Source organism: Mycobacterium sp. IS-1496 (assembly GCF_001499995.1).
GTDB lineage: Bacteria > Actinomycetota > Actinomycetes > Mycobacteriales > Mycobacteriaceae > Mycobacterium.
Genome location: NZ_LQIU01000019.1, coordinates 1 through 57173 on the forward strand (window position 1 = coordinate 1; position 57173 = coordinate 57173).

General features: G+C 69.0%; 56 protein-coding genes (1 of these 56 running past the window's edge). 34 read left to right on the top strand and 22 right to left on the bottom strand.

Annotated features, from left to right (window positions below):
• Positions 1 to 1208 (bottom strand): HNH endonuclease signature motif containing protein (locus tag AU195_RS11735; protein WP_059159305.1); only part of this gene is annotated, 1208 nt, incomplete at its 3' end.
• 154 nt (positions 1209 to 1362) lie between these two features.
• Here AU195_RS11735 and AU195_RS11740 point away from each other — a divergent pair.
• Positions 1363 to 1791 (top strand): DUF4352 domain-containing protein, encoded by a 429-nt coding sequence (locus AU195_RS11740; RefSeq protein WP_082703041.1) that lies wholly within the window; start codon positions 1363 to 1365, stop codon positions 1789 to 1791.
• A gap of 754 nt (positions 1792 to 2545) precedes the next feature.
• Here AU195_RS11740 and AU195_RS11745 read toward each other — a convergent pair.
• Complete coding sequence (locus tag AU195_RS11745) at positions 2546 to 3226, bottom strand: SDR family oxidoreductase (protein WP_059159244.1); 681 nt, start codon at positions 3224 to 3226, stop codon at positions 2546 to 2548.
• Between the two features lie 190 nt (positions 3227 to 3416).
• On the opposite strand from AU195_RS11745, the gene AU195_RS11750 reads away from it, so the two are divergent.
• Entirely contained in the window at positions 3417 to 4439 is a 1023-nt protein-coding gene (locus AU195_RS11750) for a nitronate monooxygenase (protein ID WP_059159245.1), read from the top strand.
• On the opposite strand, the gene AU195_RS11755 is transcribed toward AU195_RS11750, so the two are convergent.
• Positions 4436 to 5131, bottom strand: a complete 696-nt coding sequence (locus AU195_RS11755; protein ID WP_059159246.1) for a VTT domain-containing protein — start codon at positions 5129 to 5131, stop codon at positions 4436 to 4438. The two genes, AU195_RS11750 and AU195_RS11755, sit on opposite strands and share 4 nt — an antisense overlap.
• Positions 5132 to 5218: 87 nt before the next feature.
• Here AU195_RS11755 and AU195_RS11760 point away from each other — a divergent pair, with 87 nt between their 5' ends.
• Entirely contained in the window at positions 5219 to 6232 is a 1014-nt protein-coding gene (locus AU195_RS11760) for an alcohol dehydrogenase catalytic domain-containing protein (RefSeq protein ID WP_059159247.1), read from the top strand.
• A 30-nt stretch (positions 6233 to 6262) separates the two neighbouring features.
• Positions 6263 to 7297 carry a class II fructose-bisphosphate aldolase gene (fbaA, locus tag AU195_RS11765; protein ID WP_059159248.1) on the top strand — a complete coding sequence of 345 codons (1035 nt, stop codon included), beginning with the start codon at positions 6263 to 6265 and terminating at the stop codon, positions 7295 to 7297.
• Between the two features lie 4 nt (positions 7298 to 7301).
• Here fbaA and AU195_RS11770 read toward each other — a convergent pair whose 3' ends face one another.
• Positions 7302 to 8135, bottom strand: coding sequence for an Rv0361 family membrane protein (locus AU195_RS11770; RefSeq protein ID WP_059159249.1), 834 nt, complete (start codon positions 8133 to 8135; stop codon positions 7302 to 7304).
• A gap of 98 nt (positions 8136 to 8233) precedes the next feature.
• Here AU195_RS11770 and AU195_RS11775 point away from each other — a divergent pair, with 98 nt between their 5' ends.
• Positions 8234 to 8650 carry a DUF3151 domain-containing protein gene (locus AU195_RS11775; RefSeq protein ID WP_059159306.1) on the top strand — a complete coding sequence of 139 codons (417 nt, stop codon included), beginning with the start codon at positions 8234 to 8236 and terminating at the stop codon, positions 8648 to 8650.
• A 7-nt stretch (positions 8651 to 8657) separates the two neighbouring features.
• On the opposite strand, the gene AU195_RS11780 is transcribed toward AU195_RS11775, so the two are convergent.
• On the bottom strand, positions 8658 to 9557 hold the full coding sequence (locus AU195_RS11780) for a cation diffusion facilitator family transporter (protein WP_059159250.1): 900 nt from the start codon (positions 9555 to 9557) through the stop codon (positions 8658 to 8660).
• A gap of 57 nt (positions 9558 to 9614) precedes the next feature.
• Entirely contained in the window at positions 9615 to 10394 is a 780-nt protein-coding gene (locus tag AU195_RS11785; RefSeq protein WP_059159251.1) for a site-2 protease family protein, read from the bottom strand.
• A gap of 95 nt (positions 10395 to 10489) precedes the next feature.
• Between AU195_RS11785 and AU195_RS11790 the strand changes: the two genes are divergently transcribed.
• Positions 10490 to 11167 (top strand): gamma-glutamyl-gamma-aminobutyrate hydrolase family protein, encoded by a 678-nt coding sequence (locus AU195_RS11790; RefSeq protein WP_059159307.1) that lies wholly within the window; start codon positions 10490 to 10492, stop codon positions 11165 to 11167.
• Positions 11168 to 11186: 19 nt separating this feature from the next.
• Here AU195_RS11790 and AU195_RS11795 read toward each other — a convergent pair whose 3' ends face one another.
• Positions 11187 to 11801 (bottom strand): hypothetical protein, encoded by a 615-nt coding sequence (locus AU195_RS11795; RefSeq protein WP_059159252.1) that lies wholly within the window; start codon positions 11799 to 11801, stop codon positions 11187 to 11189.
• 70 nt (positions 11802 to 11871) lie between these two features.
• On the opposite strand from AU195_RS11795, the gene AU195_RS11800 reads away from it, so the two are divergent.
• From AU195_RS11800 to AU195_RS11810, 3 genes are read left to right on the top strand one after another with little or no spacing between them, the layout of a single operon-like run.
• Entirely contained in the window at positions 11872 to 13167 is a 1296-nt protein-coding gene (locus AU195_RS11800; RefSeq protein WP_059159253.1) for an adenylosuccinate synthase, read from the top strand.
• Complete coding sequence (locus AU195_RS11805) at positions 13167 to 13814, top strand: PaaI family thioesterase (RefSeq protein WP_059159254.1); 648 nt, start codon at positions 13167 to 13169, stop codon at positions 13812 to 13814. Before AU195_RS11800 ends, AU195_RS11805 begins: the two co-directional genes overlap by 1 nt.
• A 28-nt stretch (positions 13815 to 13842) precedes the next feature.
• Positions 13843 to 14487 (top strand): hypothetical protein, encoded by a 645-nt coding sequence (locus AU195_RS11810; RefSeq protein WP_059159308.1) that lies wholly within the window; start codon positions 13843 to 13845, stop codon positions 14485 to 14487.
• Here the strand turns inward: AU195_RS11810 and AU195_RS11815 are convergent.
• From AU195_RS11815 to AU195_RS11825, 3 genes are read right to left on the bottom strand one after another with little or no spacing between them, the layout of a single operon-like run.
• The gene (locus AU195_RS11815; RefSeq protein ID WP_059159255.1) at positions 14444 to 14638 is read right to left on the bottom strand and encodes a ferredoxin; all 195 of its coding nucleotides are present in this window, start codon (positions 14636 to 14638) and stop codon (positions 14444 to 14446) included. The genes AU195_RS11810 and AU195_RS11815 overlap by 44 nt on opposite strands.
• A 7-nt stretch (positions 14639 to 14645) precedes the next feature.
• Positions 14646 to 15851, bottom strand: coding sequence for a cytochrome P450 (locus tag AU195_RS11820; protein WP_059159256.1), 1206 nt, complete (start codon positions 15849 to 15851; stop codon positions 14646 to 14648).
• 53 nt (positions 15852 to 15904) lie between these two features.
• Entirely contained in the window at positions 15905 to 17929 is a 2025-nt protein-coding gene (locus AU195_RS11825; protein WP_059159309.1) for an MMPL family transporter, read from the bottom strand.
• Positions 17930 to 17988: 59 nt separating this feature from the next.
• On the opposite strand from AU195_RS11825, the gene AU195_RS11830 reads away from it, so the two are divergent.
• From AU195_RS11830 to AU195_RS11855, 6 genes are all read left to right on the top strand, one after another.
• Positions 17989 to 18462: a MarR family winged helix-turn-helix transcriptional regulator gene (locus tag AU195_RS11830; RefSeq protein WP_059159257.1), complete on the top strand. Its 474-nt coding sequence runs from the start codon at positions 17989 to 17991 to the stop codon at positions 18460 to 18462.
• Positions 18463 to 18563: 101 nt separating this feature from the next.
• Positions 18564 to 19823, top strand: a complete 1260-nt coding sequence (gene purT / locus AU195_RS11835; protein WP_059159258.1) for a formate-dependent phosphoribosylglycinamide formyltransferase — start codon at positions 18564 to 18566, stop codon at positions 19821 to 19823.
• Between the two features lie 3 nt (positions 19824 to 19826).
• Positions 19827 to 20285 (top strand): Rv0361 family membrane protein, encoded by a 459-nt coding sequence (locus AU195_RS11840; protein WP_059159259.1) that lies wholly within the window; start codon positions 19827 to 19829, stop codon positions 20283 to 20285.
• A 19-nt stretch (positions 20286 to 20304) separates the two neighbouring features.
• Complete coding sequence (locus AU195_RS11845; protein WP_059159260.1) at positions 20305 to 20718, top strand: rhodanese-like domain-containing protein; 414 nt, start codon at positions 20305 to 20307, stop codon at positions 20716 to 20718.
• Positions 20715 to 21926 carry an O-succinylhomoserine sulfhydrylase gene (locus AU195_RS11850; RefSeq protein WP_059159261.1) on the top strand — a complete coding sequence of 404 codons (1212 nt, stop codon included), beginning with the start codon at positions 20715 to 20717 and terminating at the stop codon, positions 21924 to 21926. Before AU195_RS11845 ends, AU195_RS11850 begins: the two co-directional genes overlap by 4 nt.
• The gene (locus AU195_RS11855) at positions 21927 to 22307 is read left to right on the top strand and encodes a hypothetical protein (protein ID WP_059159262.1); all 381 of its coding nucleotides are present in this window, start codon (positions 21927 to 21929) and stop codon (positions 22305 to 22307) included.
• 88 nt (positions 22308 to 22395) lie between these two features.
• Here AU195_RS11855 and AU195_RS11860 read toward each other — a convergent pair whose 3' ends face one another.
• A complete protein-coding gene (locus AU195_RS11860) occupies positions 22396 to 23259 on the bottom strand; it encodes an SDR family oxidoreductase (protein WP_059159263.1) in 864 nt (287 codons plus the stop codon).
• A gap of 59 nt (positions 23260 to 23318) precedes the next feature.
• Here AU195_RS11860 and AU195_RS11865 point away from each other — a divergent pair, with 59 nt between their 5' ends.
• Entirely contained in the window at positions 23319 to 23813 is a 495-nt protein-coding gene (locus tag AU195_RS11865) for a GNAT family N-acetyltransferase (RefSeq protein ID WP_059159264.1), read from the top strand.
• A 20-nt stretch (positions 23814 to 23833) separates the two neighbouring features.
• Positions 23834 to 24142, top strand: coding sequence for a hypothetical protein (locus AU195_RS11870; protein WP_059159265.1), 309 nt, complete (start codon positions 23834 to 23836; stop codon positions 24140 to 24142).
• Here AU195_RS11870 and AU195_RS11875 read toward each other — a convergent pair.
• Positions 24139 to 24870 carry an MBL fold metallo-hydrolase gene (locus AU195_RS11875; RefSeq protein WP_059159266.1) on the bottom strand — a complete coding sequence of 244 codons (732 nt, stop codon included), beginning with the start codon at positions 24868 to 24870 and terminating at the stop codon, positions 24139 to 24141. The genes AU195_RS11870 and AU195_RS11875 overlap by 4 nt on opposite strands.
• A gap of 62 nt (positions 24871 to 24932) precedes the next feature.
• On the opposite strand from AU195_RS11875, the gene fgd reads away from it, so the two are divergent.
• Positions 24933 to 25943 (top strand): glucose-6-phosphate dehydrogenase (coenzyme-F420), encoded by a 1011-nt coding sequence (fgd, locus tag AU195_RS11880; protein ID WP_059159267.1) that lies wholly within the window; start codon positions 24933 to 24935, stop codon positions 25941 to 25943.
• Positions 25944 to 25946: 3 nt separating this feature from the next.
• On the opposite strand, the gene AU195_RS11885 is transcribed toward fgd, so the two are convergent.
• From AU195_RS11885 to AU195_RS11900, 4 genes are read right to left on the bottom strand one after another with little or no spacing between them, the layout of a single operon-like run.
• Positions 25947 to 27599: a glycosyltransferase family 39 protein gene (locus AU195_RS11885; RefSeq protein WP_059159268.1), complete on the bottom strand. Its 1653-nt coding sequence runs from the start codon at positions 27597 to 27599 to the stop codon at positions 25947 to 25949.
• Positions 27596 to 29518, bottom strand: a complete 1923-nt coding sequence (locus tag AU195_RS11890) for a hypothetical protein (protein WP_059159269.1) — start codon at positions 29516 to 29518, stop codon at positions 27596 to 27598. The genes AU195_RS11885 and AU195_RS11890 overlap by 4 nt, the downstream gene beginning before the upstream one ends.
• Positions 29519 to 29543: 25 nt before the next feature.
• Positions 29544 to 30938 (bottom strand): glycosyltransferase family 2 protein, encoded by a 1395-nt coding sequence (locus tag AU195_RS11895; RefSeq protein ID WP_059159270.1) that lies wholly within the window; start codon positions 30936 to 30938, stop codon positions 29544 to 29546.
• Complete coding sequence (locus AU195_RS11900) at positions 30931 to 32361, bottom strand: hypothetical protein (protein ID WP_059159271.1); 1431 nt, start codon at positions 32359 to 32361, stop codon at positions 30931 to 30933. Before AU195_RS11900 ends, AU195_RS11895 begins: the two co-directional genes overlap by 8 nt.
• 278 nt (positions 32362 to 32639) lie before the next feature.
• On the opposite strand from AU195_RS11900, the gene pta reads away from it, so the two are divergent.
• From pta to AU195_RS11915, 3 genes are all read left to right on the top strand, one after another.
• Positions 32640 to 34727: a phosphate acetyltransferase gene (pta, locus tag AU195_RS11905; protein ID WP_286149222.1), complete on the top strand. Its 2088-nt coding sequence runs from the start codon at positions 32640 to 32642 to the stop codon at positions 34725 to 34727.
• Positions 34724 to 35911: an acetate kinase gene (locus AU195_RS11910; RefSeq protein WP_059159273.1), complete on the top strand. Its 1188-nt coding sequence runs from the start codon at positions 34724 to 34726 to the stop codon at positions 35909 to 35911. Before pta ends, AU195_RS11910 begins: the two co-directional genes overlap by 4 nt.
• A gap of 103 nt (positions 35912 to 36014) precedes the next feature.
• Positions 36015 to 36695, top strand: coding sequence for a TylF/MycF/NovP-related O-methyltransferase (locus tag AU195_RS11915; protein WP_059159310.1), 681 nt, complete (start codon positions 36015 to 36017; stop codon positions 36693 to 36695).
• A gap of 101 nt (positions 36696 to 36796) precedes the next feature.
• Here the strand turns inward: AU195_RS11915 and AU195_RS11920 are convergent, their stop codons facing one another.
• From AU195_RS11920 to glnX, 3 genes are read right to left on the bottom strand one after another with little or no spacing between them, the layout of a single operon-like run.
• A complete protein-coding gene (locus AU195_RS11920; protein ID WP_059159311.1) occupies positions 36797 to 39088 on the bottom strand; it encodes a serine/threonine-protein kinase PknG in 2292 nt (763 codons plus the stop codon).
• Positions 39088 to 40056 (bottom strand): glutamate ABC transporter substrate-binding protein, encoded by a 969-nt coding sequence (locus AU195_RS11925; protein ID WP_059159274.1) that lies wholly within the window; start codon positions 40054 to 40056, stop codon positions 39088 to 39090. The genes AU195_RS11920 and AU195_RS11925 overlap by 1 nt, the downstream gene beginning before the upstream one ends.
• Positions 40056 to 41375 carry a protein kinase G-activating protein GlnX gene (glnX, locus tag AU195_RS11930; RefSeq protein ID WP_059159275.1) on the bottom strand — a complete coding sequence of 440 codons (1320 nt, stop codon included), beginning with the start codon at positions 41373 to 41375 and terminating at the stop codon, positions 40056 to 40058. Before glnX ends, AU195_RS11925 begins: the two co-directional genes overlap by 1 nt.
• A 132-nt stretch (positions 41376 to 41507) precedes the next feature.
• Here glnX and AU195_RS11935 point away from each other — a divergent pair, with 132 nt between their 5' ends.
• Entirely contained in the window at positions 41508 to 42014 is a 507-nt protein-coding gene (locus AU195_RS11935) for an NUDIX hydrolase (RefSeq protein ID WP_059159276.1), read from the top strand.
• Here AU195_RS11935 and thiE read toward each other — a convergent pair.
• A complete protein-coding gene (gene thiE / locus AU195_RS11940; protein WP_059159277.1) occupies positions 41998 to 42681 on the bottom strand; it encodes a thiamine phosphate synthase in 684 nt (227 codons plus the stop codon). The two genes, AU195_RS11935 and thiE, sit on opposite strands and share 17 nt — an antisense overlap.
• Before the next feature lie 139 nt (positions 42682 to 42820).
• On the opposite strand from thiE, the gene thiO reads away from it, so the two are divergent.
• The 12 genes from thiO to AU195_RS12000 all read left to right on the top strand — a co-directional run bounded on the left by thiO (position 42821) and on the right by AU195_RS12000 (position 55854).
• Positions 42821 to 43837 carry a glycine oxidase ThiO gene (thiO, locus tag AU195_RS11945; RefSeq protein ID WP_059159278.1) on the top strand — a complete coding sequence of 339 codons (1017 nt, stop codon included), beginning with the start codon at positions 42821 to 42823 and terminating at the stop codon, positions 43835 to 43837.
• Positions 43834 to 44031, top strand: coding sequence for a sulfur carrier protein ThiS (gene thiS / locus AU195_RS11950; protein WP_059159279.1), 198 nt, complete (start codon positions 43834 to 43836; stop codon positions 44029 to 44031). The genes thiO and thiS overlap by 4 nt, the downstream gene beginning before the upstream one ends.
• Entirely contained in the window at positions 44024 to 44782 is a 759-nt protein-coding gene (locus AU195_RS11955) for a thiazole synthase (RefSeq protein ID WP_059159280.1), read from the top strand. The genes thiS and AU195_RS11955 overlap by 8 nt, the downstream gene beginning before the upstream one ends.
• A 10-nt stretch (positions 44783 to 44792) precedes the next feature.
• Entirely contained in the window at positions 44793 to 45551 is a 759-nt protein-coding gene (locus AU195_RS11960; RefSeq protein ID WP_286149223.1) for an SGNH/GDSL hydrolase family protein, read from the top strand.
• Complete coding sequence (locus AU195_RS11965) at positions 45548 to 46450, top strand: ABC transporter ATP-binding protein (protein WP_059159281.1); 903 nt, start codon at positions 45548 to 45550, stop codon at positions 46448 to 46450. The genes AU195_RS11960 and AU195_RS11965 overlap by 4 nt, the downstream gene beginning before the upstream one ends.
• The gene (locus AU195_RS11970) at positions 46450 to 47190 is read left to right on the top strand and encodes a DUF2705 family protein (RefSeq protein WP_059159282.1); all 741 of its coding nucleotides are present in this window, start codon (positions 46450 to 46452) and stop codon (positions 47188 to 47190) included. Before AU195_RS11965 ends, AU195_RS11970 begins: the two co-directional genes overlap by 1 nt.
• A gap of 630 nt (positions 47191 to 47820) precedes the next feature.
• Positions 47821 to 49530, top strand: coding sequence for a hypothetical protein (locus tag AU195_RS25690; protein WP_059159283.1), 1710 nt, complete (start codon positions 47821 to 47823; stop codon positions 49528 to 49530).
• Between the two features lie 48 nt (positions 49531 to 49578).
• Complete coding sequence (locus AU195_RS25695) at positions 49579 to 50109, top strand: hypothetical protein (protein WP_157531116.1); 531 nt, start codon at positions 49579 to 49581, stop codon at positions 50107 to 50109.
• Entirely contained in the window at positions 50106 to 51083 is a 978-nt protein-coding gene (locus tag AU195_RS11985) for an HTTM domain-containing protein (RefSeq protein ID WP_059159285.1), read from the top strand. The genes AU195_RS25695 and AU195_RS11985 overlap by 4 nt, the downstream gene beginning before the upstream one ends.
• A gap of 51 nt (positions 51084 to 51134) precedes the next feature.
• On the top strand, positions 51135 to 52640 hold the full coding sequence (locus AU195_RS11990; protein WP_059159286.1) for a M28 family metallopeptidase: 1506 nt from the start codon (positions 51135 to 51137) through the stop codon (positions 52638 to 52640).
• Positions 52640 to 54082, top strand: a complete 1443-nt coding sequence (locus tag AU195_RS11995) for a M20/M25/M40 family metallo-hydrolase (protein ID WP_059159287.1) — start codon at positions 52640 to 52642, stop codon at positions 54080 to 54082. Before AU195_RS11990 ends, AU195_RS11995 begins: the two co-directional genes overlap by 1 nt.
• 488 nt (positions 54083 to 54570) lie before the next feature.
• Positions 54571 to 55854 (top strand): hypothetical protein, encoded by a 1284-nt coding sequence (locus AU195_RS12000; RefSeq protein WP_059159288.1) that lies wholly within the window; start codon positions 54571 to 54573, stop codon positions 55852 to 55854.
• 5 nt (positions 55855 to 55859) lie between these two features.
• Here AU195_RS12000 and AU195_RS12005 read toward each other — a convergent pair whose 3' ends face one another.
• Positions 55860 to 57164, bottom strand: a complete 1305-nt coding sequence (locus AU195_RS12005) for a uracil-xanthine permease family protein (protein ID WP_059159289.1) — start codon at positions 57162 to 57164, stop codon at positions 55860 to 55862.
• Between the two features lie 6 nt (positions 57165 to 57170).
• Positions 57171 to 57173, bottom strand: partial view of an APC family permease gene (locus AU195_RS12010; RefSeq protein ID WP_059159290.1) — the 3' portion only. It continues 1245 nt past the right edge of the window; 3 of the gene's 1248 nt are visible here — the last part of the coding sequence; its start codon lies beyond the right edge, outside the window; its stop codon occupies positions 57171 to 57173.

Here is a 57173-nt window from a genome sequence, read left to right on the forward strand (position 1 = left end):
ACCGTGGGTGGGGGCTGATTCGGGGGGCGCGCGAGTGATCCGGAGTGCAGCGTGCGGCCGGTGCCGTCGGTGACGGTGAGTCGGGAGGCGGGTCCGGTGATGGTGATGACGCCTTTGTGGTGCAGCCGGTGATGGTAGGGACAGACCAGCACGAGGTTGTCCAGGTCGGTGCGGCCGCCGTCTTCCCAGTGCCGGATGTGGTGGGCGTGCAGACCGCGGGTGGCCCCACACCCGGGTACCGCACAGGTGGGGTGGCGGTGTTCCAGGGCGCGGCGCAGCCGGCGGCTGATCAGCCGGGTGGCGCGGCCCGAGCCGATGGGCTGCCCGTCGCGTTCGAACCACACTTCGCAGGTGGCGTCGCAGGTCAGGTAGCGGCGATCGGCATCGGAGAGCAGCGGCCCCAGGTGCAGGGCGGCGATGCGGGCTGTGAGGTCGAGGTGCACGACCACGGTGGTGCGATGCCCGTGGGGGCGGCGGGTGGCCTCGACGTCCCACCCGGCCTCGACCAGGCTATTGAACGCATCGCCCAGGGTGGGGAACGGCGGCCGGGCACCGGGGCTGACGGTGTCGTGGTCGTGGTGGTCGTGTTTCCACTGGGCGACCAACCCGTCGTGGTGGGATTGCAGGGCCGCGTCGAAGGCCGCTGCCTCGGCATGCGGCATCGCGATGTGCCAGTAGGTGTACTGCTCATCGGAGGTCTTGGTAATCGACGCCTGCGGGACCGGCTCGGGAGCAGGCGCGGGTTCGGCGTCCGACTCACGTTCTGGTTCAGGTTCGGGTTCGGGTCGGGGTTCGAGTTTGATCGCGGTGCGGAGTTGGTTGACCGTGGCGCTTCGGGCCAGCTCGGCGTAGTGCGCATCAGACCCTGCCCCCGCCCCCTCGGCGATGACCCCGACCTGATCCAGCGACAGCCGCCCTTCCCGCAGAGCCTGGACGCATTGGGGGAACTCCGCGATGCGGTGGGCGATGGCGGCGATGGTCTTACCGTTCCTCGACGACGACCCGGTCTTCCACGCCATCAGATGCGCCACCGACTTCGCGCCGGTCATCCCGCACAGTTCGTCGTGGTCGATCTCGGCGGCGATCTCCACCAGGCGGGCGTCGATCGCGTTGCGTTGGCCGGTCAGCTCGGCCAGCTCGTCGAACAGCATCTCGAGGCGGTCGATGGGGCGCACCACCACCGCGCCGGACGCCATGCTCGAGGACATGACCCCATACAACCAGGGGGGTCCGACATTTTTGGGCCGCGATCCGTCCCGGGCATCGTCACCCGACGTTTACAGCGAGCCGCTGCATCGTGGAGTTCATTGCTGCGTTAATGGTTTTGCGGATGGGTCTTGGCGGCTGCTGGGACCACGAATCATGGGCCGGGTCGAGCTCGGCCGCCGACGCCGCAGCGTCGGTGACCGCGCGTACGACGCCGGAGCCGGCGGTTCAATGCGAGACGGGAAGTTCGAGTTCAAGGTGCTGGGTGTCGAGCGTCGCCAGACCGCGCTCGAAGACACCTTCGGCGCAGAACAGGCCAAGGGCGAGTTCTTCATCGTCAATCTGCAGGTGACCAACGTCGGAGACGACGCCCGTAGCTTCTCAGCCACTAACCAGAAGCTCATCGTCAACGGCAACGAGTACGAGGCCATCAGCTTTCTGAGCGACAGCTCTTGGAGCGACGACATCAACCTCGGCCTCGGCACTACCGAAAGGGTGGTGTTCGATATCCCACCGGGGGCGGTGCCCTCGGCGATCGAGTGCCGCGACTCCATGTTCTCTGGCGGTGCCCGCCTGGCCCTCTGATCCTCGCCAGATGGAATGTCGTGCAGCTGAGGAGGCCGGTGGTCAATGGGCCTCCTCAGGCTGTCACTTCTTATTCGGTAGTGCCCGTGCGGGTTTCGGTCACGCAGCGTCATAACCGCAAATGACATCGGGCGCGTTAGGAAGCCGACCTCTAGGCAGGGGGATGGCGCGGAGCTATGTGACGTCGAAAAGCGATATCACCGGCGATAGCTGATATCGCCGGCGATATCCAATCTGGAAACCGTGCACCGCCTCGGCAAGTCGCGCCAGAAGTCGACCGATGACGCGACGGCTGCGCAAGTCTCCAGGTGCCGTCCGGTGGCCCGCCGGGAATTGCTCGACCGTGGTGCACTTGAGGTTGTGAGCGATCGACCGCAGCGATTCGCCGTTAGGAACCGATCGACAACCTCCCGAATGACGCCGACTGGCTCGGGATCTTCGACGACTCGCCAGTGAGCGTCGGTCTTCGTCGAGCCGGTCGGTCAGCCAGTCGCCAAGCTGGGGACGGCGAACGGGGACGAAGTCCCGGCTGACACGCGTCGAGATCCCGGCGATCCCGACTACCCCTTCCAATTGCGCTGAGCGCGTAGCTCGCGGCAGGCGCGAAACTGCCGGTCAGGGGAAGTTGTTGCGTCGGTGACGGGAAACAAACGACGACGAACGGGCTCGCATGAGGACATTTTCGGACGGTGTGAATCAAGACCATTGAATATCCGATGGTCAACGTGCCGCCCGCTCGTTGACGCGGCTGGGCTCAACGCGGCGGCGCGGACAGCTGCGCCTTCACGTCGCGGGTCAGCGCGTCACCAAGAATCTCCGCCTCACCGGCGAACAGGCCGTCGAGCGCCAGTTTCGCGATCACGCCCGGGTCGGTCTTCTGATCAGCTGGGATGTGGCTGACCATGTCGGTGTCCATATAGCCGACATGCAGTGCGGCGACGTGAATACCTCTGGGTGCCAACTCGGTTCGCACCGCATCGGTCAGTGCCCAGCCCGCGGCCTTCGCCGCCGAGTAGGCACCGCTGGCCGGCGCATGAAACCACGACAGCACCGACAGGACGTTGAGGATGGCGCCGCCGCCGTTGCGTTCCACGATCGGCGCGAACGCCCGGATCACCTGCAGCGTGCCGAAGTAGTGCGTCTCCATCTCCAGTCGGATGTCGTCGAGCGACCCGTCGAGCAGCCCGGCTTGCGTCGAGACACCAGCGTTGTTGATCACGACGTTCACGTCACCGGCGAATTCCGCAGCGTGCCGGATGGATTCGGGATCAGTGATATCGAGTTGCACCGGTGTCACCCCGGGCAGGTCGACGGTCTCAGGTCGGCGGGCGCCTGCGTACACCTTGGCGCCGCGGGCGACGAGTTGCTCGGCGAACCGGCGACCCAGTCCGCGGTTGGCTCCGGTCACCAGGGCCACGACGTTCTCAGTGTTCATGATGCATTCCTTGGTTGTGTCGCAACGGTTTCGGTACTCAGCGCCCGGGCAGGCGGTGGGTGACGGCACTTCTGTTCGGATTGTGGGTCCGGGGTGTTCCCCGGACTTTCGGGGGAACGCCGACGGCGGCGATGTTCATTCCCGGATCCGTGCCCGGCGATCCGTGGCACGATCACAGAGAGGAGCACCGATGACATCACCCCTGACCGATCTGGGCGTCCGCCTGCCGGTGATCGCCGCACCCATGGCGGGCGGGGCCACCACCACCGCGATGGTGATCGCCGCGGCGCGCGCAGGCAGCCTGGGACTGCTCGCGGCGGGGTACAAGACGCCCGACAGCGTGCAGACCGAGATCGCGACGGTACGTGCTGCGTCGATCCCGTTCGGCGTCAACGTCTTCGCGCCGAACCCCGTACCCGTCGACGTCGAGACCTACCGACGCTACGCGGCCGCCATCCAGCCCGAGGCGGACCGCTACGGCCTCACGCTGCCCGCCGATCCGGTCGACGACGACGATGCGTTCGGCGACAAGATCGACCTGCTTCGCTCCGACCCGGTGCCCCTCGTCAGCTTCACCTTCGGGCTGCCCGGAGCCGACGTCGTCCGCGCACTGCAGAAGGCGGGCACGACGGTGGTGCAGACCGTGACCTCACCCCAGGAGGCCGAGGCGGCGGCCGCCGCGGGTGTCGACATGCTGGCGGTGCAGGCGTCGGTCGCCGGTGGGCACTCGGGCACGCTGACACCGGACCGGATGCCCGACCCGCTCCCGTTGACCGAACTGGTCGCGCGGATCATCACCACGACCGGGCTGCCCGTCATCGCGGCGGGCGGATTGGCCACCGCGGACGACGTCGCGGCCGTGCTGCGGGCCGGGGCCACGGCCGCCGCGGTCGGCACGGTGCTGCTGCGGGCCGAGGAGAGCGGCGCCTCGGCGACCCACAAGGCGGCGCTGACCGATCCGTCGCGCACCGAGACCGTCATCACCCGCGCCTTCACCGGGCGGCCGGCGCGGGGACTGCGCAACCGGTTCATCGATGAGTTCGAGGCGTCCGCACCGCTCGGCTATCCCGCCGTCCACCATCTGACGAGCCCGTTACGCAAGGCGGCCGCCGCCGCCGGTGAGGCCGACCTCGTCCACCTGTGGGCGGGCACCGGTTTCCGCCACGCCGCCGAGAGACCGACGGCGACGATCCTGAGCGAGCTGACGGGTTAAGCGGGTTCGATCGGCGGTGCGGCGATCCCCGCCTGCTTGGCGGCCTTGCGGCGCTTGTACCACTCGAGGAGCATCGGGGCGACCGAGGCGATCACGATCGCGATGACGATCGGCTCGAGGAGCTTCTGGACCATCTCGAACCTGCCGAGCCAGTAGCCGAGCAGCGTCAACCCCACGCCCCACACGACGGCGCCCAGGATGTTGAACAGCGCGAACACCGGGTAGCTCATCCGCGCCGCGCCCGCGGTCAGCGGTGCCAGCGTGCGGACGATCGGCACGAACCGCGCGATCACGATCGCGAACGGTCCGCGTTCCTCGAAGAACAGGTGCGCCTCGTCGAGGTAGCGCTGTTTGAGGATGCGGGCGTTCGGCTTGAACATCGCGGTGCCGACGCTGCGGCCGATCCAGTAGCCGACCTGGCCGCCCAGGATCGCGGCGATCGGGATGAACACCAGCAACTGCCAGAGGTGGAAGTTGATCGGCTCGCCGCCGCCCTCGGCCACCGCGGCCGTACCGGCCGCCAACATGCCCGCGACGAACAGCAGGGAGTCACCGGGAAGGATCGGGAAGAGCACGCCGGATTCGACGAAGATCACGACCAGCAGACCCACCAGGGCCCAGCCGCCGAAGTAGCCCAGCAAAATCAGCGGATCCAGGAAGTCGGGCATGAGGGCCAGATGGGTGGTCGTCATGGGTACCCAAGATACCGGCCGAAAATGGCAGCTAGCCGGTACGCATTCCGGCGGCGGCAGCGTGTTCTCGTCACTAGGGTCCCCTCCATGGCCACACACAGAGCTGTTCACGTCGCCGGCGTAGGCGAGCCGCTGACCCTCGTCGACGTCGACACCCCCGCTCCGCCGCCCGGTCACCTGCGCATCGACGTCGCCGCCTGCGGTGTCTGCGGTACCGACCACGGGTTCGTCAACGGCGCCTTCCCCGGCCTCAATTGGCCGATCACGCTCGGTCACGAGATCGCGGGGACGGTCGCCGAACTGGGTGACGGGGTCGAGCAGTTCGCGGTCGGCGACCGGGTGGCCGTCGGCTGGTTCGGCGGCAACTGCAACACGTGCATCCCCTGCCGTAGGGGACTGTTCATGCAGTGCGTCAACATGCAGGTGCCCAGCTGGCACTATCCCGGCGGCTACGCCGAATCCGTGGTGGTGCCCGCGACCGCGCCCGCGCGCATCCCGGACGGGCTCTCGTTCGTCGAGGCGGCGCCGATGGGGTGTGCCGGTGTGACCACGTTCAACGGGCTGCGGCAGACCCGGGCGCGCGCCGGTGACCTGGTCGCCGTCCTCGGCATCGGTGGCCTCGGCCACCTCGGGGTGCAGTTCTCCAGGGCCATGGGCTTCGAGACGGTCGCCATCGCCCGCGGCGCGGCCAAGGAGGACGACGCCAGGGCGCTCGGCGCCCACCACTACATCGACTCGACCGCCGGCGACGTCGCGGCGGAACTGCAGAAGCTCGGTGGCGCAGCGGTGGTCCTCGCCACCGCCGCCAGCGCTGCCGCGATGGGGCAGACCGTCGGCGGTCTCGGCCCGCAGGGTGAGCTGATCGTCGTCGGCGTCACTCCCGAGCAGTTGCCGATCAGCCCGCTCGACCTGATCAACTCCGGGCTGTCGGTGACCGGCCACCCGTCCGGGACCGCGCGCGACGTCGAGGAGACCATGCACTTCGCCGTGTTGTCCGGAGTCCGGGCGAAGATCGAGGAGAAACCCCTCGCCGACGCCGCCGAGGCCTACGCCGCGATGGACGAGGGCCGCGCCCGCTACCGCATGGTGCTCACCATGTGATCACGCCCCGATAGGGGGATACTTCGTCCTATGCCGATCGCCACTCCCGAGGTCTACGCCGAGATGCTGGACCGCGCCAAGCAGCACTCGTTCGCGTTCCCCGCCATCAACTGCACGTCGTCGGAGACCGTGAACGCCGCCATCAAGGGGTTCGCCGACGCCGGCAGTGATGGAATCATCCAATTCTCCACCGGCGGAGCGGAATTCGCATCCGGACTCGGTGTGAAGGAGATGGTGACCGGTGCCGTGGCACTGGCCGAGTTCGCCCATGTGATCGCCGCGAAGTACCCGATCACCGTCGCCCTGCACACCGACCACTGTCCGAAGGACAAACTCGACACCTACGTCCGCCCACTGCTGGCGATCTCCGCGGAGAGGGTGCGCGCGGGTCGCGATCCGCTGTTCCAGTCGCACATGTGGGACGGGTCCGCCGTGCCGATCGACGAAAACCTCACGATCGCGCAGGAACTGCTCAAACAGGCCGCGGCGGCCAAGATCATCCTCGAGGTGGAGATCGGCGTCGTCGGCGGCGAGGAGGACGGCGTCGAGGCCGAGATCAACGACAAGCTCTACACCACGTCGGAGGACTTCGAGAAGACCATCGACGCCCTCGGCGCGGGCGAGCACGGCCGGTATCTGCTGGCCGCCACGTTCGGCAACGTGCACGGCGTGTACAAGCCAGGCAACGTCAAACTGAAGCCCGATGTGCTCGCGGAGGGGCAGAAGGTGGCCGCCGCGAAGCTCGGACTCGATTCGGGCGCACAGCCTTTCGACTTCGTCTTCCACGGCGGTTCGGGCTCGCTGAAGTCGGAGATCGAGGACTCCCTGCGCTACGGCGTGGTCAAGATGAACGTCGACACCGACACCCAGTACGCGTTCACCCGCCCCATCGCCGCGCACATGTTCACCAACTACGACGGGGTGCTCAAGATCGACGGCGAGGTGGGCAACAAGAAGGTGTACGACCCGCGCAGCTATCTGAAGAAGGCCGAGGCGGGGATGGCCGAACGGGTCATCGAAGCCTGCCGGGATCTACACAGCGAGGGCCGCTCGGTCACGGCGTGACCGATTACGGCGACGGGGCCTGGCAGATCTTCCACTGGTCGTCGCGGAACTCCAGGTCGAAGCTGCGGGTCGAGCGGGTCTGCGGGGCGTAGGCCATGAACGCGGTGACGTTGGCCTCGGCGTGGTCGCCGTTGACGACGACCTGATCGATGCTGGCGACCACCGGGTACTGCTTGGCTGCGGCGACCCGCTTGTGGGTCTCCTCCCACGCCTTGTCGTCGTAGTTGACGTAACTGTCGCGCTTGGCGCCGCACGTGATGCCGCGCAAGGTGGCCAGATCGCCGTTCTGGATGGCGACGTCGAACTGCTCGATCGTCGCGCGGACCTGATCCTCCTGCGACGCCGACGACCCGGCCCCGCGGGTCAGCAGGATCGTGCCGAGAATCGCGATCGCCACCAGCGCGGCGATCACCAGGACGACGGCCACCACCCAGCCCCAGCTGCGGCGTCCCGGCTGCGGCGGCTTCGGAGCGTCCCCGCGCGGAGGTATGACCTGCGGGCCCGCGGCCTTCTGCGCGGCGAACGGGTCGGTGGCCGATCCGGTGTGGCCGGCCTCCGACCTCGGGAACACCTCTGTGGCGGGCTCGGGCGGGGGATCGATCTTCTGGGTGGATCCGGCGTCGAAGCTCGACGGGGCGGTGAAGCGCCGTTCGGGATCGGCCGGTTCGCCCGGCTGCCGGTCCGGCGTCTGCGACGCGATGATCTCGGTGGCGGGTTCGTGATCGGCCGTGGGCGACGGCCGGGTGGCGTCGTCCGGGCCGGTCTGGTCACCGGGACCACCCGCTGCCGACGGCACGGTCGGCTCGTCACCCTGTTCGGGCCCTCGTGGGTTCGACATCCCGCTGCGTTCCTCCTCCGACGACGCTACCGATGGAGCTTATCGACCGATTCGAGCCGATGACCGCTCGCCGCGACCGGCACGGCACAATGTTCTCCATGACGCGGATGGGTGACCTTCTCGGACCGGACCCGGTGCTGCTGCCGGGTGACCCTGAAGCGGAAGCGGAACTCGACGCCAGTGAGAACCCGGCGATCGTGGCCGCGGCCCACCCGTCGGCGTCGGTCGCGTGGGCCGCGCTCGCCGAGGAGGCACTCGCCGAGGACAAGGCCGTCACCGCCTACGCCTACGCCCGCACCGGCTACCACCGCGGACTCGACCAGCTGCGCCGCAACGGGTGGAAGGGCTTCGGGCCGGTGCCCTACCGGCACGAGCCCAACCGCGGTTTCCTGCGCTGCGTCGCAGCCCTGGCCCGCGCGGCGGACACGATCGGCGAGACCGACGAATACCAGCGGTGCCTCGACCTGCTCGACGACTGTGACCCGTCGGCGCGGGCGGAACTCGGGCTGAGCTGAGGCCCGGCTACCAGTCGTTGCTCTCGCAGTTGCAGTCCGCGGCGTCGCCGGGCGGCTCGACCTGCACCGTCGCATGGTCCAGGCCACGGGCGGCCAGCACCGCGCGGGCGTCGTCGAGGACCCGGGCCGAATCGCGGGATGAGGTCAGATGCGCGGTGACGACGTCCTTGCCCGGGACCAACGTCCACACGTGCAGATCGTGCACCTCGGTCACCCCGTCGACCGCGCACAGCGCCGTCTTCAGCTCGTCGACGTCGATGTGAGCGGGGGAGGACTCCGAGAGGATCCGCAGCGCCGCACGAGCCAGTGAGATGGCCCGCGGCAACACCCACAGCGCGACGAACACCGCGACCACGACGTCGGCGTAGGGCCAGCGGGTGGTCACGGTGACAACGCCCGCGATGAGCACTCCGATACTGCCGACCGTGTCGGCGACGACCTCCATGTAGGCGCCCTTGACGGCGAGGCTCTCCTTGGAGTGCGACCGCAGCAGGAGGACGACGACAGCGTTGGCGGCCAGCCCGGCCAGCGCGACCACGATCATCGGTACGCCCGGCACATCCGGCGCGTCACCGAGCCGTTCGACCGCCTCGTAGAGGATGAACACCGCCACGCCCAGCAGCAGCACCGCGTTGGCGACGGCGGTGAACACCTCGGCGCGGTGCCAGCCGTACGTGCGGGCGGGTGAGGCGCTGCCGTGCCGGGCGAGCAGGACCGCGGTCAGCCCCATGAACATCGCGACGAGGTCGGTGAGCATGTGCCCGGCGTCGGCCAGCAGCGCGATGGAGTCGATCGACAGCGCTGTGACCAGTTCGAGCACGAAGAATGCGGTGAGGATGGCCGCGGCGATGAGCATCCTGCTGACACGGGTGTCGGTCCCGTGGTGGTGATCGTGGCCGGCGCCCATGCTCAGCAATCTATGCGTGAAGTCGCATATATCGCAAGGGGTCCGTTCGAGGGACCGCTACAGCCAGGCGGACCAGAAGCGCGTCAGCTGACCGCCGATCGACATCAGCGCACTTGGCACCCCGGACAATTCGGAGAGCCAGTACACCGCGCCGAAGAACCACTGGTTGAGCGCCGGGGCGAGCAGCAGGATCAGCAGGATGAAGAAACCCCACTGCTTGACGGGAACCAGGGCGCGCTGAGTGTCCGGGGACAGATGCGGTTCGAGCGCGCCGTAGCCGTCCAGGCCGGGGACGGGCAGCATGTTCAGGACGAACGCGGTCACCTGCAGGAACCCGAGGAACGCCAGACCGGCCCAGAACACCCCGTGCGCGGGGTCGTACAGCAGACGCGTCAGCCCCAGCAGCAGGATCGCCAGCACCAGGTTCGCGCTCGGGCCGGCGAGGCTCACCAGGGTCTTCTGGCGCGGGGTCATCCACGACGTCCGCAGGTAGACCGCCCCGCCCGGCAGACCGATCCCGCCGAGCGCGATGAACAGCACCGGCAGCCCGAGCGAGAGCATCGGATGCGAGTACTTCAACGGGTTGAGCGTCAGGTAACCGCGGATCTCGACATCGCGGTCACCGAACCGGAACGCGGTGTAGGCGTGCCCGAACTCGTGCAGCGACAGCGACACCAGCCAGCCGGCGATCACCAAGACGAACACCCCGGCGTAGGCCAGCGGCCGCACCGTGTCCGCCGCCATCCACGCCAGGGCCCCACCGGCGACGGTGACCGCCAGGACGGCAAGGAAGACAGGGCTCGGCCGCACCGACTGGCGCAGCGGGCGGATGCTCACGATTCGACGTTACCGGCCACCACGGGGTGGCTCACCCCGCCGAGCGGACCTCGGGCGGCTCGCGCTCGGACAGCTGGTGGTATGAAACCAAGACCATGAATTCGGAAACACTGCCATTGATCGGTGTCTGCGGGGTGAGCGCCACCGCCCGCTGGGGGTTCTGGGACCAGCCGGCGGTCCTCGTCGCCCAGACCTACCTGGAGGCGATCCACCGCGCGGGCGGCCAGCCGCTGATCCTGCCTCCCTCCGCCCACGCCGACACCGACCTTCTCCTCCACACCGTCGACGCGCTCGTCCTCGCCGGGGACGACGACATCGTGTCGGAGCGCGACGGGTTCGAGATCGAGATCGCCGGCGCCGCACTGTCCGAGGCCGTGCCGGTGCTCGGCATCTGCCGCGGACTGCAGGCCCTCACCGTCGCGGGAGGCGGCACCCTGCGCCGGGACGTCGGGGCGCAGCGACCCGACGAGGCGACGTTCCACACCGTCGACGTGACCGCCGACAGCCAGCTCGGCGGCCTCGGCTTCGCCGGCGTGCGCGAGGTGGCCTCCCACCACCGCCAGAGGGTGGCGACCGTCGGTGCGGGCGGCACGGTGACGGCGGTGTCGGCGACCGACGGTGCGATCGAAGCGGTCGAGTGGCCGGACCACCCGTTCGCCGTCGGCCTGCAATGGCACCCGCAGGATCCGTTGCTGCACAACCTGTTCGGCGCGTTGATCTCCGCCGCCACCGCACCCCTGTTCAAAGGCTCGACGCATCAGGTGCAGCCGTGATGGCGGGACCGTCTCGGCGTCAGCCGACGCGCAGCCAGCCCTCGGTGTGGCGGTAGAACGTCGACCGCTTCACCTCGCGCGCGCCGTCGACGCCGTCGCGGACCACCCGCGCGCCCGTGGTCCCCAACTGGGCGGCCCGCCCGGCCACCCAGCGGTGGGGCCGTCCGCGCCCGGACAGCACGGCCGCCCGCAGCCCCGGCATCTGCGCCGTCGGTTCGATGCGGACACCCGCGACGTGACCGGAGAACAGCGTGGTGTCGTCGACCACGCCCTCACCGAACAGATCCTCGCCGGTGCCCCGCCACTCGGCGTGCCCGACGATCGCGATCCCGGCGTCGTCCCTGATCAGCGGCACCCGCCGGGCCGTGCCCGCCAGCGCCCTGCGCGTCCCGAGCCACCCCCGCGCGGCGGCCAGCTCGACGCCGAGCCGCTCGGTGCGCATCAGCCGCGTCAGCGCTGTCGCCAGGTCCGCGTCGGAGCCCACGACGATGAGCCGGCGGGCGCCGGCCGCGGCCGCGTCGACGTCCGCCGTACCGCCCACGTCCACGGTCTTTAGACCGGTCAGCCCGCGGGGCACGTCGTGTCCGCCGAACCGGAGGACGACGACGCCCCCGGCCCTGTCTCTGGCACTCAAGAGCGATCCTCCCGACCTGCTGGGATAGGGTGTGTCACCGGCTGCACCACATCAAGCGGGAGATTAAGCCATGCCGGCAATCGTGCTCATCGGCGCCCAGTGGGGCGACGAGGGCAAAGGAAAGGCCACCGATCTGCTCGGTGGCCGCGTGCAGTGGGTCGTGCGGTACCAGGGCGGCAACAACGCCGGTCACACCGTCGTGCTTCCCACCGGCGAGAATTTCGCCCTGCACCTCATCCCGTCGGGGATCCTCACCCCCGGCGTCACCAACGTCATCGGCAACGGCGTCGTCGTCGATCCGGGGGTGCTGCTCACCGAGCTGCGGGGTCTGGAGGAGCGCGGCGTCGACACCGACCGCCTGCTGATCTCCGCCGACGCGCACCTGCTCATGCCCTATCACGTCGCGATCGACAAGGTCGTCGAGCGGTGGGCGGGCAGCAAGAAGATCGGCACCACCGGCCGCGGCATCGGGCCGTGCTATCAGGACAAGATCGCCCGCATCGGCATCCGCGTCGCCGACGTGCTGGACCCCGTGCAGCTGGCGGAGAAGATCGAGGCCGCGCTGGAGTTCAAGAACCAGGTGCTGGTCAAGATCTACAACCGCAAGGCGCTCGACGCCGCCGAGGTGGTCGACAATCTGCTCGAACAGGCCGAGGGGTTCAAGCACCGCATCGCCGACGCCCGGCTGCTGCTGGGTGCCGCGCTCGAGCGGGGCGAGACCGTGCTGTTGGAGGGGTCGCAGGGCACCCTGCTCGACGTCGACCACGGCACCTATCCGTTCGTCACGTCGTCGAACCCGACCGCGGGCGGAGCGGCCGTCGGGTCGGGCATCGGCCCGACGCGCATCACGACCGTGCTCGGCATCCTCAAGGCCTACACCACGCGGGTGGGTTCGGGTCCGTTCCCGACCGAGCTGTTCGACGAGTACGGCGCCTACCTCGCCAAGACCGGGGGAGAGGTCGGGGTGACCACCGGCCGCGCCCGCCGCTGCGGCTGGTTCGACGCGGTGATCGCCCGGTACGCCACCCGCGTCAACGGCATCACCGACTACTTCCTGACCAAACTCGACGTGCTCTCCAGCCTGGAGACCGTGCCGGTGTGCGTCGGCTACACGATCGACGGTAAGCGCACCGACGAGATGCCGATGACCCAGAGCGACATCGCCCGCGCCGAGCCGATCTACGAGGAACTGCCCGGCTGGTGGGAGGACATCTCCGGCGCCCGCGAGTTCGACGATCTGCCCGCCAAGGCGCGCGATTACGTGCTGCGGCTCGAAGAGCTTGCCGGCGCCCATGTCTCGTGCATCGGCGTGGGGCCGGGCCGGGATCAGACGATCGTGCGCCGCGACGTGCTGGCGGCGCGTTGATGGCGTCTGACTACGGGCTCGATCCGCGGCGCGTCGACCCGGAGTACGACCGCCACGGCGGGTTCCCGTTATTCGAAGCCGCCGAACCCGGACCCGGTTTCGAGCGGTTCCTCACCGCGATGCGGCGGGCGCAGGATCTGGCCGTATCGGTCGACCCGGACCGCGACACCTGGGATGAGGCCGCCGACCGGGTCGAGGAACTGGTCAAGCTGCTGGACCCGTACCAGGCCGGTGAGGGGGTCGGCCCGGCCAACCGGGTGCCGTCGCTGCCGGGAGCGGGCAGCCTGCTGATGCCGCCGTGGACGGTGACCAGGTTCGAGGCAGACGGCGTCGAGTTGGAGGTCACGTTCAGCCGCTACCACGTGGGCGGGAACTCCGCGGTGCACGGCGGTGTGCTGCCCCTGCTGTTCGACTCGATGTTCGGCATGGTCATCCATGCGACCGGCCGTCCGATCAGCCGCACCGCGTTCCTGCACGTGGACTACCGCAACGTGACCCCGATCGACACCGTGCTGACGGCTCGGGGCTGGCTGCGAGAAGCCGAGGGGCGCAAGGCTTTCGTCAACGCCGAACTGCGCGACGGCGCCGACACGCTGCTGGCGGAGGCGAACGGCCTGATGATCCGGCTGCTGCCCGGACAGCCCTGACCGCATGACCGGACCCCAACCGCACCGGATGTCGACGCCGAAGGCCGCGGCGTTCGCCGGAGTGGTCTTCGCGCTGCTGTTCGGCGCGGCGCTCATCCTGATCCGCACGTCGCTTCCGGAAGGCGCCGAACCCGGCTCCCAGTGGATCGACGGGAGCAGTCACCGGTTACGGGTGGCGGCGATGCTCATGCCGTTCGCCGGCATCGCGTTCCTGTGGTTCATCGGCGTGATCCGCGACGGGTTCGGCCGGTACGAGGACAGGTTCTTCTCGACGGTGTTCCTCGGCAGCGGGCTGCTGTTCCTGGCGACGATGTTCGTCGCCGCCGGCGTGGGCGCGGGCCTGGAGTCGATGAGCGGGCACACCGGCGAACCGGGTTCCGACGTGGCCCTGCTCGGGCAGACGGTGCTGCTGTCCATCTCGAAGACCTACGCGCTGCGGATGGCCGCGGTGTTCATGATCTCGCTGGCCACGATCTGGCTGCGCAGCGGTCTGATGCCGAGGCCGCTGGTCTACGGAACCTATCTCGTCGCGCTGGCGCTGATGGCGGCCGCGGAGGTCAGCATGTGGCTCACCCTGGCGTTCCCGGCATGGGTGTTGGTCATCAGCGCATTGTTGTTGCGCCGCAGGTTCACTCCTGAGCCACCCGCAGCGCCGTCGCCGGACACAGCTTGACCGCTTCCCGGGCGTGCTCCTGCTCGCCCTCGGGCACCGGGTCGGTCAGCAGGACGACGATGCCGTCGTCGTCCTGGTCGAACACCTCCGGTGCGGCCATCACACAGTTGCCCGCGCTGATGCACACATCGCGGTCCGCGTCGATCCTCATCGCATCATCACCATCCCACCAGCAGCGACCGTAACCCGTAGATGAAGTGGAACGACCGGAACTCGACATCGTCGAACGGCTCGGCCAGCGTCAGCGTCGGGAAGCGGCGCAGCAGCGCGGGGAACGCGATCCGCATCTCCATGCGGGCCAGCGGCGCACCGAGGCAGTGGTGCACACCGTGGCCGAACGCGAGGTGACCGGGTGCGCCACGGCCGATGTCGAGCGATTCCGGCGCGTCGACGAAACTCGGGTCCCGGTTGGCCGACGGCAGTGAGACGAACACCAACTGCCCCTGGGGAATCGGCACGCCGGCCACCTCGACGTCGGTGGTGGTGATCCGCGGGATGCCGCTGTGCACGATCGACAGCCAGCGGAGCAGCTCCTCGACCGCGGGACCGACCGCGTCGGGGTCGTCGCGCACGGCCGCGAGCTGCTCGGGGTGGCGCAGCAGCGCCAACACCCCGAGGCCGAGCATGTTGGAGGTGGTCTCGTGCCCGGCGAGTAGCAGCAGCCCCGCGATGCCGACCAGTTCGTCGTCGGTCAGCTCGTCGCCGTGTTCGCGCACCAGCATGCCGAGGATGTCGTCGCCCGGTGTGCGGCGGGCGCGGCTCACCAGCGAGTGCATGTATTCGCGGCCCTGCCGGGCCAGCTCGAACCGCTCGGGGATCGGCAGGGACAGGTCGAGCTGACGGGCGCTGCGGCGCTGGAAGTCCTCCCGGTCGGCGTACGGCACGCCGAGCAGTTCGCAGATCACCAGCGACGGGATGGGCAACGCGAAGGCGGCCACCAGATCGGTCGGCGGACCGGCCTTCTCCATCGCGTCGAGGTGTTCGTCGACGATCGCCACGATCCGCGGTTCCAGCCGGTTGATCCGGCGCAGCGTGAACTCGGGGGTGAGCATGCGGCGCAGCCGCTGGTGTTCGGGCGGATCGTTGGCGAGCAGGTTGCCCGCGGCGGCGCGCGCCTGCTCCCCGTCGGGCACGGCGGGGGCACCCGGGACGACGAATCCGGGTGGGCGGGTGTTGGAGAACCGTTCGTGGTCGGCGAGGACGGCCTTGACGTCGTCGTGGCGGGTCACCAGGTAGACGTCCATGCCGAACGCGTTCTTGGCGACCCGCACTCCCGCCGACTCCCGGATCTCGCGCAGCTCCGCCGTCGGGTCGAAACCGGTGCGCCGCATGTGCAGTGGCGGAAGGGCCGGGGCAGCCGTCATACCTACCGAACGTACGCCCGGTGGAGCGGGTGCACGACCGCCGAAGTGTGGGGTCAGGGCGACGCGCGCAGTGCGGGCCACCAGATCTTCGGTCCGATCACCGTGAACAGGGCCGGGATGATGACCGTGCGCACCAGGAAGGTGTCGAGCAGGATGCCCAGGCCGACGATGATGCCCAGCTGGGTGAGCACGATCAGCGGCAGCACGCCGAGGACACAGAACACCGCGGCCAGCACGATGCCCGCGCTGGTGATGACGGCGCCGGTCGCCGAGACCGCGCGCACGATGCCCTGGCGCGTGCCGTGTTCCGGCGTCTCCTCCCGGGCGCGGGTGACCAGGAAGATCGTGTAGTCCACGCCGAGCGCCACCAGGAACAGGAACGCGAACAGCGGCGTCGTGTCGTCGAGCGCCGGGAAGCCGAACAGGTGCACGCTGGCCCAGCCGCCCAGACCCAGCGCGGCCAGGGCGCTGAGCACGGTCACCCCAACGAGGATCAGCGGCGCGAGCGCCGAGCGCAACAGGACGTACAGCACCACGAGGACGACGGCGAGGATCGTCGGGATCACGACCATGCGGTCACGCCCGGCGGCGCTGCTGATGTCGCGGGCCTGTGCGTCGGAACCGCCGACCAGCGCCGACGAGTCCACCGCGTGCACGTTGTCGCGCAGCGTGTCGATGGTCGAGAACGCCTCGTCGGAGGCGGGTTCGGCGGACAGCACCACCGACCACTGCGTCAGCCCGGTCGGGGAGGTGCCCGCCGGGTTCGCCGACACGACGCCCCTGGTGTCGGCGATGGCGCGCTGGAGCTCGTTCGTCTTGTCCGACGGGCCGACGACGCGGGTGGGATCGGTCAGCCCGCTCGGGAAGTGGTCGGCCAGGGTCTCGTAGCCGGTCACCGATTCGGCCTGCACCCGGAACTGCTCGGTCTGCGTCAGCCCGATCGGGGTGAACAGCAGACCCGTGCACAGCACGGCGAGCGTGCCGATCGACAACACGGCGACGCGGACGGGGCGGCGCGCCACACCGTCGGCGATGCGGTGCCACACCCCGCTGTCGGTGAGTGGCGCGGCGCCCTCCCTGGGGATGAACGGCCAGAACAGTCTCTTTCCGAACAACCGCAGCAGCGCGGGCAGCACCAGCAGCACGAAGACCGCCGCGACCACCAGACCGGCGGCGGCCTGCACGCCGAGGGCGCGGGTGCTCGGCGCCGACGCGAACACCAGCGTGAGCAGGGCCAGCACCACGGTGGCGTTGCTGGCCAGGATGGCCGGCCCCGCGGCGCGCACGGCGACGGTGAGCGCTTCGCGGTGGTCGCTGTGGCGGCCCAACTCCTCCCGGTACCGGGAGATCAGCAGCAACGCGTAGTTGGTGCCCGCGCCGAACACCAGGACGCTGGTGATGCCGGAGGTCGAGCCGTCGGGGGTCATACCGACGGCCTCGGCGATCGCGGTGCCCACCAGGGCGGCCACCCGGTCGGCGAATCCGATCACCGCCAACGGCACCAGGAACAGCACCGGCGAGCGGTACGTCACGATCAGCAGCAGCGCCACGACGGCGGCCGTCACCGCCAGCAGGGTGATGTTGGCGCCGGAGAACGAGTTGGCGATGTCGGCGCCGAACGCCGGCCCGCCGGTCACCTCGGCCCGCAGATCGCCCGGCAGCCCGTCGGCGGCGGCCTCCCGTAGGCCTTTGACCGCGTCGGTGAGGTCGAACCCGGACAGGTCACCGGCGAGCGGGACGGTGGCGATGGCCGCCTCGTCGTCCTCGGAGACCAGCACCGGAGGTCCGGCCGGCGCGCTGCCCGCGCCGGCGAGCATGCGCTGGCGCGCCTCCTCGGTGGCGGTGACGTCGGAGGGGGACAGAGGAGCGCCGTCGGTGCGGGTCACCACCAGGATCACCGGGGCCTGATCGCCGCCGGGGAATTCGCTGCGCAGGGCGTTGACCTTGGCGGACTCCGCATCCGCAGGCACCGAGACCGGTGACTGGGAGCTCGACTCACCACCGCTGAGTACGCCCATCAGCCCACCGGACACGAGTACCACCAGCAACGCCACGACCCAGGAGAAACGACCCGCCATACCGACCATTATTGCCGATATTTCAGAAACTGAACATCTGGCCGACCTATCCTCATCGGGTGGCTGACGCCGACCGTGCCGCGCTCGAAGCGCTGATCGCCGCGGACGTGCGTGCGCTCTCGGCCGAGTCCGAACAGATCGGGCGGGTCTTCGCAGCCCGACATTCGCTGTCGTTGAACGACTTTCGCGCGCTCCTGCACGTCATCGTCGCCGAGTCGGCCGGCCGGCCGCTCACCGCGGGCGATCTGCGCAGGCAGATGGGCATGTCGGGTGCGGCGATCACCTACCTCGTCGAGCGGATGATCACCTCCGGCCACCTGCGGCGCGAGTCCGACCCCACCGACCGGCGCAAGGTGATCCTGCGGGTCGCCGAACACGGTATGGGTGTGGCGGGCGAGTTCTTCGCGCCCCTGAACGACCACACCACCCGCGCGATGGCCGGCATGCCCGACGACGACATCGCCGCCGCGCACCGCACGTTCGCGGCGCTGATCGACGCGATGGCCGCGTTCCGGCGCGACCTCGGTGACTAGCGCTGGGCACCCCCTCATGCGCTCGGCCGCACCGGGGGAGTCCCGGCGGTGGTGCTACATCGACCTCCGGCTGGGATGACCATCTGGCAGGCTGGCGGGCGATGACTGAACCAACCGACGCCGACTCACCCGTCACCGACCCCGAGGTGGTGATCCCGCCGGCGGCGCCGGCCGCACCGAGGAGCACCGTGCTGCTGCTCGGCGCAGGGGAACTCAGTCGGGAACTCGCGCTGGCCTTCCAGCGGCTGGGTGCGGTCGTGGTGGCCGTCGACCGGTACGCCGACGCGCCCGCCCACGGGGTGGCCGACCGCTCGGCCGTCGTCCGGTTGACCGACACCGAAGCCGTCACCGCGCTCATCGAGCGGGAGAAGCCGCGGTACGTGGTCGCCCAGTCGGGCGCCATCGCCGCCGACGCGTTGATCGCCGTCGCCGAACGCGGCGGCGTCGACGTGTTCCCGACCCCGCGCAGCACCCGCCTGGGGCAGGACCGCGAAGGGCTGCGCCGGCTGGCCTCCGATGAGCTCGGCCTGCCGACCGCCCCGTTCTGGTTCGCCGGGTCGGCCGAGGAACTCGGCGCGGTCGCCCAGCACGCCGGGTTCCCGCTCGTCGTCAAGCCCATCTCCGGCGCGCCGGGGGAGGGGCAGTCGGTCCTGTTGCGCGCCGAGGACGTCGAACCCGCCTGGCAGCGGGCGATCGCCGCAGGGCGCATCACCCACAACCGGGTGATGGCGGAGACCGTCGTCGAGGTCGACTACGAGGTGACGCTCCTGACGGTCCGCAGCACCGGGGCGACCGGCCCCACGCTGACGTTCTGCGAACCGATCGGCCACCGCCCCGGCGACGGCGATGCGCTCGAGTCGTGGCAGCCGCAGCAGATGACGCCCGCCGCGCTCGACGCGGCGAAGTCGATCGCCGCGCGCATCGTCAACTCGCTCGGCGGACGGGGCGTCTTCGCGGTCGAACTGCTGGTGCGCGGCGACGAGGTGTACTTCTCCGACGTGCGGGCCCGTCCGCAGGACACCGGTCTGGTGACCCTGCGTTCACAGCGGCTCTCGCAGTTCGAACTGCACGCCCGGGCAGTCCTCGGCCTCGAGGTCGACACGATCATGATCTCGCCCGGTGCGGCGGAGGTCCGTTACGCGGGCACCGAGACCTCGGTGGCCGAACCGTCGGGCGCCGACATCTCCGCGGTGGTGGCCGAGGCGCTGGCCACCCAGGAGAGCGACGTACGCCTGTTCGGCCGACCGGACGAGACCGACGGCCGGCGCCGACTCGGGGTCGCCCTGGCCACCGCACCCGACGTGATCATCGCCCGGGACCGCGCCCGCCGGGTGGGCGCCGCGCTGCGCAAGCTGTGGTGAGCGATGCCCGCTGAACCAGATCCGGAGACGGGCCGCCCCAGCGACCGGCCCACCGCCGCACCGTTCATGATCGCGCTGGTGATCATTGTGCTCGTCGTGATCGGTATCTGGCTGGTGAACGTGCTCGAGGGTGACCAACCCACCCCCGAACAACTGATCGGCCGGGCCGCCGCCGCCCAGAACGACGCGCTGCAGCGCGGCAGCTATCAGGACTATCAGGCGTACACATGTCGCGCGGAGCACGCGACGGAAGCGGATGTGCTTGAGCGGCAGCGCAACTCGTCCGCCGAACAGGGCGCCCGGTTCATCGACGGCGTGAGCGACGTCGCCGTCGAAGGCGACCGGGCCACCGCCACCGTCACCTACCACTTCGACAGGTCCGAAGACGACAAGTTCGGGGTGCCGACGACCTTCGTCATGGAGGACGGAGCGTGGAAGGTGTGTTCGACCGCCTCCGGCTAGATGTGCGAGACTCACGGCCGTGAGTTATGCGGGAGACATCACGCCCGAGGAGGCCTGGCAGATCCTCGACGGCGACCCGAACGCGGTGCTGGTCGACGTCCGCACCGACGCCGAGTGGCGCTTCGTCGGGGTGCCGGATCTGTCGTCGTTGTCCCGCGATGCCGTGTTCATCGAGTGGAACCGGACCGACGGCACCCGCAACCAGGGGTTCGTCGACGATCTGAAGGCCGCGGGCATCGAGCCCGGTGAGCGCCCGGTGGTGTTCCTGTGCCGCTCCGGCAACCGCTCGATCGGCGCCGCCGAAGCCGCGACCGAGGCGGGGATCGGGCCGTCGTACAACATCCTCGACGGCTTCGAAGGTGACCTCGACGACCAGAAGCACCGCGGCCGCACCGGCTGGAAGGCCGTGGGGCTGCCCTGGAAACAGTCATGAGTTCTGACAAACCATCGGTTCGGCGCCCCGCCGAACTGCCCGAAGGGGTCGGTCCGGCCACCATCGGCGTGCGCGGCGGCCTGCTGCGGTCCGGGTTCGAGGAGACCGCCGAGGCCCTGTACCTCACCTCGGGGTACGTGTACGCGTCGGCCGCCGAGGCGGAGAAGGCGTTCACCGGAGAGATCGACCGGTATGTGTACTCGCGGTACGGCAACCCGACCATCTCGATGTTCGAGGAGCGACTGCGGCTGATCGAGGGTGCGCCCGCGTGCTTCGCCACGGCCACCGGCATGGCCGCGGTGTTCACGTCCCTGGGCGCGCTGCTGGGGGCCGGCGACCGACTGGTCGCCGCGCGCAGCCTGTTCGGCTCCTGTTTCGTGGTCTGCAACGAGATCCTGCCGCGCTGGGGTGTGGAGACGGTGTTCGTCGACGGCGACGACCTCTCGCAGTGGGAGGAAGCGCTGTCGGTGCCCACCCAGGCGGTGTTCTTCGAGACGCCGTCGAACCCGATGCAGTCGCTGGTCGACATCGCCGCGGTCTGCGACCTGGCGCATGCGGCGGGCGCAAAGGTGGTGCTGGACAACGTCTTCGCGACACCTCTGCTGCAGCAGGGCATGCCGTTGGGCGCCGACGTGGTGGTGTACTCCGGCACCAAGCACATCGACGGGCAGGGCCGGGTGCTCGGCGGCGCGGTCCTCGGTTCGCAGGAGTACATCGACGGCCCGGTGCAGAAGCTGATGCGCCACACCGGCCCGGCGATCAGCGCGTTCAACGCCTGGACGCTGCTGAAGGGGCTCGAGACGCTGGCGGTGCGGGTGGACTACTCGAACCGGTCGGCGCAGCGGATCGCCGAGTTCCTCGAGGGGCATTCATCGGTGAGCTGGGTGAAGTATCCGTTCCTGGAGTCGCATCCGCAGTACGACCTGGCGAAGCGGCAGATGAGTGGCGGCGGCACCGTCGTCACCTTCGAGCTCTCCGGTGGCAAGGACCGGGCCTTCGAGGTGCTCGACAAGCTGGAGTTGATCGACATCTCCAACAACCTCGGCGACGCCAAGTCCTTGATCACCCACCCCGCCACCACGACCCACCGGGCGATGGGCCCGGAGGGCCGGGCCGCGATCGGTCTGGGCGACGGCGTGGTGCGGGTGTCGGTCGGGCTGGAGGGCACCGACGATCTGATCCGCGACCTCGACCGGGCGCTGAGCTGAGTGTCGCGGCGTTCGGAGGCGAAGAAGGCGCGCCGGCGTAAGCGCCAGGCGGCGCGTGGGCCGCGCTGGACGCCGGAGGCCGAAGACGACGGTCTGGTCGTCGACGACGTGATCACTTCCCGCGGGTGGGAATTCGACGTCGACAACTCGAGTGACGAGATGGTCACGTGGTACTTCCCGCCCTCGGGTTTCGAGTCGGACGACGAGACCGTCGAGACGGTGACGCGGATCTGGCTGACCGAGGACGAGGAGTGGCACGTGATCCTGGTCGGGGCGGGCGCGGACGGGGCCGACTACGTCTTCTCGGCCTACGCCCTGCTCGAACACCTCGAGACCATCGAGGCGTACCGCGCAGGGGATCCCGCGCCGGAGTTCGCCTAGGGCGGGCCGGGGGCAGGTCTCGCCGAACGTGCGTCCACTGCGAGATCCGGCCGCATTCTTCGCAGTGAGCGCACGTTCGAAGGCCGGGCTAGCCTTTCTCGCCGCCCTCGACCACCCCGAGCGCCGTCTGCGCCCGGTCCTCGTAGCTCTTGCGCTCGGCGGTGTCGAACTCGAGGAACACGTTGTCCAGCCCGAGCTTCCTGTTCATCCAGCGGCGTCCGCGCGGCCCGAGCAACTGGGCCGCCTGCGCGGTGAACCGCAGGAACGGCGGCACCGACACGTGCGTCTTCGGCTTGTCGAGGGTCTTGACGATCGCCGCCGCGATGTCCTCGGGTTCGACCGGCTTGGTCCCCGCCGTCTCCTTGGTTCCCGAGATCAACTCGGTCCGGGTGAACGGGGGCATCACCACCGAGACGTGCACACCGTGCGGCGCCATCTCGTCGGCCAGCGCCGCCGACAGCCCCACCACGCCGAACTTCGCGCCGACGTACACCACCTGACCCGGGACGGGGATGACCCCGGACAGCGACGCGATGTTGATGATGTGACCGCGCCGCCGGGCGATCATGTCGGGCAGCGCCAGCTGGCATCCGGCGATCACGCCGTAGAGGTTGACCTCGATCGACGACCGGATCGCCTGTTCGGACTGACCGAGGAACGGCCCGATCGGCATCACGCCGGCGTTGTTGATCAGCACGTCGATGTGACCGCCGCCGTCGGTGCGGGCCTTGTCCAGGAACGTCGCGAACGACTCGCGGTCGGTGACATCGAGCGGATACCCCGACACCGGTCCCAGCTTGGTCAGCTGGGCGACCGCCGACTCCTGCAGCGCCACGTCGCGATCGCCGATGACGACGCGCGCGCCGCGCGCCAGCAGAGCCTTCGCCGTGGCGTAACCGATACCGCGAGCGGCGCCGGTGATCGCGATGGTCTTGCCACTGATGTTGTCCATGCCGCCGAACTTTACAGGTGTCAAATTTTGATCGGAAGAGGGTCTGAAAGGGTGATCCGGTGATCGAGGACCTGCGGTTCGTGGCCGTGGACCAGACCGACCCGCTGGCCGAACCCCTGCTCGCTGAACTCGCCGTCGAATACGCCGACCGCTACGAGGGCCGCGCCGAGGCGATCCTGGCGTGGCTGCGCCGGTATCCGGCTGCCGAGTTCGCCCCGCCGGACGGCGCCATGCTGGTCGGACTGCTCGGCGACACCCCCGTCACCGGCGGGGCGTTCCGCCGCTTCGGTGTGGTCGAGGGAGCCGAGACCGCCGAACTCAAGCGCATCTGGACCGACAGCGCGCATCGCCGGAGGGGCTACGGCCGCGCCCTGCTCACCGTGCTGGAGCACGAGATCGCCGCCCGCGGCTATCGCCGGATCTACCTCACCACCGGTGACCGACAGCCCGAGGCCGAGGCGCTCTACCTCGCAACCGGGTATCAGCGCCTCGCCGAACCCCTGCCGGCGGAGGGCGAGGTGTACCCCGTGGCCTTCGCCAAACTGCTGCGGTGACCGCTTTGTAAGCTGGCGCAGTGCCGTTGGCGGTGGGGGTGTCACAGGCGGCCGCGGGGTGGCTGATCCTCCTGGCGGCGGCCGTCATCACCGCCGTGGGCGTGACGCTGAGGGCGTTCATCGGCCGCCGCGCCGACCGGCACGTGCTCGGCCGCCTGACCCGGCGGCTGCGGGAAACCGGGCCGGGGCGGCTCCTGTTCGGCCCCGTGCAGGGTGACGCGCTCGACCCCGAAGAACTCGACCACATGATCCTGATGCCCACGATCGTGGTGGCCTGCGGTCTGTGCCTGACCGCGGTGTTCCTGCTCGGCTACCGGATCCTCACCTAGCGCGCGGCCGCCTGCGCGGCCTCGCGGATGGGCCCCCGCCACAGCGGACCGTGGCCGGGCAGCAGCACATCGGTCTCGAGCGACGCCAACGCGGCGAGGCTGGCCACACACCGCGCCTGATCGTGGTTGAACAGCTCGGGCAGCAGTTGCGGCCGGGTGTCGGCGAGCAGGGGGTGGCCGGTCACCAGGGCGTCCCCGCTGACCAGTACGCCGTCGACGATGTAGGAACAGTGCCCGCCCGTGTGACCGGGCGTCGGGACCGCCCTCGGTGTTCCGGGCAGCGTCGCGGCGACCTCGTCGGTCAGGGCCTGCGCGGTCGGGATGCCGCCGCGGTACGTACCGCCCTTGCGGATGATCGTGAGCGACCACGTCAGCCAGCGTGGCCGCCATGCATGCCTGGCCACCTCGAGCGGTGAGACCTGCTCCAGGTGGTCGCGTTTGGCGTGGCCGACCTCGTCGGCGTGGGTGTAGACCGGCACACCGTGCGTCTCGGCGAACCAGATCGCCGAACCGAAGTGGTCGATGTGGGCGTGTGTCAACAGGATCGCGCGGATGTCGTCGATACCGAAACCCAACCGCCGCAACGAATCCAGGACGTCGGCGCGGTGACCGGGATAGCCGGCGTCGATGAGCACCACGCCCCCGTCGTCGGCCACCAGAGTCCAGTTCACCAGGTCGGTCTGCGCCAGGTGGACCCGGTCGGTGACGGCCGTGAGGGCTGCTGCCATGCCGCGAGTGTAGGCAGAGGAGTAGAAACGAGTCGTGCGCACGCGAGGAGCAGGGAGAGACCATGGCTGAACTCAAACTCGGTTACAAGGCGTCGGCGGAGCAGTTCGCGCCGCGCGAATTGGTGGAGTTGGCGGTGGCGGCCGAGGCGCACGGGATGGACAGTGCGACGGTCAGTGACCATTTTCAGCCGTGGCGTCACGAGGGTGGGCATGCGCCGTTCTCGTTGGCGTGGATGACCGCGGTGGGTGAGCGCACCGAGCGGTTGCAGTTGGGGACGTCGGTGCTGACGCCGACGTTCCGGTACAACCCGGCGGTGATCGCGCAGGCGTTCGCGACGATGGCGTGTCTGTACCCGGGCCGGATCTTCCTCGGGGTGGGCACCGGTGAGGCGCTCAACGAGATCGCGACCGGTTATGAGGGGGAGTGGCCGGACTTCAAGGAGCGGTTCGCTCGGCTGCGGGAGTCGGTGCGGTTGATGCGCGAGTTGTGGCTCGGTGACCGTGTCGACTTCGACGGCGAGTACTACCGCACCAAGGGCGCATCGATCTACGACGTCCCCGAAGGCGGTGTGCCGGTGTACATCGCCGCGGGTGGACCGGTGGTGGCGAAGTACGCCGGCCGTGCCGGTGACGGCTTCATCTGCACCTCGGGCAAGGGCGAGGAGCTGTACAAGGACAAGTTGATGCCCGCGGTGGCCGAAGGTGCCGACGCCGCGGGCAAGAACGTCGACGATGTCGACAAGATGATCGAGATCAAGATCTCGTACGACACCGATCCGGAACTGGCGCTGGAGAATACGCGGTTCTGGGCGCCGTTGTCGTTGACGGCCGAGCAGAAGCACAGCATTGACGATCCGATCGAGATGGAGAAGGCCGCCGACGAGTTGCCGATCGAGCAGGTGGCCAAGCGGTGGATCGTGGCGTCGGATCCCGACGAGGCGGTGGATAAGGTCAAGGACTACGTGGGGTGGGGCCTGAACCACTTGGTGTTCCACGCGCCCGGGCACGACCAGCGCCGCTTCCTGGAGTTGTTCCAGCGCGACCTCGAGCCGCGGCTGCGCAAGCTCGGCTGAGGCTCACCCCGCCGTCGGCGGCGCGGGCCTGCCGGTCGCCCGGTAGACCCGGAACCGTTCGTCGCCGGTGGCGCCGTACACCGAGTGCACGAGCGTCCCCAGCCCGGCGCCGTCCTGCCACAGCGTCGGGTACCGGACGTTCAGGGCGTCGGCGTCGCTGATCCCGGGATTGCTCGCGACGATGTACTGCACCCCGAAGTCCCACGGGCGGTTGAGGGTTGCGGTGAAGTCATAGTCGCTGGTGATGACGAACTGCTTCGGCCGTTGGGAACCCAGCCAGACGCCCCACGTGTTGAAGGTGTCCATCAGCACTGCGCCCTCGGGCAGGCGCTTGCGATCGAAGTAGGCCGCCAGTTCGCGGTCGTTGACCATCAACCGCCGGTACCACTGCTCCGCGGACGGATACCGCTGTGGGTCGGTCAGCGATCTGAGCCCGAACTGCAACTGCTGGTTGCCGATCCGCTCGTCGGACATCGCCGTGACGGTGACCGGGATGCCGATGACCAGCGATGCGCTCAACAACCCGGCGCCGACGCGGCTCGCGACCGCGTCGGACCGTTGCGCGGTGGTCGCGCGCCGGGCGCGGGGCTGCCAGAACGCCAGCGCGATACAGATGACGAGCGGGATCGCGAGCAGGTAGAACCGGAACCAGCCGAACGTGGTCGACGTGAACTGACCCCACGCGGCGAAGACCAGAACAGGGCCGAGGGTGGCGACCGGGACGAGGGCGGTGATGTTGCGGCGGAGGACCGCCCACGCGGCAGCGCCCGCAGCGGCGATCAGGACGAACGGTTGCATGCCGAGCAGCCGCGCCGCGATCACGACCCAGTCGTCGGACGCCGCACCCGCCAGCGGGCTCGCCCGGTCCATCGCCGCGGCGACCTGACTGTCGTTGCCGTACTGCGAGGACAACGTCGCGAAGAGTTCGCCCGACACCACCCACCCGGTCAGCGCCCAGATCGCGAACGCCGACACGAGAGGGAACATCACGATCAGGACGTGAAGGATCACCGAATTCACCCGCTGACCGGGCCGCGCACGCTGAACGGCGACCGCGGCCACCACCAGCGCCGCCCCGCACGCCGCGGGCACCGCCTCGTAGCGCGACAGGTACCCGACGCCGAGAGCTATTCCCGCCCAGGCGAGGTCACCGACCCGGTTTCCGTTCACCCATTGCATAAGGTGCCGGACGCACCACACCAGCGCGAACGTCTCCGCGGCCTCGCTCATGCCCGAGGCGCCGTAGGTGACGATCATCGGGTGCAGCGCGAAGCACGCGACGGCCAGCCACCGCCAGACTGCGCCGACACCGCGGTCGAGGGCAATCCGCCGGACCATGACGGCGGCGCCCGCCATGAACAGCGCGCTCTGCACCACGCCCGCGAGGCCGTGGGTCTTGAGCGCCGGCCACCAGTCGGCGAGCGTCAACACCGGGATCTCGACCAGGCTCGGCAGCGGATTCCACACGAACCCGATGGCCGAGAGGTGCGGTTGACGGCTCATCAACACGTATCCGGCGTTGGCCACCCGGCTCGGCGAGTCGGGATCGAACATGTTGAACCGCAGGACAAGTAGCGCACCGACGGTGAAGTACAACGCGCTCAGCGCGGCGAACAGCGCGACGCCCCAGATGCGCCGCGGGGCGTCCGCCGTCACCGGAGGCGGCGGCGACGTCGCATCAGCACGAACACCACGGCCGCGATCGTCACGGCCGCGCCGGTGGCCAGTGACAGCACCGCCCACCACTTCCACGGGTCACCCGGGTACTCGTTGACGAGCGCGCCGCCCTCCCGCACCGTCAGGTTCACCGTCTGATGGGCCGCACCGGTGGCGACGACGTCACCGGTCAACGACGCCCACCGGTCCGGCAGTCCGCGGATGTGGTCGAACGCGTCGTCCACCAACGCCCAGTCCCGGGTCCCACTGATCGACAGCACGGTGCGGGCATTGTGGGTGAACACCTGCAGGACCCCGAGCGGACCGCTGAAGTCGACCTCGGTCTCCGGTGATCCGCTGATGCCGAACGTGTTCGGGGCGCCGGGCAGCAGCGGCGGGGTCATCCCCGCTGCGGCGAGTTCCGCCCCTTCACCGACGACGAGCAGGCCGGTGCCGGACGCGGCGGCGGCGTCGAACGTCGTGACGCGCGGCCGCAGTGTCTCGCCGGTCTGCTGGCCCATCAAATTGATCGCCGCCGCGGCGTACCGGAGGTGTCCGGGAGCGTCGATCGCGACGTCGAAGTCGGGGGTGAACGCCATCGGCAGCACCGGGAAGCCGCCGCGGTTGCGCAGGCCGGGGGTGACGGTGACGGTCGACTGCGGGTCGAGCGCGAACGTCATCCGGTCGTTCATCGGTGCGCACTCCTGGTCGGGCACGTAGCGCAGCTCCAACGCCATCCCCACGTTCGACGTGATCGACTCCGCCGGGATGTCACCGGTCAGGTCGAGCACGCCCGACTCGTCGAGACGGCGGGTGGCCAGTACGGTCGTCCCCGACCGGATCAGGACCGACGCCTCGCCGCCGACCACGGGTGTGTACCTGGCTTTGAGGTGCACCGTCGCGTCGGTGATGGGTCCGACGGCGAACCTGGCGACGTCGAACCCGGCGTAGAGGGTGGTGGTGCCGAGCACCGACGCCTCACCGGTCATGCCCAGCTGGGCGAAGGTCTTGATGTCGGTCGACTGCGTGCGGTTCGGCGTGGCGTACAGCGTTGCCGCTGAATCGCTTTGGGCGAGCGTGAAGCGGCGGTCGGCGAACAGGTCCACCTGGCGTACCAGTTCCTCACCGGATCCGCCGACCGCGAGGACCGCCGCCGGTGTGCCGGGATTCCTGACCGCCATCGACCCCTTCCCGCCCTCGCTGATCTCGATCACCCGGCGTCCCGGTGTGCCCTTCGCCGGCGGAGCGTCGGAGGTGTCGATGTCGATCCGCACCGGCATGGGGCGGTACAGACGGGTCAGTTCGGCGACGAGTGTCAGTGCGGCCTGCTGTTCGGACGGTGTCGGCGACGGCCCGACACGGATGACGATCTCGTCGAGGTAACCGGGCAGGAAGTCCGACACGGTTCGCGGATCGGGGGTCGGTCCGGAGAACGAGTTGCCGAGCTGGGTGAGCGACAGCGACGGCGGCTGGCTGCAACTGTCGGCGACCGGGCCGCGATCGCGCAGCACGAACCGGAGCGTGGCGCTGCCGTCGACGATCTGGGCGCCGGAGATGTTGACGGTGAACGGTTTCGACTCCGCCTCGCGGGGCACCGGGAAGGAACCGAGGATGGTGTCGCGCCCGTCCATGACCTCGATCCGTCCGTCGGTCACGTTCACCACCGAGCCGACCTGACCGGTCAAGGTGTTGGGCCGAACCCCGGTCGGCACCGGGATGGACACGTCGGCGGGCTGATTCTCGCCGATCAGGTCCATGCGCTCCGCGACACCGAGCGATTCCCACCGGATCTGTCCTGCCGCGCCGCTTCCGGTCACCACGGTGTTCGCCGGGTCCGCCTGCGCCGCAGGAGGGCTCGATGTGACCAGCGCGAGGCCGGCGACGACGAGTGCGGTGACGGCGCGGGTGAGAACGTTCATCGAGGTCCTTCGTCGGGTGGGAGGGTCATGCGGAGGGGGACAGACCGTGAACGGTCTTCTCCCAGAACGAGGGTCGGGCGAGGAGCTGATAGATGGCCTTGACCGCGGCGACGGACTGCAACATCCAGTACAGCGGTGCCAACAGCGCCGCCCACCACAGATGCGGTTTGCCCAGTGCCGCGGTGACGATCAGCCCTGCGAACACGGACAGGGGCGCGCAGATCAGGAGGAGGAGCAGACACACGTAATAGGTGACCGGCGGAAACAGCGCGCCGATCGCGTCGGGCCTGCCCAGCACCCAGACGAACAGGGTGAACCAGAAGACCACGTTGAGCGCACTCGTCATCGGCACGCCCCCGGTCATGTTGATGAACCGGAGGAAGCCCTTGGTGCCCAGTTCGCGACGCAGCGTCGCGGGCGTGCGCAGATGAACGAGCATCGTCTGCAGGTAACCCTTGTACCAACGCGAGCGCTGCCGGATCCAGTTCACCACATCGGAATTGGCCTCCTCCAGAGTGACCGAGTCGAGGATGAGGGTGCGGTAGCCGTGCCGCGCCAACCGCACACCGAGGTCGGCGTCCTCGGTGACGTTGAACTCGTCCCAGCCACCGATCTCCCGCCACACGCGCACGGACATGTGATTCGACGTGCCCCCGAGGGGAACCACACACCCGGAGTTCTCCACGGCGGGCAGGACGACACCGAACCACTGGTCGTATTCGAGGGAGAAGAATCTGGTCAGCAGGTTCTGGCGTTCGTTGAAGTAGCCGAGCCGGGCTTGCAGACAACCGATCTCGGCGGGCATCCGACGGAAGGCGGCGACCGCGCGCCGCAGTTGCAGCGGGTCAGGGATGTCCTCTGCGTCGTAGATCGTCAGATACTCACCGCGCAGATCGGGAAGCGACATGCCGTGGTTGCAGGCCTTGGGCTTGGTCTTGGGCAGGCTGTGCGGCACGATCACGATCCGCGCCGACTGCAGGTCGGCGCCCAGCAGCGCCTCCTGCGTGGCGATGTCGTCCTCCTCGATGAGCAGGAGGATCTCCAGTTTGTCCGACGGATAGTCGAGCCGACCGACCCCGTTGATCAGGTTGGTCACGATGGTCGGTTCGTCGTAGACCGGGAGGAGCACCGTGTACACGGGGAGTTCGTGGTCGGGGATGGCCCTGGCCTCCTCGGCGCCGACGGTGACGAGGCTCGACATCCGAAGGCCCTTGAACAGCAGGTGATTGCGGTCGGCGGTGGACACCAGGTACGCGCACGCGATCACCCCGGTGAGGGCCGGCGCGACGATCGACGGCCATGCCCAGACCGCGGCGGCGAGAGCAGCGAGGGCCGCGGCGGCCAGCGTCAGGGACCGCGGCCCGAGCAGCCCGCGCGCCGACATGTGCGCGGGCAGCAGGGTGCGCGACGTGTCAGGCATCGGCCGCCGGACCGTCCGCCGGATGGGCGGTGCCGGCCGCGCTGAGCCGGACTGCCAGCCCGACCACCTGCCGGAGCACGAGGTCGTCGACATCTCCCGTCGCGTGGGGTTGTTGCCGGGCGATCCACAGTGCGGGCCGCAGTGACACGTCGAGCAGGCGCACCGGTGACGGCTCGGGCGGTCGGCCGGCGTCGGTCAGCGACTGGTCCGCCACGACAGTGACCCGCTGGACGACTTCGCCGGTCTGCCAGTCCCACGCGATCGCCACCCAGTCCTGGCTGTCGCCGTCGCGGGCGGCGTCCGCGTTCGTGTGGGCGATGCGCGCGCCGGCCGGCAGTCCCGACGCGGGGGGAGCGGGACGGAAGTCGACCGGTAGGGACGCGGGGTACCAGCTCGGGTCGCCGATCGCGGTGAGGGCCGCACGGTGCGGTGTGGTGATGACGTCGACGGCGAGCGCCGGGGAGCCCGGGCGCGTTGTGGGGCGATATCGCACGAACGTGGCGGCCGGGCCGGCGTAGCGGGTGATGAAAGCGTAGGACGACGACGCGGTCAACCCGGCCGCCTCGATCCAGCCCGGCGCGGCGGTGGGCAGCGGTGCGGGCCGGACCGTGGCGGGGTTCAGCACGGCGAGGGCCGTGGCGATGACGGCGAGCGCTGCCAGCGACCGAGCCGAGTTGTGGTGCGGCGGCGACCACGTCGGGACGCCGGACGACGCGGCGCGGCGCCGGGACAGCACTGTCGTGGCGACCGGGAGCGCGGCCCCGACGACCAGCGCCGTCACCGTCAGCGGCAGGTGCGGTCCGGCTGTGAGAACGACCGTGGTCGCGACGAGGAAGCACGTCGACGCCGCGACGAGCCGTCGCAGCAGGGCGACCGCCGGGCACGCCAGGAAGACGGCGACGGCACCGGCGGCAACGGCGGGTGCCGCGGCTGCGATGTCCGACCCGCCGAGGACGGCGGTCATCAGGAGCGAGGGAAGGGGACTGGCGAAACCGACCGCGAAGATCCACAGCGGCCACATCCGCACGACGTGCCGCACGCCGAACAGCACGGTGAGCAGCGCGGCGAACCACACGATCGCGCCGAAGTCAGGAAGATGCCAGAGTGCCGAAAGGCTCGGCAGCCGGTGCCGGAGGAGTTCGAATCCGGCGAGCGCGGGAGCGGCCACCATGACGGCGATGATCCAGTTCGACTCGGTGTCGCCGACACCGCGCGGCGGTGTCCGGTGACCGGCGGCGATGAGCACGACCAGAAAAGGCAGCGCCGCAAGCACCGGTGTGCGCGATCCGGCCACCGAATCGGCGAGGGTGGCGGCGTAGGTCTGGCCGTAGGCGACCGCGGTGAGGACGACCGCGATCGCCAGCCGACGCGCGATCCACCGCCGGCGGATGGAGGTGGAGACCGACGCGCCGCCGATCTCCATTAGGGACGCTAACGGCTTCGCATGAGCGATTGCAGTAACGCCATGCACTGATGGCGTCGTTTTTGGGACGTCGACCGGCAGTGGTGCGATATCTGCAGAAGTAGCAGTTCCCACGGCATTCCTGACTCGCAAGTAAGTTATTGACGCACACGTATGTGACATGTGCGTGCGAAGGTAGCAAATAGTTATGCAATAACCAAACCTGTCTGTGTCGGACCGTTTTCCAAGGGTCGATCGGCCTGTTGGCCGCGATGGCGCTGATGCGGCAGGCTGTGAGGGTGTCTGACGAGACCGCACCGCGCGTATCCGCCATCTACGTCGCGTCGCCGGAAGGTGACACAGGAAAATCGACCATCGCGCTCGGGCTGCTCGACCGTCTGACGGCCACCGCGGCCAGGGTCGGGGTGTTCCGGCCCATCACCCGGCAGGGTCCGGCGCGGGACTACATCCTCGAGCTGCTGCTCGCCCACGCCACAGCGGGCCTGCCGTACGAGGAGTGCGTCGGGGTCAGCTACCACGACCTGCACGAGAACCCCGACGATGCGCTCGGCGACATCGTCGACCGCTTCCACCGCGTCGCCGACCGGTGCGACGCGGTGCTGATCGTGGGCAGCGACTACACCGATGTGGCCAGCCCCAGCGAGCTGTCGATGAACGCGCGTATCGCCGCCAACCTCAGCGCGCCCGTCGTCCTCGCCGTCAAGGCGCGCGGGCGCACCCCGGACGAGGTCGTCCAGGTCGTCGAGGTCTGCCTCGACGAGATCGCCGCCCAGCACGCCCACACCGCCGCGGTGGTGGCCAACCGGTGTGATCCGGACCGGCTTGCCGAGGTGCGTGAGGCGCTGAAGCGCGACGGCGCCCCGCAGGTCTACGTCCTGCCCGAGGAGCCCCTGTTGGTCGCGCCCTCGGTCGCCGAACTGCGCGACTCCGTCGACGGCACCGTGATCAGCGGTGACGAGAAGCTCCTCCACAGGGAGGCGATGGACGTGCTGGTCGCCGGGATGACCGCCGAGCACGTCCTGGAACGGTTGACCGAGGGTGTCACGGTGGTCACGCCGGGCGATCGGTCCGACGTCGTCCTCGCCGTGGCGAGCGCGCATTCGGCCGAGGGGTTCCCGTCGCTGTCGAGCATCATCCTCAACGGTGGGCTGGATCTGCATCCTTCGATCGCCAGGCTGGTCGCCGGCCTGAAACTACGACTGCCGATCGTCGCCACCGACTACGGCACGTTCGAGACCGCCAGTCGGGTGGCGGGCACCAGGGGGCGGGTGACCGCGGCGTCGGCGCGCAAGATCGACACCGCGCTGACGCTGATGGAGACCCACGTCGACACCGCGGAGCTGTTGAGCCGGTTGGCGATTCCGATCCCGACCGTCATCACGCCGCAGATGTTCACCTATCAGCTCCTCGACCGGGCGCGCGCGGACCGCAAGCGCATCGTGCTTCCCGAGGGTGACGATGACCGCATCCTCAAGGCGGCGGGGCGGCTTCTGCAGCGCGGCGTCGCAGATCTGACGATCCTCGGTGAGGAGGCGCGGGTGCGGGCCCGCGCGGCCGAACTCGGCGTCGACCTGAGCGCCGCGGCGGTGCTCGATCCGCGCACCAGCGACCTGTGCGACCAGTTCGCCGAGCAGTACGCCGAACTGCGCAAGCACAAGGGCGTCACCGTGGAGCAGGCCCGCGAGATCATCCACGATGTCTCGTATTTCGGCACCATGCTGGTGCACAACGACATGGTCGACGGCATGGTCTCCGGTGCGGCGCACACGACCGCCCACACGGTTCGTCCGGCGTTCGAGATCATCAAGACCCTGCCCGACGTGTCGACGGTGTCGAGCATCTTCCTGATGTGCCTGGCCGACCGCGTGCTCGCCTACGGTGACTGCGCCATCGTCCCCGACCCGACGTCCGAACAGCTGGCCGACATCGCCATCTCCTCCGCCCGCACCGCGGCGCAGTTCGGCATCGAGCCGCGGGTGGCGATGCTGTCCTATTCGACCGGCACGTCCGGAACCGGTGCCGAGGTCGAAAAGGTCCGCGCAGCAACGGAACTGGTGCGCAAAAGAGAACCGGACCTGCTCGTCGAGGGGCCGATCCAGTACGACGCCGCCGTGGAACCGTCGGTCGCCAAGACCAAGATGCCGGATTCACCCGTCGCCGGGCGGGCCACCGTGCTGATCTTCCCCGACCTCAACACCGGCAACAACACCTACAAGGCGGTGCAGCGCAGCGCAGGCGCCATCGCGATCGGGCCGGTGCTGCAGGGTCTGAACCAACCGGTCAACGACCTGTCGCGCGGCGCCCTGGTCGAGGACATCGTCAACACGGTCGCGATCACCGCGATCCAGGCACAGGGGGAGCGATGACCCGCACCGTTCTGGTACTGAACTCCGGCTCCTCGTCGCTGAAATTCCAACTGATCGACCCTGATTCGGGGTTGTCCCTTGCCGACGGAATCGTCGAGCGCATCGGCGAGGACTCCTCGTCGGCGAGTCTGGTGTGCGGTGAGCGGGAGGTCACGCACAGCGACCGGGTGTCCGACCACGAGGCCGCTCTGCGCACCGCCTACGGCATGTTCGACGAGGCCGGGGCCGAACTGGGCAGCGTCGGACTGGTCGCGGTCGGACATCGGGTGGTGCACGGTGGCCCAGATCTCTACGAGCCGACGGTGATCGACGACGCACTGGTCGACACGCTCGAAGAGCTGGCTCCGATGGCGCCGCTGCACAACCCGCCCGCCGTGCTCGGCATCCGCGAGGCCCGCAAGGCCTTCCCCGATCTGCCGCACGTCGCGGTCTTCGACACCGCCTTCTTCCACGACTTGCCCGCTGCCGCAGCCACGTACGCGATCGACCGGGACGTCGCCGAGCAGTGGCACATCCGGCGCTACGGGTTCCACGGCACGTCGCACCAGTACGTCAGTCAGCAGGCCGCACTGTTCCTCGACGCCCCGTTGTCGTCGTTGAGCCAGATCGTGCTGCATCTGGGCAATGGCGCATCCGCGTCGGCGATCGTCGGAGGCCGGCCCGTGGACACCTCGATGGGCCTGACGCCGATGGAAGGTCTGGTGATGGGCACCCGGTCCGGTGATCTCGACCCCGGCGTGCTCGTGTACCTCTGGCGCACCGCGGGTATGAGTGTCGACGACATCGAGACGATGCTCAACAAACGTGCAGGCGTCCGCGGTCTCGGCGGTGAGATCGACTTCCGGGTGCTGCATCAGCGCATCGAAGGCGGTGACGAGAACGCGCGACTCGCCTACGAGGTGTACATCCACCGGTTGCGCAAGTACATCGGGGCCTACCTCGTCCTGCTGGGCGGCGCCGACGTCATCGTCTTCACCGCCGGGGTCGGCGAGAACGACGCCGCGGTGCGGCGCGATGCGCTGTCGGGCCTCGGGCGGCTGGGCATCGAGTTGGACGAGCATCTCAACGAGAGCCCGTCGCACACCGCGCGTCGCATCTCGGCGGAGACATCGCCCACCACAGTGCTCGTGATCCCGACCAACGAGGAGTTGGCGATCGCCCGGGCGTGCATCGAGGTCATGTGACGATCAGAGATGATGACCGCGAATTCCCGAAACTCGCAAGGAGTTCGTCATAGGATGCGCTGATGAATTCGGGGGGCATCACTTGGTGGGCGGAGTGCCCGCAGTGAACCAGGTACTTCAAGCCGTCGCGGCGAGCCCGCTGCAACGAAGGATCCGGCGGGACAAGCTCACCTATCTTGGATACCGGAAGCTACGCAGCCTCTCGCGGGCCGCCGAGGCGGTTCGGGAGGTACCCGGATGCGTCATCGAATGTGGGCTGGCGTTGGGAGGATCGGGCATCCTGTTGGCCACCGAGTTACCGGATCGACCGTTCCACGGCTACGACGTGTTCGCGATGATTCCGCCGCCGGGACCGAACGACCCCGCCAAGGCTCACAATCGGTACGAGGTCATCGCGTCGGGCCGTTCGGAAGGTCTCGGCGGGGAGACGTACTACGGTTACGTGGACGATCTGTTCGAGCGGGTGTGCGACTCGTTCGCGCGCTACGGAGTGCCGACCGGCGAGCGGATTCACCTCCACAAGGGTTTGTTCGAGGACACCCTCGACCCGCAGTGGCCGGTCGCGTTGGTGCACATCGACTGCGACTGGTACGACCCGGTGAAGCTGTGCCTCGAGCGGGTGACGCCGTGGTTGTCGCCGGGCGCGCGGGTGATCCTGGACGACTACTCCGACTATGGCGGAGCGAAGAAGGCGACCGACGAGCATGTCGCGGCCCATGCCGGATTCAGCGTGGAGCGCGACGCCGGGCACCGGGTGCTGGTCTACGCGCCGGTCACCGCGTGAAGCGAAGCCGACCGAACCACTAGGTGCCGGCGGGATGCGATATCGCCGGTGATATCGAATCCCGGAGTGACATGTGCACTCCCCGTCACGAGGCCCGAACGCTAGAACGTGCTCATCGGGCGCACGCTGTTCGCCAGGTCGATCAGCGCGTAACGGTGCGCCTGGGTGGGCGCGACGCGTGCCAGCGCGCGCAGCGACGCCTCGACGCCGAGCTGCAATCCGTGCTCGGTGAACGGGAATCCGAGGATGTGGTTGGTGTTCGCCGAGTTGTCGACGAGCCAGTCCATGGCGGTGCCCAGCACCAGCGCCCGGATCTGAAGCACCCGCGGTTCGGTGTCGGGCAGCGCCTCGACCCGGCGGGCGGCGTTGCGGATCTGCTGTTCGGTGATCTCACTCGACGACCGCCCCGACAGCAGCGTCACCGCACTGGTCAATCGGGCGGTGGTGAAATGCCGTGACGTGGCGGGAACCTCGTCGAGTGTGCGCACGGCACCCTCGCGGTCACCCTCGGCGGACTGCGCGCGCGCGAGCCCGAATCCGGCGGAGATGATGCCGTGGTCGGTGCCCCACACCGTCTCGTAGAACCTGCGCGACGGCGCCTGTTCGGCATCGGAGCCGCAGAGTTCGGCCGTGGCCGCCAAAGCCAGCTTCGGCGCCAACTCGCCGGGCAGTGTGTCGAGCACCTCGGTGAAATGCTTTGTGGCCGCGTCATAGTCGGCCGACAGCAGCGCGGCGACCGCACGGAACCACACCAACCGCCACCGCCAGCCGACACGGGTGTGCAGATCGTCGAGCTTGCGCGTGGCCTTCGCGACGTCGCCGAGATCGAGCAGCGCGCGCACCTCCATGAGCGGCAACTCGACCGATTCGGACAGGTCGATGCCCTCCGAGTCCAAGGAACCGTGTCGGGCGGCACGCAACTGATCGAGCGTCTGCACCGGCTGGCTCAGCACGCTCGCCGAGAGCACCGCGGCGCCCACGTCGGTGGGATCCACCAGCGGTACGGGCAGCGCCCGCACGATCTCCTGGGCGGTGAGCTTCTCCGAATGCACCTGCCCGTCGACGTAGACATCGGTGTGGCCGACCAGCAGGTCGATGCCGAACGTCGACCGGGTGGGTGAGAACACCGTCGACAGACCGGGTCTCGGGACACCGGTGTCGCGGGCCACCACTTCGCGCAGCACGCCCAGCAGCTGTGACGACATCTCCTCTGCGCTGGCGAACCGGCGCCGCGGGTCCGGGTCGATCGCTCGGCGCAGCAACCGGCCGAACGAGTCGTACTGCGTCAGCACCGGATCGTCGGCGGGCAGACCCTCCACGTAACGGCCCTTGCGCGTGCGCAATTCGAGCGTCAACGCCGCCAGCGTCCGGCCGACGGTGTAGATGTCGCTCTGCACGGTCGGACCCGTCCGCACGATCTCCGGCGCCTGGTATCCGGGGGTGCCGTACAGGTAGCCGAACGAGTTGATCGTCGACACCGCGCCGAGGTCGATCAGCTTGACCTGATCCTCGGTCAGCATGATGTTCTCGGGTTTGAGGTCGTTGTAGGTCAGCCCCAGCGAGTGCAGGTAACCCAGCGCAGGCAGGATCTCCAGCATGTAGCCGATCGCCTGGGCGACCGGAAGGCGTTGTCCCCTGGCCTGTTTGAGCGACGTCCCGCCGACGTACTCCATCACGATGTAGCCGACCGGGCTGCCGTGCTTGTCGTCGTGTTCGACGAAGTTGTAGATCTTCACGATCCCGGGGTGCGTCACCTCGGCGAGGAACTGCCGCTCGGCCATCGCGATGGCCTGGGCCTCGGCGTCACCGGAGTGCACCAGACCCTTGAGCACCACCGGCCGTTCGTTGACGTTGTGGTCGAACGCGAGATACACCCAGCCGAGGCCACCGTGGGCGATGCAGCCCTTGATCTCGTACTGGTCGGCGACCATGTCACCCGGATTGAGCTGGGGCAGGAACGAGTACTGGCTGCCGCAGTGCGGGCACCAGCCCTCCGACAGCGCCTTCCCGTCCGACGTCGACCGTCCGACCGGCCGCCCGCAGTTCCAGCAGAAGCGTTTGTTCTCGGCGACCACCGGATTGGTCATCAGCGCTTCGAGCGGATCCTTGGTCGGCACCCGCGGGATCTCCACCAGCCCGCCACCGAGCCTGCGGACCGGCGACAGCGTCCGGATCGCCGTGGTCGCGTGGTCCTGCGGTTCGGTGTCCCCGGTGTGCACGCTGATGCTGTCGGAGTCGTCGAAGTCCGGCCGGAACACCGCCTGGGTGGCCATCGGGCGCATCGTCGACGCCGAGTCCAGATCGAGGTCGTCGAGGCTCGCCGGCTGGGTGCCGGGATCCTCCTCCAAGCCGGGGTCGATGCCGGCGTCGAGATCGTGTTCGGGCCTGGCCATCAGTCCACGTACCTCGCCACCGGCGGTGCGGGCGCGGGGCCCAGCACCGTCAACCACTTGCGGTAGAGCGCAGACCAGGTGCCGTCGTTGCGGATGCGCTGCAACGTCCCGTTGACGAACCGCACCAGCCCGGTGTTCTCCAGGTTCACCCCGATCCCGTACGGCTCCTGGTTCATGCTCGGCCCGACGATGTGCAGGTACGGGTCCTGCGCCACCAACCCGGCCAGAATCGTGTCGTCGGTGCTGACCGCGTCGACCTGCCGCTGCTGCAGTGCCACCAGGCAGTCGGCCCAGGTGACCGTCGACACGATGATCGGCGGGGGACTGATCTGCTGGACCCGCCGCAGCGACGTCGTCCCCTTCACCACGCACACCCGTCGGCCCGAGAGGTCCGCGGCCCGCGTGATCGCCGAATCGCGGGGGGCCAGGATCCGCTGGTTGGCGTTGAGGTACACCGTCGAGAAGCCGACCTTCTTCTTCCGCTCGCAGGTGATCGTCATGGTCTTGACGACGACGTCGACCTGGTTGTTCTGCAGCGCGATGATCCGGTCGGCCGACGACAGGATGCGGTAGTCGACCTGGGCCGGGCTGCCGAAGATGTCGCGGGCGATCTCGCCGGCGATGTCGACGTCGAAGCCGGTGATGTCACCGGTGATCGGATCGCGGAACGAGAACAGGTTGCTGCCGATGTCGAGGCCGACGATGAGCCTGCCCCGCTCGCGGATGTACGCCACGGCGTCGTCGGCCTCGGCGCGGGTGGGGAAGGGCCGCAGGCTCGCCCGGCGGTTGCAGTCGTCGGCCTCGGGCATCGGCAGCCGCGCGTGCTCGGGGGGCAGCTCCTCCATCCCCGCCGGGGTGGGCGGCGCGAGGGTCACACCGGGTGTCGGCACCACCGACGCGGCCTGTCCGCAACCCGCCAGCACCACCACCGCGGCGGTGAGCGACGCGAGCAGCCTCGACATGCTCATCACCTGTACTCACTGAGTCGTGGCCACAGACCCAGCGCCACCGCCACCGCGGCGATCACACTGAGCGCCGCAGCGCCCGCCGTCGCACCCGACAGCACCCGCCGGGCATTGAGGATGTCGTTGCGCAGTTGGCTCCGGCTCTGCTCGATCGCCTTGCTCAGCGCGTCGTTGAGCTTGTCGAACGCGGGTGTCGAATCGTCCTCGCCGGTGCCGAGCGCGACCTGGGTGGCGGCCTGGTAGTTACCGACGGCGATGTAGGCGTTGATCCGGTCGTCGGCCGCCCGCCAGCGGGAGAGCAGATCCTCGGCGGCGGCCAGGTCGGTGCTGTCGATCGCGTCCTCGCGCGCGAGGTACTGCGCCAGTTTCTTCTGCATCCCGTCGATCCGCTGGTAGTACGACTGTTTGCGGACCTCCTCGTCGCCGCGGCGGATCAGCGCCAGTGTCTCGTCGGCGCGGGCCTGCTGGGCGGTGATGGCCAGGGTGGTGATGGTCTTGAGCGATTCGGCGCCGGCGCCCTTGGCGCTGCGGCTGTCGGTCGTCGAGATGGTCAGCGCGGTACCGACCCACAACACCATGATCAGCACCGCCAGCCCGCCTGCGACGAACCCGATGTTCACCCGCCGCCGGGTCCGTCGGGCCAGCCAGCGGTTGGCGAACAGACCGAACAGCAACGTCGCCAGCACCACGAGGATGACCGGCGCCGGGATGCGGGTCGATGCGCCTGTCTCCTGGTCGACCTGCGCCGAGGTCCGCTCGTAGAGCCGTTCGGCGTCGGGCAGGATCTTCGTCTGCATCAGCGACGACGCCTCGGACAGATACGACGAGCCGACCGGGTTGCCCGCCCGGTTGTTGGTCCGCGCCGTCTCCACCAGTCCGGTGTACACCGCGAGTTCGGCGTTGATGCGGCCGAGCAACTGCACCAGCTGCTCGTCGGTCAGCCCGCTCGAGGCCCGGGTCAGGGCCACCGCGGCATCGGTGATCGCCTGTTCGTAGCGTTGGCGCACGTCGCGGGGTTCGGTGCCGGCGATGAACGCGGTCGCGGCGGCGGCGTCGGCCACCGACAGCCGGCTGTACAACTCGCCGGCGGCGAACGACAGCGGTTCGGTGTGGTTGAGGACGGTGGTGAGCGCCTGCTGGCGGTCGTTGATCGTCGTCGACGTGGCGAAGGCGCTGGCGATCGCGAGTGCGGCGAGCACAACGCCGATGGTGAGGATGCGGCCCGGCGTCGTCCACAGGAAGAACCAGCGCGGGTGGGCGGGCGTGGTCGGCGACCGGGACGCGAGCGGCTCGGTCGAGGGATGCGCCAACTCCACAGTCACCTGTGCGCCGTCCTCATCTATCCGGCAACTTTCCGACCGTCTGACTCTATAAAAGAATCCTAAGAGGTTCTGTCACGGCTCGCGCCCAATCGAGCGGAGCCGCAGAGGTTGGCGCGGCCCTATCCTGTACGGGTGCGTGGCGACGGTGACGGCTGGGTGTTCTCCGACGGCGGCGGCCGCTACTGGGGCAGGCACGGCGCCGCCGGTCTGCTGTTGCGCGCGCCGCGGTCCGACGGGTCGGCCGCGGTGTTGCTGCAGCACCGCGCGCCGTGGAGTCACCAGGGCGGGACGTGGGGTCTGCCCGGCGGCGCCCGCGACAGCCACGAGACACCCGAACAGGCCGCGGTTCGCGAGGCCCATGAGGAAGCGGGGCTCTCGGCCGACCAACTGACCGTGCGGACCACCGTGGTGACCGCCGAAGTCGTCGGTTCCGGTGGCGCGTCGTGGACCTACACCACCGTGATCGCCGACGCGCCCGCGCTGCTGCACACCGTGCCCAACCGGGAGAGCGCCGAACTGCGCTGGGTTCCCGAAGCTGACGTCGCCGCGCTGCCCCTGCATCCGGGCTTCGCCGCCAGTTGGGAGCGCCTGCGGACCGTCACCGCGGCCTTCCCGCTGATGGTCAACGGCCAGCGGTGAGCGCGTCCTTGAGGCGCTGAGCCGCCGACTTCGGATCGTCGGCCGCCGTGATCGCACGCACCACCACGATGCGGCGGGCACCCGCGTCGAGCACCTCGGGAAGCCGGGCCTCGTCGATACCGCCGATCGCGAACCACGGCTTGTCGGTGCTCAGCGCGGCGGCCTCACGGACCAGGTCGAGTCCGGGGGCGGGGCGCCCCGGTTTGGTCGGCGTGGGCCAGCACGGCCCGACACAGAAGTAGTCGACCTCCTCGGTCACCGCGGCGCCGACCTGGGCGCTGTCGTGGGTGGACCGGCCGATCAACGGGCTCTCGCCGATGATCCGGCGGGCCACGGCCAGCGGCAGATCGTCCTGGCCCAGGTGCAGCACGTCGGCCCCCGCGGCCAGCGCGATGTCCGCGCGGTCGTTGACCGCCAGCAGCGCGCCGTGGCGGCGGGCGGCGTCGCCGAGGATCTCGAGCGCGGCCAGTTCCTCGCGCGCCTCGAGAGGCCCGAACCGACGTTCGCCGGGTGACCCCTTGTCGCGCAGTTGGATCAGGTCGACGCCGCCGGCGAGCGCCGCGTCGGCGAACTCGGCGAGGTCACCGCGTTCGCGGCGGGCATCTGTGCACAGGTACAGCGAGGCCTGCTCGAGGCGTCGGCCGAGCCGGTCGAGGGGTTCACGCACACGGCGACGGTAGCGCTTCGACCGCGGGTAGGGTTGATGGCCGACACGGGAGTCCCGGGACAGCGGGACTGAGAGTGGGTCCGATCATCCGGCCCTTACCGTCGGACCTGATCCGGGTCATGCCGGCGAAGGGAGGCCCATGCCACCGGACAAGACTCTCGCCGTCATCGGCGGCGGGGTCATCGGCCTGTCGGTCGCGCGCCGCGCTGCGCTCGACGGCTGGACGGTGCGGGTGCACCGCAGCCCCGAAAGGGGTGCGTCATGGGTGGCGGGCGGGATGCTCGCTCCGCACAGCGAGGGCTGGCCGGGGGAGCACGACCTGCTGCGCATCGGGCTGGACTCGCTGCGGTTGTGGCACGACGGCTTCCTGGCGGGTCTGCCCGCCGACGTGGTCACGGCGCGGGAGTCACTGGTGGTGGCCGTGGACCGCGCCGACGCCGCGGACCTCAAGACCGTCGGCGAATGGCTGGCCGCCCAGGGTCACCCCGTCACGCTCACCACAGCGGCCCGGGACATCGAACCGCTGCTCGCGCAGGGCATCCGGCACGGCTTCGTCGCCGATACCGAACTGGCCGTCGACAACCGCGCCGTCGTGGACGCCCTGGAGGCGCACTGCACCCGGCTCGGGGTGCGGTGGGCGCCGCCGGTCGACGATCTCGCCGCCGTCGACGACGTCGTCTCCAGGGTGCTCGCCAACGGCGTCGACGCCCCGACGCTGTGGCCCGGCCTGCCTATCCGCCCCGTGAAGGGCGAGGTGCTGCGGCTGCGCTGGCGGCGCGGGTGTATGCCCGTCCCGCGCCGGGTGGTTCGTGCCCGTGTCCACGGCAGGCAGGTGTACCTGGTGCCGCGCGCCGACGGCGTGGTCATCGGCGCCACCCAGTACGAGCACGGCCGCGACACCGCCCCCGCGGTGACCGGGGTGCGCGACCTGCTCGACGACGCGTGCACGGTCATGCCGGCGCTGGGGGAGTACGAGTTCGCCGAGTGCGCGGCGGGGCTGCGACCGATGACGCCCGACGGGCTGCCTCTTGTCGAATGGCTCGACGAGCGCACACTGGTGGCAGCAGGGCACGGCCGCAACGGCTTCCTGCTGGCGCCGTGGACAGCCGAACGGGTCGCCGCCGAACTGCAGACGACACAGGGAGCCAGGACATGAACGTGACCGTCAACAACGAAGACGTCCACCTCGACGGGCAGACCACCGTCGCGGAGCTGGTGGCCCGAATGGGCTTCCCCGAGAAGGGTATTGCGGTGGCGGTCGACTGGTCGGTGCTGCCGCGGTCGGAATGGGAGACGCCGCTGCGTGACGGGGCGCGCGTCGAGGTGGTCACGGCGGTGCAGGGTGGCTGACCAGACACTCACGATCGCCGGCCGCGAGTTCGGGTCGCGCCTGATCCTCGGCACCGGCGGGGCGGCCAATCTCGCCGTACTCGAACAGGCGCTGATCGCGTCGGGCACCGAACTGACCACGGTCGCGATGCGGCGCGTCGACGCCGAAACCGGCACCGGCGTACTCGAACTGCTGCACCGACTGGGGATCAGCCCGCTGCCCAACACCGCGGGGTGTCGCGGGGCGGCGGAGGCTGTGCTCACCGCGCAGCTCGCCCGGGAGGCGCTCGGCACCGACTGGGTGAAGCTCGAGGTGATCGCCGACGAGCGCACCCTGCTGCCCGACGCCGTCGAATTGGTCCGGGCGGCAGAACAACTCGTCGACGACGGTTTCACCGTGCTGCCATACACCAACGACGATCCGGTGCTCGCCCGGCGACTCGAGGACATCGGCTGCGCGGCGGTCATGCCGTTGGGGTCGCCCATCGGCACCGGTCTGGGGATCGCCAACCCGCACCACATCGAGATGATCGTCGACGCCGCGAACGTGCCCGTGATCCTCGACGCCGGCATCGGAACCGCCAGTGACGCCGCGCTGGCGATGGAATTGGGTTGTGACGCCGTGTTGTTGGCCAGTGCCGTGACGCGGGCCGCCGATCCGCCGGCGATGGCCGCCGCGATGGCGGCCGCCGTGACCGCGGGTCACCTCGCCCGCCACGCCGGTCGCATCCCGAAGCGGTTCTGGGCGCAGGCGTCGAGTCCGGCTCTGTGAGTCCGGCACTGTGACGCGCTACGTGGCGCTGGGTTCGTCCATGGCGGCGGGCCCGGGTATTCGGCCGTCGGCCGACGGCGCGCCGTTCCGTGCGGGCCGCTCGGCGCGCAACTATCCGCACCTGGTGGCCGAACGCCTCGGCCTCGACCTGACCGACGTCACCTATTCGGGGGCCACCACCGCCAACGTCCTCGACGAACCTCAGCACGGCACACCGCCGCAGATCGAGGCGCTCGACGGCACCGAGGCCCTGGTGACGGTCACGATCGGTGGCAACGACGTCGGCTACGTGCCCATGCTGATGGCCGCCGGACTTCCACGGCCGGTCCGCTGGCTGCCGCCGGTGCGCGCACTCTTCGACCCGACCGCCCGGGACCGCGCACTGGTCGAGGTCGGCGAAGCGCTGCACCGCGTGGCCCGCGCGGTACGGGGCAGGGCACCGAACGCCGAGGTGCTGTTCGTCGACTACCTGACGTTGTTGCCGCCGCCCGGTCAGCCGGTCGGACCGCTGTCGGGTGTCGATGCGGCGCTGGGCCGGCGGATCGCCGACACGCTCGAGCGGCTGACCGGTCGGGCCGCCGCGGACGCGGGCTGCGGCTGGGTCCGTGCCGCGCAGGCCAGCCGCGCCCACCACGCGTGGTCGGCAGAGCCCTGGACCACCGGGCCGGGTATCCCGTGGCCCGGTCGGCCGGCACCCCTGCATCCCAACGCCGCCGGGATGCGCGCGGTGGCCGATCTGGTGGTCGCCGCGGTGGAGTCGCCGCGATGATCGAGTTGATCGGTCTCACGAAGAGATTCGGCCGGGTTCGCGCCGTCGACGATTTGACGTGCACCGTGGAACCCGGTGTCGTCACCGGCTTTTTGGGCCCCAACGGTGCGGGCAAGTCGACGACCATGCGGATGATCCTCGGGCTGGACCGGCCGAGCGCGGGGACCGCCACGGTGCTGGGCCGGCCGTACCGCGAACACCGGCACCCGCTGCGGACGGTGGGTGCCCTGCTCGACGCCAGGCAGGTCCACCCCACCCGCACCGCGCGTGCGCATCTGCGGTGGATCTCCGCCAGTAACAAGCTGTCCGACAAGCGTGTCGACGACGTTCTCGGCATGGTCGGCCTCGCCGACGTCGCGGGCAAGCCGGCGGGTGCGTTCTCGTTGGGGATGTCTCAACGACTCGGGATCGCGGCTGCTCTGCTCGGCGATCCGCAGGTACTGCTGTTCGATGAGCCGGTCAACGGCCTCGACCCGGAGGGCATCCGGTGGATCCGCACGCTGATGCGCGACCTCGCCGGCGAGGGGCGCACCGTGTTCGTGTCCAGCCACCTGCTCGCCGAGATGGCGCAGACAGCCGACCGGTTGTTGGTGATCGGGCGCGGCAGACTGATCGCGGCCACGACCGTCGGCGAGTTCGTGAGTCGCGCCGGCCTGGAGACCGTGCGTGTGCGGACCCCTGACCGAGACCGGTTGTGCGACGCGTTGACCGCCGCGGGGTTGTCGTCGACGGTCGAGGATTCGGCCGTACTGGTCCACAGCGCGTCGACCGAGCAGGTCGGTGAGCTGGCGGCGCGACACGGAGTGACTTTGCACGAGTTGAGCATTCAGCGTGCGTCGCTGGAGGAGGCGTACATGGCGCTGACCGATCAGGCCGTCGACTTCCGGGCGCAGCGCTGATGCTGCGCGCCGAGCTGCTCAAGCTGTGGACCACCCGGGCGCCGGTGTGGTCGGTGCTGACGGTCGTGGTGTTGAGCGTCGGGCTGGCGGCGATACAGGCATCGGTGGGCAGTGCGAGGACGCCGATCGAGCCGGAACGCGCGGCGGTCGGCGTCGCGACGTTCGGCGTTCCCGTCCTGTTGATATTGGCAGCGCTGACCGTCACGGGCGAGTACCGCACCGGCATGATCCGCACCACGTTCCTCGCGATGCCCCGCCGCACCTATGTGCTGTGGACGAAAGCCCTTGTCACTGCGTGGTTCTCGGGTTTGACCGCCGCGCTGACGGTTGTCGCGGCGGTGGTGTCGGTGCGGGTGGTCGGCACGGATCGTCAAGCCGCTGAGCTCTCGCTCACAGAATCGGCGGTGTGGCGCACCGCCGGAGCGGTCGGCCTCTTCGCCGCGCTGGGCGCCGTGCTCGCCGTCGGCTTGGGAGTGCTGGTGAGGCACAGCGCAGGCGTCATCGCGATCCTTCTGCTGCTGCCGTTCGTCGTGGAACCGTTGGTCGGGACGCTGCCGCAGGTGGGGGAGAAGGTCGGCCCGCTGTTGCCGTTCGCGAACGCTTATGCCTTCACCGGTGTGCCGTCACTGCAGACGTTCGCGATGTGGTGGGGTCCGATGGGTGCGTTGCTGTACTTCGCCGCGGTGACCGCCGTGGTGGCCGTCATCGCCGTCGCGGACATCAACCGGCGCGACCCGTAGCGGGCCCACTTGGGAGCTGCGCTGTGAAGGCGCGAGCAACTTCTGGCTTCCCCGAGTGCATCGCGCCGTGTGACGTGCTGCAACCCGCGCGCGTAGGCCACCCTCGCGGGTTTTTGAGCAAACTGATTGTTGATACTTGAGGCCCCACCTTACGTTGCTTTTCGCAAGCAATATAGGCGATTCGGTCGAACACTGGGTTGCCGCGTGATATGAAAGTTCTGCGCTTGCTCGCATGCCGACAACGGGTGTAACAGTTCGTTGCGCCGCACATCTACGCTGTTCACCGTGCGGAGATGCGCGCTGATGTTCGCTAACCGAGGTTCAGGCTCTTTGCTCTTTGTGCCGTGCGACGCGTGGACTGCGGAACCAGTCGCTTGCAGATGCAAATTCTGCGTCCGGTCGATTTGGTTCTGTAGTCAAGTTCGTGGCGAATATTGACAAGTGCGAAAGCATGGACATAGTTTGACCCACTACCGGGCGACTTAGGGCAGCGCCGGACAGAAGGGTCGGGGCACTATGGGTAAGCATTCTCTACGGCCGGCGGACGAAACTCCGGGACCGGATAAGGCCGAACTCCCCAGTGCGGGGGCCACCGTGAAGAAGACTCTGAGCGCATTGTTCGCCGGTGGCATGGCGCTCTCGGTCACCGCTTACTACCAGGCGCCTCAGGTGCCGGCCATCCAGCTACTCTCCGCGCCCGGTGGAACGGGGATGCTTCCGCTTGCGCCGGCCGGCGGCAGTGAATTGGATGGGTCCGACGGATCCGCCACGAGTGATACGGACGGCGTCGGTGAGTCGTCCACTTCTGACGACGATGCGACGGCCGCGACCGACGGTGGCGATCAAGCACCTCCGAAGAGTCGTGTCGGCGCGCGCGGTCTGCTCGACCTCGGCGGTGGCGGCCTTGATCTGGGTAATCTCGACATCGGCGATCTGGTGGACGGTCTCGACGACACGCTGGACGTCACCGACGCGACCGACCTGACCGATCTCACGGACGCGGTGGATTCAGCGGTCGATGGGCTCGACGACACCGTCGATTCGACGTTGGATGCGCTGGACGCGACGCTCGACGTCAGTGACTCATCGGACTCCCCGGATGGCGGGGTGGGCGATCTGGTCGACAGTGCGGTGGACGGGGTTCTCGACACCGTGGATGAGGTCGCCGACAGTGCGGATCTGACCGATGTGGTCGATGGCACCGATCTGACTGACACCGTGGACGCCGCGGTTGATGGTGTTGCGGATACGGCGGATTCGACGCTGGATGCGCTCGACGCGACGCTGGACGTGAGTGACTCGTCGGACACCCCGGATGGTGGGGTGGGGGATCTGGTCGACAGTGCGGTCGACGGAGTTCTCGACACCGTCGATGAGGTCGCCGACAGTGCTGATCTGACCGATGTGGTCGACGACACCGATCTGACCGACACTGTCGACGCCGCGGTTGATGGTGTGGTGGACGGCCTGGACAGCGCTCTGGACGACACTGTCGATACCGCGGTTGATGGTGTTGTGGATACGGCGGATTCGACGTTGGATGCGCTCGACGCGACGCTGGACGTCAGTGACTCGTCGGACACCCCGGATGGCGGGGTGGGGGATCTGGTCGACAGTGCGGTCGACGGGGTTCTCGACACCGTCGATGAGGTCGCCGACAGTGCCGATCTGACCGATGTGGTCGACGGCACCGACCTGACCGACACCGTCGACGCCGCGGTTGATGACGTGGTGGACGGCCTGGACAGCGCTCTGGACGACACCCTCGACACCGCTGTTGATGGTGTTGCGGATACGGCGGATTCGACGCTGGATGCGCTCGACGCCACGCTCGACGTCAGTGACAGCTCAGACACCCTGGATGGTGGGGTGGGGGATTTGGTCGACAGTGCGGTCGACGGGATTCTGGACACCGTCGATGAGGTCGCCGACAGTGCTGATGTGACCGATGTGGTCGACGACACCGATCTGACCGACACCCTCGACACCGCTGTTGATGGGGCGGTCGATGCCGTGGACACCGCCTTCGACCTGAACGACAGCTCCGACACCCCCGACGGTGGGGTGGGCGACTTGGTCGACAGTGCGGTCGACGGCGTGCTCGACACGGTCGACTCTGTACTGGACAGCACCGATGCCACCGACGGCGTCGACGCCAGCGATGGCTCCGACTCCACCGACAGCAAGCCGACACCCAGCCCGATCGCACGCTTCTTCAAATTCCTCAGCGACTTGTTCTGGAGCGTCGTTCATTTCATCCAGGAGGTGATCCACCGATTCGGTGACCTGATCTTCGGCGGCGACGGTGTCCCCGGTCGAAATGGGTGGTGGGAGCTCTAGGCGGTCATGGTGTACCTGGTCAAACCCCGGTCCGCGGCCGAAACCGCCGTGCCATCGGAAAAGTTCACGCGCATCAAACGATTGGCGATCAGCTTCCTGGTCACGCTGCTCGTGGCCACGGCGGTCGTCGGGTCCCTTCCCGACTCGTCGATCAAGGACGCCGCCGCCGAGGTGCTGGCGCCGATCATGCGGGTCACCGGACTCGACCAGAGCTGGGGCGTGTTCTCCCCCAACCCGCCTCGCAAGCTCACCGAAGTCGAAGTCCACGTCATCATGAGCGACGGGGAGGACCGCGTGTGGCGACTCGACGCCGACCGGTCACTGCCGGGATACCGCTGGCGCAAACTGAAAGAGGAAGTGATCCGGCGTAAAGAACTCCGTCCGGGCCTCGCCCGCTACGTCGTCCGCGATGTCACCGAACCAGGGGAACGGGCCGTCCGCGTCCTCATGGTCGTGCAAAGCGAAACCCTTCCCCTTCCCGCGGAGGGGGCACCCAAGAAACTTCGCCGGCTGATCTACGACTCGAAGCCCCCGGTGTCGCCGCGCACTGCCGGCCAGACCGCGAATCCGGCGCGATGATATTCCTGCGCGCCCGCGTCGACGGCGCTGTCCGCCAGTCCGCTCGTGCGTGGCAGCGGTTCTGGTTCGGCACGGAGCCCGCCCACACCCTCGGCCTGGTCCGAATCGCCTTCGGGCTGCTGATGACTGCGTGGACACTGTCGCTGTATCCCGCACTCGACGACCTGTTCGGTCCTTCCGGTGTGGTGCCGCGACCGCCGACTTCTGACTTCACCTGGAGCCTGTTCCGCATGCTGCCGGATGACCGCGCCGTGCTGATCGGCTGGATCGTGTTGCTGGCCGCCTCGCTCGCCTTGACGGTCGGATGGCACAGCAGACTCGCAGCCATTCTCGTCTTTGTGCTCCTCGTCTCATTCGAGCGGCGGAACCCGTTCGTCATGAACGCCGGTGACGTACTGCTTCGCATCGAGGCTTTGTTCGTCGCGCTGGCTCCCTGCGGAGCGGCGCTGTCACTCGATCAGCGCCGACGGACCGGCAGCTTCCGGAATGCCGAGGTCCGGGCTGTGTGGCCGATCCGACTCATGCAAATCCAGGTCTCGGTGATCTACGTGTCGACGGTGGTCGCGAAGCTGCACGGTGAGACATGGCAGGCCGGCACGGCGGTGGCGTACTCGCTGCGGCAGCGGGACCTGCTCTTCTTCACGACCCCGAGCTGGGTCACCGACACCCTGTTGATCTCGAACCTGCTCAGCTGGGGCACCCTGGTCATCGAACTCGCCATCGGTCTGATGGTCTGGAACCGACGATGGCGGCCGTGGGTGCTGGCCGGAGGCGTCGTCCTGCATCTGTCCATCTTCTTCAGCATGGCGATCGGATTGTTCAGCCTCGCGGTCTTCGTGCTCTACCTGGCGTTCATCCCTTGTGAGCGCTCGAAAGCCATCGCGGACAGCGTCGCGGCCAGGCTGCCGTTCGCGAAAGCACCAGGCCGGCACGCCAAGCGGGAACCGCAGCCGGAGGGCGCCACGGTGGGCTGACCCCCGCTCAATCCCACCGGGCCCCGACACTCAGCCGCTAACGTGGTTGCAATGGTGCGCGAGATGCTGGCGGTGCTGTCGATAGCGGCCGTCACCGCAGGGTTGACCGGGTGTGGTGGCGACAGGGAAGCGGCCCCTGCGCCATCGCCGTCCACCCAGGAAACCGCACCCGAGGCCAGAGAGTTCGGCGCCGCGCTGCAGGAGAAGGTGACCGTTGACGCGATGATGGGCCACCTCACCGAACTGCAGGAGATCGCCGACGCGCACGGCGGCAATCGGGCGCTCGGCACACCGGGCTACGACGCGAGCGTCGACTATGTGGCCAATGCCCTGCGCGACAAGGGTTTCGACGTGCAGACTCCCGACTTCGAGGTTCGGCTGCCCTTCGCGGAGGAGCCGCAGCTGACCGTCGGCGGCCGCGCCATCGCGGCCAAACCGTTGGAGTACACCGTCGGCACCGCCCCGCAGGGCGTCGAAGGGCCGCTGGTGCCCGCCCGCGTCGAAGACTCGCCCGGGTGCACCGCCTCGGATTACGACGGGTTGTCCGTGCAGGGGGCGATTGTTCTCGTCGATCGCGGCGAGTGCCCGTTCGGGGTGAAACAGACCATCGCCGCCGAACGCGGCGCGGTGGCGCTGGTGGTGGTCAACAACGTCGACGGTGACGTGGTCAACGGCACCCTCGGCGACGAGACCGACGTCAAGATCCCCGCGGTCAGCGTCACCAAGGCGATCGGCGGTGAGTTGCGCGATGCCCCGGCGGAGACCACTCTGCGGCTGAAGGCCGGTGTGCGCACCGAGCGCACCCGGAACGTGGTGGCACAGACCAAGACCGGATCCACCTCCGACGTGGTCATGGTGGGGGCGCACCTCGACAGCGTTCCGGAAGGCCCGGGCATCAACGACAACGGTTCCGGTGTCGCCGCGGTCCTCGAGACGGCGCTGCAACTGGGGGTCGAACCCGACGTGCGCAACGCGGTGCGCTTCGGATTCTGGGGCGCCGAGGAACAGGGGCTGCTCGGATCACAGGACTACGTCCAGTCGCTCGACGAGGAACAGCTCAAGGACATCGCGCTCTACCTCAACTTCGACATGCTGGGCTCACCGAATCCCGGTTACTTCACCTACGACGGCGATCAGTCCGCACCCCCGAATCCCGAGGCGGGGTCACCGCGGGTGCCGGAAGGGTCGGCGGGTATCGAACGCACGATGACGCAGTACCTCGACGATGCGGGTAAACCGGCCGAGGACACCAGCTTCGACGGTCGCTCCGACTACGACGGCTTCACCCTCGCCGGCATCCCGGCCGGTGGCCTGTTCTCCGGCGCCGAAGAGGAGAAGACACCGGAGCAGGCGCAGCGGTGGGGCGGTGAAGCCGAAAAGCCCTTCGATCCGAACTATCACAAGGAGGGCGACGACCTCGCGCACATCGACCGCACCGCGATGGAGATCAACGGTGGCGGCGTCGCGTACGCGGTCGGGCTGTACGCCCAGGATCAACGCGGACGCAACGGTGTTCCGATCCGCGACGACCGCACCCGTCATCCCGTCGGCACCTGATGCGTATCCGCTGGGTTGTGCCCATTGTGGCGGCGGCGCTGGCGGTGGCCTGCTCGTCACCCGCTCCGCCGCCGAGGGTCTCGGCCGGTGAGTTGGCGGGCAAGGTCACCGTGGACGCGCTCTACACCCACCTCGAGGCGCTGCAGGACATCGCCGAACGCCACGGCGGCAACCGCGCGCAGGGAACGGCCGGGTTCGACGCCAGCGTCGACTACGTGACCGACCTGCTGCGCGACAAGGGGTTCGACGTGCAGACCCCGGAGTTCGACCGCTACGGCGGCACTCGTGGTGGAGCGCCGAAGCTGACCGTCAACGGCCGCGGTCATCCGGTGGAGAAGGCGTCGCTGCTGGTGGACACCGGCCCCGGCGGACTCGACGCCGTCACTTTGCGCCCGGGCAAGCCGGCCGGTTGCAGCGCAGGCGATTACGGCAGGGTCGACGTCCGCCGCGCGATCGTGGTCGTCGACGACACCGGGTGTTCGGTGGTGGTCAAGCAGAACGTCGCCGTCGCCAAGGGTGCCGTCGGTCTGCTCGTGGTCACCGGCCGTGCCGGCAGCGGCAGCCCACCGGGACTGTTCACGCCCGGGTACTACCGGGAACTCACCGTCCCGGTCGGGATCATCAACGCGGACGCCGACGCCGCCCTGCGCCGCACGTCGGCCCCGGTGCGGTTGCGTCTGGATGGGCAACCGGTGATGGCGAAGTCGCGGAACGTGCTGGCGCAGACGAAAACCGGGGAGACCCGCAATGTCGTGGTGGCCGGCGCACACCTCGACAGCGTGTCGAGCGGACCGGGTATCAACGACAACGCCACCGGCGTGGCCGCGGTCCTGGAGGCCGCCCTGCAGCTGGGGAGTTCGCCGCAGGTCGACAACGCGGTCCGGTTCGCGTTCTGGGGTTCGGAGGAGATCGGTCTCGAGGGGTCCCGGGCCTACCTGCGCGGCCTCGACGACGGGCAGCTCGACGACATCGCGCTGTACCTCAACTTCGACATGGTCGGCTCACCCAACGCCGGGTACTTCACCTACGACGGCGACCAGTCCGCCGCCACGGCGCCGGTGCCCGTCCCGGAAGGGTCGGCGGGGATCGAGCGTCTGCTCGCGGGGTATCTCAACCAGGCGGGGGTGCGGCCCGCGGACATGGCGTTGAGCGGCCAGACCGACTACCACCCGTTCATGGCCGCGGGGGTTCCGTTCGGTGGTACGACAACTGGTGCGACACAACAGAAGACCGCGGTCCAGGCTCGGCTCTGGGGCGGTCGGGCCGACGTGCCGTTCGACCCGAACTACCACACCCGGCGGGACACGGTCGACAACGTCGATCGCCACGCGCTGGGGGTGATGGCGCCCGTGGTGGCCTTCGCGGTGGGCACGTACGCCCAGTCGACCGACGGCGTCAACGGCGTCCCCCCGCGCGATCGGCGCGACCGCAGGGCGCGGTAGCCGCCACCGATATCGTTGTTTACACGAGTGCCTCTCGCGACAGCGAACTGGACAACCCGGCGGATTTGTCGAGCAGCAGTTGCTGCGATGGGCCTGGGCGGTTCGACGCGGTTTAGCCGGGTTCCGGGCATGTGAGCCAGTTCATAACGAACCGGCAAACGTGTTCCACAACATAGACCGCTTGTTACCGACGAGTAATCCGTGCGTAGGGCCCGCGGTTTCACTTCTCAGCGAACTCGGTCGGCTCGGCGCGCATGCCGTGGCGGCAGTTTGCGGGCACCACTGGCATTTGTACATACAACTAGTTAGCTATGGAGGATCCCAGGCGGTATCGCCCAGTGTTACAGCGAACTTCGTTTTCTGGATATTTGCGCCCGGTCACAGATAGTCGTCCGGCCGAGCAGCTCTGATCTGCATATTCGTGCTTGCTTTTATCTTACTCTCAGGTAGGTTTCTGGACCGGGTGGGGACGAGCAAAGGAGAATTGAATGCAGGCCGCTATTCGCTCTTACGTGTCGGCTGGCGTCGCCCTCGCCGGTGCCGGCGCCATCGCCTTCAGCCCGGTGGTGCCGATTCCAGACGTCGAGGTGCCGGCGATCGCGTCCTCGGCGGTCGAGCTCAACGCACTCGTCAACCCGTTCGAGTTGTTCGCGCCGATCTTCGAGAAGGCGTTCGAGGACACCGGCGCGCTCGGTCAGCGTGTGTTCGCGAACCCCGCGCCGATCTTGGAGCAGATCCTGGCCAACCAGGTCGCCAGCGCCCAGACGCTCGGTGAGATCGCCGGGGTGTTCGGGGAGTCGTTCCAGACGGCACTCGCGGAGGCCCCGGGACGGCTCGAGACCGCGTTCGAGCAGTTCTCGGCCGGTGAGATCACCCTGGGGTTGAACACCCTGTTCGATCTCGCGCTGTCGCCGGTCATCGGGCCGCTGCTCGACAGCATCTTCTTCGGTGACGGCGTCCTCCAGGACCTGGTGGCCGTGCTCCAACAACCGTTCGTCAGCGCCCAGAACGTGATCGGTCTACTCGGCGACCAGGAGTTCCTGCTCACCATCGGGCTCCTGCCGCTGCAGACCGCGTACGCGCTCAACACCGCCGTCGGCGGAGCCGCGGAAGCGCTCCTGGCCGCCGCCGAAGCCGGCGACCCCGAGGGCTTCATCAACGCGATCACCACCGGCAGCGCGAATATCACCGCGGCAGTGCTGGATCGACTGCTCAACCCGGGTACCCCGCCGTACAACTACGACCAGGGTCTCGTCGCTGCGCTCCTGAGCGCCCGCGACATGATCGCGAACGCCATCGCGCCCGCGTCGAGCGCAGCGCGGTCCGCAGCAGTGAGCGCCGAGGCGACCGAGACGGTCACGACCACTGTCACGGTGGACGTGGTGCCTGCGTCGGATTCTGTCGAGGTGCCGAAATCCGATGCCGGGACCGACGTTTCGGCGCCAACCCTCACCGCCGACGTGCCGGCTGCCGTGGAGTCCGCGGCAGTGGATGAGGAGGCAGTGGTCGAGGATGGCGACGATGAGCTCGCCGCGGGATCCGAGACCGTCGTCACGAAGAAGACCGATCCGCTCAACGAGCTTCGCAAGGGCGTCGAAGGCGCCGTCAACGACGTCCGCAACGGGTTCGAACGCGCCGCCGCGACCCTCACCGGGAAGTCGAGCAAGCCCGCGAAGCCTGGAAGTTCCTCGGACTCAGAGTCCGACGGCGGCTCGGCGTCCGAGGGCGGCTCGGCGTCCGAGAGTGGTTCGCCATCGGGTGACGCCGGCTAGACCCGTCACGCGGTTCGCGGAGCGCTCGGTTGGTTTCCGGCCGAGCGTTCCGCCCGGCTCGTCCGCAGGCCCAGCAGGCGCATCCCGTGGTAGACCAGCAGTGCGGCGATCGAGCCGAGCGCGATGCCGGTGAACGTGAGTTCGCCTGCCTGCCAAGTGAAGTCGGCGATGCCGATGATGAGCGGAATCGCCGCGGTCATCTGGTTGATCGGCAGTGAGAAGTCGACGTGGTTGGTCAGCCAGATCCGCACACCCAGGATGCCCACCAACCCGTACAGCACCACCGTCGCACCGCCGAGCACCCCGGCCGGTGTGGCCGAGATCGCCGCGCCGATCTTGGGGCACAGCGACAGCGCGATCGCCACCACCGCGGCCACCCAGTACGCGGCCGTCGAGTACACCCGGGTGGCGGCCATGACGCCGATGTTCTCGGCATACGTGGTGGTCGCGGATCCGCCGCCGCAGCCGGCCAGCGTGGTCGCGACCCCGTCGGCGGCCAGCGCCCGCCCGATCAGCGGGTCCATGTCCGTCTTGGTCATCTGCCCGACGGATTTGACGTGTCCGATGTTCTCGGCGATGAGCGCGACCACCGCGGGCAGGAACATCGGCAACACGGCGAGCGAGAAGGACGGCGCCTCGAAGTCGGGGAAACCGAGCCAGGGGGCCGCGGCGATCGCGGAGGTGTCCACCTCACCGAGTGCCAGCGCGAGCAGGTAGCCGATCAGCACCGCGAGGAAGATCGCCAACCGGCCGATCATGCCGCGGAAGAAGGCCAGGGTGGCCACCAGCAGGACCAGCGTGACGGTGGCGACCACCGGACCCGCCTCGTAATTGGTCTTCGCGGCGGGGGCGAGGTTGAACCCGATGAGCGCCACGATCGCGCCGGTGACCACCGGCGGGAGGGTGACGTCGAGCCAGCGGGTGCCGACCAGGTGTACGACGCCGCCGATCGCGATCAGCACCAGGCCGAGCGCAACGATGCCCCCGAGTGCGCTACCGGTGCCCTCGGCCGCGGCCGCGGTGACGGGTGCGATCACCGAGAAGCTCGAGCCCAGGTAGCTGGGAAGCCGGTTGCCCGTGATGATCAGGAACAGGATCGTGCCGACGCCCGAGAACAACAGGGTGGTGGCAGGCGGGAAGCCGGTCAGCACCGGCACCAGGAACGTCGCGCCGAACATCGCCACCACGTGCTGTGCCCCGAGGCCGATGGTGCGGGCCCAGCTCAGGCGTTCGTCCGGTGCGACGACGAAGTCCGCGTCCGAGCGGGATTCGACAGGCTTCCACGTCCACCTGGTCTTGGCTGAGATCACGGTTGCCTA

Excerpts from the sequence above, each read along its gene's own strand:
- AU195_RS11740 (WP_082703041.1), top strand. The coding sequence starts at position 1,363 with ATGGGCCGGGTCGAGCTCGGCCGCCGACGCCGCAGCGTCGGTGACCGC.
- AU195_RS11745 (WP_059159244.1), bottom strand. The coding sequence starts at position 3,226 with ATGAACACTGAGAACGTCGTGGCCCTGGTGACCGGAGCCAACCGCGGA.
- AU195_RS11750 (WP_059159245.1), top strand. The coding sequence starts at position 3,417 with ATGACATCACCCCTGACCGATCTGGGCGTCCGCCTGCCGGTGATCGCC.
- AU195_RS11755 (WP_059159246.1), bottom strand. The coding sequence starts at position 5,131 with ATGACGACCACCCATCTGGCCCTCATGCCCGACTTCCTGGATCCGCTG.
- AU195_RS11760 (WP_059159247.1), top strand. The coding sequence starts at position 5,219 with ATGGCCACACACAGAGCTGTTCACGTCGCCGGCGTAGGCGAGCCGCTG.
- fbaA (WP_059159248.1), top strand. The coding sequence starts at position 6,263 with ATGCCGATCGCCACTCCCGAGGTCTACGCCGAGATGCTGGACCGCGCC.
- AU195_RS11770 (WP_059159249.1), bottom strand. The coding sequence starts at position 8,135 with ATGTCGAACCCACGAGGGCCCGAACAGGGTGACGAGCCGACCGTGCCG.
- AU195_RS11775 (WP_059159306.1), top strand. The coding sequence starts at position 8,234 with ATGACGCGGATGGGTGACCTTCTCGGACCGGACCCGGTGCTGCTGCCG.
- AU195_RS11780 (WP_059159250.1), bottom strand. The coding sequence starts at position 9,557 with ATGGGCGCCGGCCACGATCACCACCACGGGACCGACACCCGTGTCAGC.
- AU195_RS11790 (WP_059159307.1), top strand. The coding sequence starts at position 10,490 with ATGAATTCGGAAACACTGCCATTGATCGGTGTCTGCGGGGTGAGCGCC.
- AU195_RS11800 (WP_059159253.1), top strand. The coding sequence starts at position 11,872 with ATGCCGGCAATCGTGCTCATCGGCGCCCAGTGGGGCGACGAGGGCAAA.
- AU195_RS11805 (WP_059159254.1), top strand. The coding sequence starts at position 13,167 with ATGGCGTCTGACTACGGGCTCGATCCGCGGCGCGTCGACCCGGAGTAC.
- AU195_RS11810 (WP_059159308.1), top strand. The coding sequence starts at position 13,843 with ATGTCGACGCCGAAGGCCGCGGCGTTCGCCGGAGTGGTCTTCGCGCTG.
- AU195_RS11815 (WP_059159255.1), bottom strand. The coding sequence starts at position 14,638 with ATGAGGATCGACGCGGACCGCGATGTGTGCATCAGCGCGGGCAACTGT.
- AU195_RS11820 (WP_059159256.1), bottom strand. The coding sequence starts at position 15,851 with ATGACGGCTGCCCCGGCCCTTCCGCCACTGCACATGCGGCGCACCGGT.
- AU195_RS11825 (WP_059159309.1), bottom strand. The coding sequence starts at position 17,929 with ATGGCGGGTCGTTTCTCCTGGGTCGTGGCGTTGCTGGTGGTACTCGTG.
- purT (WP_059159258.1), top strand. The coding sequence starts at position 18,564 with ATGACTGAACCAACCGACGCCGACTCACCCGTCACCGACCCCGAGGTG.
- AU195_RS11840 (WP_059159259.1), top strand. The coding sequence starts at position 19,827 with ATGCCCGCTGAACCAGATCCGGAGACGGGCCGCCCCAGCGACCGGCCC.
- AU195_RS11850 (WP_059159261.1), top strand. The coding sequence starts at position 20,715 with ATGAGTTCTGACAAACCATCGGTTCGGCGCCCCGCCGAACTGCCCGAA.
- AU195_RS11860 (WP_059159263.1), bottom strand. The coding sequence starts at position 23,259 with ATGGACAACATCAGTGGCAAGACCATCGCGATCACCGGCGCCGCTCGC.
- AU195_RS11875 (WP_059159266.1), bottom strand. The coding sequence starts at position 24,870 with ATGGCAGCAGCCCTCACGGCCGTCACCGACCGGGTCCACCTGGCGCAG.
- fgd (WP_059159267.1), top strand. The coding sequence starts at position 24,933 with ATGGCTGAACTCAAACTCGGTTACAAGGCGTCGGCGGAGCAGTTCGCG.
- AU195_RS11890 (WP_059159269.1), bottom strand. The coding sequence starts at position 29,518 with ATGAACGTTCTCACCCGCGCCGTCACCGCACTCGTCGTCGCCGGCCTC.
- AU195_RS11895 (WP_059159270.1), bottom strand. The coding sequence starts at position 30,938 with ATGCCTGACACGTCGCGCACCCTGCTGCCCGCGCACATGTCGGCGCGC.
- AU195_RS11900 (WP_059159271.1), bottom strand. The coding sequence starts at position 32,361 with ATGGAGATCGGCGGCGCGTCGGTCTCCACCTCCATCCGCCGGCGGTGG.
- AU195_RS11910 (WP_059159273.1), top strand. The coding sequence starts at position 34,724 with ATGACCCGCACCGTTCTGGTACTGAACTCCGGCTCCTCGTCGCTGAAA.
- AU195_RS11920 (WP_059159311.1), bottom strand. The coding sequence starts at position 39,088 with ATGGCCAGGCCCGAACACGATCTCGACGCCGGCATCGACCCCGGCTTG.
- AU195_RS11925 (WP_059159274.1), bottom strand. The coding sequence starts at position 40,056 with ATGAGCATGTCGAGGCTGCTCGCGTCGCTCACCGCCGCGGTGGTGGTG.
- thiO (WP_059159278.1), top strand. The coding sequence starts at position 42,821 with ATGCCACCGGACAAGACTCTCGCCGTCATCGGCGGCGGGGTCATCGGC.
- thiS (WP_059159279.1), top strand. The coding sequence starts at position 43,834 with ATGAACGTGACCGTCAACAACGAAGACGTCCACCTCGACGGGCAGACC.
- AU195_RS11965 (WP_059159281.1), top strand. The coding sequence starts at position 45,548 with ATGATCGAGTTGATCGGTCTCACGAAGAGATTCGGCCGGGTTCGCGCC.
- AU195_RS11970 (WP_059159282.1), top strand. The coding sequence starts at position 46,450 with ATGCTGCGCGCCGAGCTGCTCAAGCTGTGGACCACCCGGGCGCCGGTG.
- AU195_RS25690 (WP_059159283.1), top strand. The coding sequence starts at position 47,821 with ATGGCGCTCTCGGTCACCGCTTACTACCAGGCGCCTCAGGTGCCGGCC.
- AU195_RS11985 (WP_059159285.1), top strand. The coding sequence starts at position 50,106 with ATGATATTCCTGCGCGCCCGCGTCGACGGCGCTGTCCGCCAGTCCGCT.
- AU195_RS11990 (WP_059159286.1), top strand. The coding sequence starts at position 51,135 with ATGGTGCGCGAGATGCTGGCGGTGCTGTCGATAGCGGCCGTCACCGCA.
- AU195_RS11995 (WP_059159287.1), top strand. The coding sequence starts at position 52,640 with ATGCGTATCCGCTGGGTTGTGCCCATTGTGGCGGCGGCGCTGGCGGTG.
- AU195_RS12000 (WP_059159288.1), top strand. The coding sequence starts at position 54,571 with ATGCAGGCCGCTATTCGCTCTTACGTGTCGGCTGGCGTCGCCCTCGCC.